We start from the raw sequence: 56407 nt of genomic DNA, 5'->3' as shown, positions 1-56407 counted from the left end.
GGAGCCGACCCAGGTTGTGCCGCCGTGGACTCCTCCAGGGAGGGGTGAAGGGCGGGGCATGGGCGGGCGGCGCAGCGGGCTCGGGTGGGTGGGCCTCCTCGTGGTGTGGGTGGCCTGCGGCGGGACGGTGGAGACGGACCCGCTCGAGGAGGCACGTGCGCGCTCCGGCTGCCAGCCCCTCTCGTGCGAGCACCAGGGACTGGACTGCGGCACGGCGCTGGATGGCTGCGGCGGCGTGCTGCGCTGTGGCACGTGCGCCGGGGACGAGGTGTGCGGGGGCGGAGGCGTGCCCAACGTGTGCGGCCCGGCGCGGTGCACCCGGGCCACCTGTGCTTCCCTGGCGAGGACGTGCGGCCGCGTGGCGGATGGCTGCGGGGGCACGCTCGAGTGCGGCACCTGCCGCTCGCCCGAGACGTGTGGAGGCGGGGGAGTGCCGGGGGTGTGCGGCCGGACGCCCTGCACGCCGGCCACGTGCGCGGCGCTGGGGAAGAATTGCGGCACGCTCTCGGACGGCTGCGGCGGCACGCTCGAGTGCGGCACCTGCCCCGAGGGCGAGACGTGCGGCGGCGAGGCGCCCAACCTCTGTGGCCACGCCCCCTGCACGCCGGCCACGTGCGAGGCGTTGGGGAAGGACTGCGGCACGCTCTCGGACGGCTGCGGCGGCACGCTCGAGTGCGGCACCTGCCCCGAGGGCCTCGCGTGTGGTGGCGGCGGGGTGCAGAACGTCTGCGCGCCCGCGCCCTGCGTGCCGGCCACGTGCTCGGGCCAGGGGAAGAATTGCGGCACGCTCTCGGACGGGTGCGGCGGGACGGTGGAGTGCGGCACCTGCGCGGCGGGCGAGTCGTGCGGCGGCGGTGGAGCCCCCAACGTGTGCGGCCCGGCCTCGTGCCTGCCCACCACGTGCGCGGCGCAGGGGAAGAATTGCGGCACCATCTCGAATGGGTGCGGGGGGACGCTCGACTGCGGCGAGTGCGCCACGGGCGAGACGTGCGGCGGGGGCGGCGCGCCCAACGTGTGCAGCGCGCGGTGCGTGCCCGTCACCTGCGCCGAGCAGGGCAAGAATTGCGGCCTGGTGCCGGACGGGTGCGGCGGGATGCTGGACTGTGGCACCTGCGGGGCGGGCGAGACGTGCGGCGGGGGCGGCGTGCCCAACGTGTGCGCCGTGCCCTCGTGCCGGCCGTACACCTGTGGCCTCCTGGGAAAGAATTGCGGCAGCGTCTCCAACGGGTGCGGGGAGCCGCTCGAGTGCGGCACCTGCGCCGAGGGCGAGACGTGCGGGGGCAGCGGCGTACCCAACGTGTGCTACCGCGCCTCGCCGCTGTGCGTGGACAAGGAGCTGGGCAGCGCGCTGCCGGTGCGGGTGAAGGGCAACACGCTGTACGCGAATGATGACCACCAGGCCGCGTGCGGAGGGTGGGGGGCACCGGACCGGGGCTACCTGTGGACGGCGCCGAGGAGCGGCGTCTTCACCTTCGACACGGCGCGCTCGGCGATGCGCACGATGCTGAGCCTGCGGCGGGAGGGCTGCGGGGGCGCGGAGCTGGCGTGCGCCACGGACGGCATCAGCTACGGGGGAGGCGCGCGGGTGTCGGCGTCGCTGGCGGCGGGGCAGCGGGTGCTGGTGGTGGTGGACTCGCCGGGAGGCGGGGACTTCAGCGCCGGGGACTTCGAGCTGCACATCCAGGAGCGCACGGCGAGCGAGGCGGGAAGCTGCTTCGACGGCTCGGACAACGATGGGGACCGGTGGGTGGACTGCGCGGACACGGACTGCCAGGGCGAGCCCTTCTGCGACGGGCGGGGGTGCGCGGACACGGATTTGGGGAGCGCGCTGCCGGTGACGTACCTCGGGGACACGGCGCAGGCGGGGGATGGCTTCCAGGGCACGTGTGGCGCGGTGCTACAGAAAGACAGAGCGCACCTGTGGACGGCGCCGAGGAGCGGCACCTTCGTCTTCGACACGGTGGGCAGCGGATACGGCAACGCGCTGTACGTGCTGACGGGGTGCCGGGGGAAGGAGCTGGCGTGCTCGTCGAGCCGGACAGCGGGGACGACGGGCGCGCCGGTGGTGAAGCTCGCGCTGGAGAAGGGGCAGACGGTGCTGGTGGTGGTGGACGGGCTGGCGAGTACCTCGGCGGCGCTGCCCATCCGCTACACGCTGCACATCAACGAGTACGTGCAAGGCGAGTCGGGCCGCTGCGCCAACGGAGCCGACGACGACGCGGACGGCCGGGCGGACTCGGCGGACCCCGACTGCCGGTAAACGCCTCACAATCCCTTTCAGACGACCCGGGGCCATATCCCCTCGCCCTCCGGGAGAGGGAAGCGTCACTCCCCTTGGACAACAGGGTCGTTGGCCCACGGGGTCGTTGGCCAGCCTGGGCGCGAGCCTCAGTGCGGCTCGTGGTCGAGCTTGTCCAGGAGCGAGCGGGCCTGGGCGTCCTCGCGCTGGTGGGCCTGGACCTCGGCCACCTCGCGCCAGCGAATCCACCCCTGGCTGGCGGCGTGTCGCGCGGCCGTCACCGTGTCATCCACGGCGAGCATCTGGCTGCCCGCGGCGCGGATGTCCTCGGCGATGAGGGCCAGCTCGCGCTCGCGCCCCGAGCGGTGCCACACATTGCGGATGTAGACGCAGTGGATGCGGCCGGGGAACTCGCGCACGATGGTGCGGTAGTGCTCGGCGTCCTCCTGCCCGCTGTCGCCAATGAGGATGAAGGGCAGCGTCTCCAGCGTGCCGAGCACCCCGCGAATCTTCTCCAGCTTGTGCCCGTGCCCTCCCCCGGGCGCGAAGCCCTGGCGGCTCAGCCCCCAGTCGCGCAGGAGCAGCGGCCCGGCCGGAATGCGGTGCAGCCCGAGGAACTCATCCAGGTGCTCGTACAAATTCCACGGGCTGGAGGAGACGTAGAAGATGGGGTTGCACGCCGAGCCGGTGCTGCCCTGGCGCAGCGCCTCGTAGAAGGCGTCCACGCCCTCGAAGGGCAGGCGCGTGCGGTGCTCGGTGAGGAAGAGCGTCCACAGGCGCTTGAGGAAGTTGGTGACGTTGGTGACGATGACGGTGTCGTCCAGGTCGCTGATGACGCCGAGCTCCGCCTCGGGGCCGGCCACCAGCACGGGGGCGCGCACGCGGGCCACGCCCTCGGGGGCCGGCGAGAGCAGCTCCAGCTCCACGTCGTGCCAGCCGGCCTTCGTGCCGGGAGGAGGCTCCACCCACAGCTCGAGGAAGCCCTCCTCGTCGGTGGTGCCCTCCCAGCGGTGCTCGCCCCAGCACGCCTTCACCCGGGCGTGGGGAATCTCCACCGTCATGTACCGCTTCCACGAGGCGATGGCGCTGCCCACCAGCGTGTGCCGCTTCCAGGGCGGGCGCACGTGCCGGTCCTCCAGCACGCGCGCCTTGAGGAGGGCCCTGCCGAGGCTGCCATAGCCGCGGTAGGGCAGCAGGCGCGGAGGACGGGCGAGCCCCAGCTTGCGCCGCGCGCGCCAGCCCCAGGATTCAGCGTGGTGCTCGAGGTGGAAGGCGAGCCGGACGAGGGCGTTGGGCTGCTTGCGGGACATGGCCGCGGGACTCTACCAGCGGCCCGCGCGGCTCACTCGCCCGGAGTGGCGGACGGCGGCGACTCCGTCTCCTTCTTGCCGAAGAGCCGCTTGAGGAAGGCGGCCGCGCCCGCGAAGAGGAGGATGACGGCCTTCTTGCCGGCCACGAGGAGGCCCAGAATCACCTTCCAGAACTTGGCGAAGAGGCCCACCTTCACCAGCTTGGCGGCGCCCACGCCGGCCCCACCGAGCACCAGGCCCGCGAGGCCGAACTCGGCCACCTTGTCGGTGCCCTCCTGGTAGTCCGCGTAGCGCGCGCCCGGGTTGAATTGGGTGTTCGCGAGCAGCCGGGCCACCTCGGGCTTGCCGGCCACGAGCCCCTCCGGACTCACCACCAGGTTCATGGACACGTAGCCGCGGCGGCCCAGCACGCGCGTGCTGTAGTTCACCGAGGTGCTGTTGTCCGAGATGGCATTGAGCGCCCAGATGAGCTCGTGGCGGGCCTTGTCGTAGTGCGGAGCCTCGGTCCAATCACTCACATGCAAGGGCTTGAAGCCGCGCTCCACACGCTCCTTGTTGGCCTCCTCCGTGCCCTCCTGGATGGCGGTGAGGATTTCCTTCGCGTCGAGCGCCTCGTCGTCCTTGATGTAGCCCTCGTCCTGGTAGCGGACCACGACGACCCACGTCGCCTTGTCGTCCTGGGGCGCCACCACGCCGAGCAGATCCTCGTTGTAGAACGAGCCGTTCATCTCCAGCAGCTTCGCGGCCTCGCCCTTCTCCAGGAAGAGGTGCTCGGCGGGCAGCTCCAACGACAGCTCGTGGCCGAGGTCCACCTTCTGGGGGCCGGGCTGCCAGTGGAACACCGGCCCGGACTCCTCACCGGCGGCCTCCTCGTGGGCCGCGGGGTCCTGCGAAGGTTGGGGAGCGGCCCAGACCAGCAGGGGCAAGAACACGGCGGCGACACACCAGCTGCGAGCGATTGACATCGCGCGACCTCTCTTCAGGGCGACGGCGGTGAAAGTGGACGCGCGGTATAGCCGCTCGGGGCGCGCGCGCACAATCACGCCCGGCTCGGGAAGCAGGCGGTGCGGGCTTCCCCCTACCCCACGTGAGGCGCCTCAGGAGGGCTCGCGGGCGAGCAGCACGCGCGGGTGCAGCAGCAGCGCGGCGGCCTCGCGCACCGTCCAGTAGATGCGGTCGGAGAGGAACTGGTTGCGCTCGGTGAGGAGGGCGGGACTGGTGGCGACCTCGAAGCCCTGGAGCCGGAAGTACTGGCGGGCGCGCAGCAGGTGGTACGGGTCCGAGACGACCACCACGCGCCGCGCCCCGAGCGAGCGCAACACGTCCGCGGAGAAGCGCGCGTTCTGCTCGGTGGAGTGACTCTGCTCCTCGGTGAGACAGGCCTCGGGGGGGACGCCGAGCCGCACCGCGAGCTCCTTCATGACGCGGGCCTCGGCGGGCGGATGGAGGCCGACGCCGCCGGAGAAGAGGAGCCGGGGCGCCACGCCCTGGTGGTAGAGGTCCACCGCCTTCTCGATGCGCGCGCGCAGCGCGGGAGAGGGCTGGCCATTGGGCAGCACGCGGGCCCCGAGCACCACGATGACGTCCGAGGGAACGGCGCGCTCGTGCTGGCCGAAGCGGTCCACCACGAAGGCCAGGCCCCAGAGGCCGAAGGTGACGACACCGAGGCCCACGAAGAGCCAGCGGCGGAGCCGGCCGGGCCCCTTGCGCAGAGCGAGAGGAGGCATGGCGAGCAGGGTACGCCAGGAGCCCGGGGCGTGTCCGGGCCCGCGTCAGCGCGAGGGGAGGCGGCGGAAGAGCCCCGGGTGCTCGAGCACGAGCCCGAGGGAGTCGACGCGCAGCTCGGAGCGCGCGCCGGAGTCGAGGCGCTCGAAGAGGTAGCGATCGGGCTCGAGGCAGAGGTAGCGCTGGCGGGCGGGGCGGGCGGCGAGCGAGGGGGCGGAGAGGGAGACGGCGAGGATGTCGTCGGAGGAGTCGGGAGCCAGCCCGAGGCGGCGGATGGGGAGGGTATGGGTGAAGGGGGAGACGGAGAGATCGACGTCGATGCAGCCGTTGAGCTCGGGGAGGGAGCGGCCCTTGCCATCGGACCAGAGGCCGGCGCCATCGGAGCGCAGGACGAGCTGTGAGTCGCTGCCGAGCAGGGCGAGCTCGACCTCGCGGACGCGGCAGGCGGAGTCGGTGCGGAGGAAGTAGCGGAGGGAGAAGGGACGGCCCTCGGGGGAGACGCCCTCGACGGAGCTGTGGACGGTGAGGCCGCGAGGAATCTCGCGGAGCACCAGATGCTCGTGACCGGGGCCGGACCAGGGGGCCCAGGCGACGTGTTGCTCGTTCATGCTCGGGCGCAGCATACGGGAGCCCCGGCGTGGGAACAGGACAACCTGCGCGCCCCGCGTCATGCCGCGCTGCGACGAAGATAGCGCGAGCAACTCCGTTCCCAGCGCGCCCCGGCGGGCGATACCCGGACTCGCGATGGGAACATTCGACTGACCTCCGTCATGACTCGGGGAACGTTTCGGGCAACGCTTCTCCAAAGAAGGCCTCGAGGGCCTTCCGGGCATGTGCCTTGAGATCGCTCATGCTCGCGACATCATCGAAATCTTTGGACTCCCGTCCTCCTCGCGTACCTCAGGCATCGGCGGGGCTCGATGTTGGCTGTGTGCCACTCTCTGAGGAGTTCCTCGGGCGAGGTGGGGGTGGGGGCCTGTATCGTGCTCACCAGGTGCACCAATGACCTATCATTCAGACTTCGATGTTGACACCGTCATGAAGACGCTCGGCACCGTGGGCGCGAAGTACCCGGAGGGCACGCCGGAAGACGAGGCGCTCCGAATTGCCGCGGTAGCGTTGCTCTACCTTCGCGACCTCCAGAAACTGGATGAATATCGCGATTATTTTCGGAGGTTCTTCACCTATAAGCCGGTGACCCCTGCTCGAACGTTCGCGACGAGAGAGGAAGCGGACAAGTGGCTCGCCAGTGGAAATGCCAAGGATGGAGAGTTCGTCAAAATCGCTGGCCAGGGTTTTGTCGTGTACGAAATGCCGAAGGGATTGAAGTTCGTCCCGAGGCCTCTGCCGGAAGAACTGGAACCTCCAGATTCGGAGTAGTCGGGCTGCGATCCCATACTGGCCATATTCGCAAGCACCCATGCCCCTGAATGAACTGCTCGAGGAGATTTCGCGGCGGCACTTCCCGAACCCGCCAGCCTCACCGCAGCAAATCGAAGACTTCGAACGTCGAGCGGGCTGGCGCCTGGATCCAGACCTGCGTGCGTTCTATTCGCGCTTCGATGGTGCACGCCTTTTCAAGCGGGATGACGAAATCTATCGGATTCTTCCCCTCTCGGAGATCGTTCGGGCCAGGGTCGCCATTCTCGGGAAGGACTCGGATGAGTACGGACCCGCGTCCTGGTACGCCATCTGCGACACCGGTGACTCTGATTACGTCGCGGTTGATGCGAGCACAATGGAGAACGGGCGATATCCGCTGCTCGATTGCTTCCACGAGACGTTCATGGAGGCAGGCAGCAACAAACGCATCGCCCACTCGTTCTCCGACTTCCTCGAGCGGGCCCTGCGCAGCGGCGGCCGCCCGTACTGGCTGAAGAACGACTGGGCGCTCCTCCCCGCTCCTCCGAGCTGACGAAAACGCGCCTCTTCTCTCCACGGCCTCAGGGCAGGTTCGCCAACGTGTCCCGAGAAGCGAAGAGGGCACCGAGGAGCGTGGGCGGCTCGTACAGGGACTCCACCCGGAGGTCCGGCAGGGGAACATCGGCCAGTTCCAGGGGGAAGGGCCGATAGCCGAACACCTGCTCGATGTGGCGGGTCAGCGTGTCCGCGTAGGGCCTGGCTTCCCCGGACGGCTCGAAGGAGAGCCTCGGCTGGGTGCGCTTCTTGTCGGACCCCACCAGGGTGGTCGTCGTGTAGACGAGGTACAGCGGCGCGAGGATGCACACGGCTCCTACCACCCGGGTGACGATCCGTTCGCCGTCCGGTGAAGGCTCACGCAGGTACAGACAAACGCGGGAGCAGCCATCCTTCGAGGGATACGTCACATCCTGGATGTCGTGTCCGGGCAACGCGGAGTGCAAGCCCTCCAGGAAGTCGTCCCACTGCTTCCAATCCTCCCAGGTCTTCCGCCGGAGCTCGTGCCACCGCTGGTACTCGGGCGTCCGCTGATAGGCGAGCACTGGCTCCTCGTCGTCGTCCTCCCAGACCGGATAGCCCGCGGGGTAGTAGTGCCGGGCAAGCTGGATGAGCTCCGCGGCCCTGGGATCGTTCATCGCCTGGGGGCTCGGACGGGGCCGCTCCACTGCGCGACGCGCTCCCTCCTCCTCTGGGGGAAAATGCAGCTCGAAGCGCCATGACACCGTCCCGGCGCCGTGCGGCGTCAGCACCACGGAGACGTCCACCGTGCGCGCTTCCCGGTGCACGGTGACGTCGAAGGCATGGATGGAGTCGAGGTACTTGCCAAAGGTTCCCGGGATTTCTTCATGCACCACACGGCGGACGATCTCGGCGCGCTGCTGTTCGTCCTCGACCTCAAGAAGCACGTGAAGGGAGGTGCCCAGATCTGGAGCCAAAAGGTCGCTGCCGCGCCGCTTCTTGAGGAAATACGGGAAGTGCACCTCGAACGCCTTCAACCCGCGAGCGAATGGCACACCCTTGAAGCCCCCCACCTTCGGGAAGGCCTGAATGGGCCGCTTCCTACCATCAGGACCCACGGCGTCGATGCGAAGCGGTTGGGTGAGGGGCTTGTAGGCAGAGCTCGGCGGACTCATTCGATAGCTGCTCCAGGAAGACCTATGGATAGTCGCAGAAGTAGGGTTCGTTGAAGTGGACGATCTTCGCGCCCTGGGTTGCATCACACGCGCTCACTTCGGCCCCGGAGATCTTCTCCTTGAGCATCAGGTTGTAGAGCGTCTTGAAGTTGTTGCAATGAATGACATGCATCACACCTGGGTCTGCCTCCGACAGCACCTTGTACATGGCACGATTGGCCATGGTCGCCGCCGCTTCCTGGGCATCCTCCAGGGAGATTTCCCCCTGTCCCCTGTTACGGACCGGCATGCCGACCTCGAACTTGCAGATGGAGGTGGCTCCCGAGTCGCCCATGGTGATTCGGGCGTGGATGCAGACCGCCCACCACCCGCCCGGCTCCTTCTTCGGTCCGGATTTCCGCACGACCTTCGCGAACTCGAAGTGTGCCGGAGTGATGCGCCCGGTCACCGTGTTGCGGCCGGTGGCACAACCCGTCAGCCCGCCGCTCCCCAGCAACAGCACGCCGATGAGCACGGCCAGGAGTGGAGACTCAGGCACTGGGCACTCTCCATCAAGGGATGACATCAGCAGAGCCGATATCAATGCAGTGCGGCTGTTCGTATGTTGCATATAAACACCCGCTCAGACGATGCGCACCTCCTCTGAGGGAGTCGCGCCTACGAGTTCACGCCGGATGTCGGGCGGAATGGGCCGGTCCAGTTCCAGAGTGACGGTCATGGGGGCATCCCCATCGGCGTCGACGACCCTCACTTCGCCCATGTAGAGCGCGGGCTCGTGTGAGCGCCCTTGGACGAACAGGTGCAGCGCCGTGCCACGCTCCGCATGCTCGAGCACCCTTCGGCCGGCCTCGTTCGCTTGGGTCATCTTGTTCTGGCTGGTCCACGAGAAACGCTGGTCCGAGATGAAACGATTGCTGTAGCGCTGAGTCTCCTTCGCACCGCTCGTATCGAGCTTGGTGATGATGACGCCGTGCTGCCCGAACCAGAGGATGCCGGAGTTATGGCGCGCGGGGTCGTACTGCGTCCCGAAGTGGCGGACGATCTCCGGTCGCGTGTATTGCGCGTAGCGTGTCAAATCCGAGGGCGTTCGGAGCACGCCACCATGGCGCTCCAGATAGTCCTTGTTCACGGTGTACAGCAGACGGCCCTCGACCTGTGGAAGAAGCTCCGAGCCCAGCACCGTGAGAATGTCCCTCGCCAGATGGTCGTCGGAGAGCACGGCCTCCGGTACTTTCTTGCGAATCGTCCCCCAGGCCCGGGAGTCATCGAGCGATGTGTGTTCGGGCCGCCATTGGGGGTATTCGCGGAAGAACTCCTCGTAACCGGCTCCTGGCTCCTCAGGGCGCGCGGCCAGCCCCCAGAGAACCGCGTACGGTCCAACACGTTGGGCCTGCCAGTCGGTCTCCGCTGCCGCGAGGAGGAGTCGAACGGGATGCTCGTCTGGAAGCCCTTTCGCCCAGCCGGGCTCGTCTCCTTGAGCCTTCTGGCACTCCAGCCATGAACCGTAGGCCCCGCGGAAATCCTTCAACTCCGGCAGCTCGTCCCGATGCCACAAGTCGACGGGAAGCGGTGGCCGGCCCAGCTCGTCACGAAGCAGGCGGTAGGCCTCATCGCAGCGCTGTCGTGTCGTGAGCCGGCGAATCTTCGCGAGGATCTCCTGCGTGCGCTTCTGGAGGACGACCTCGCAGTCGCGCGGCGGCTTCAGGGTGAATCCCTCGACGACATCGACGCGCGCTCCCGTCCCCTTTGGATCGTGCAGGGCCTGCAACGTGACCCAGGAGCTCCGGTGATGGCCGACGAAGTCGAGCACGGTCAGGACCTCCGTTCCTGGAAAGAGGCGCAGCCCTCGCCCCAGCTGCTGGAGAAACAGCGAGGCCGAGTCCGACGGCCGGAGGAAGAGGAGCGAGTTGATGGCCGGGATGTCGACCCCTTCATTCAGGACGTCGGCCACGAACAGCCATTCGAGTGGATCCCCCACGTCCGCCAACCGGCGATAGATGGCCTCGCGCTCCTCGACTGATTGGTTTCCCGAGACCGCCACGGCGGTTTGATGCCATCTGTTGAAAGCCTCGGCCATGAACTGCGCATGTCGGACGCTGGCACAGAAGCCGACGGCCGCGCGCTTGGGCCCATCGAAGCCGCGCAGCAGCGCTTGTTCGAGCACCAGCTCGGCGCGCGCATCGACCGATAGCTCGCGCTCCAAGACATCAATGGGAATCCTCCCGTTGCGCCAGGGAATCCGCGCGAAATCGACGGTCTCGTCCGCGATGCCGAAGTAGTGGAACGGAAGGAGCCAGCCACGGTCGATCGCCTCGGGGAGACGAATCTCGTAGGCGATGTTCCAGTTGCACCACGCGAGGACGTCATGCCCGTCCTGGCGCTCGGGAGTCGCCGTCATTCCCAGGAGAAATGCGTCCTCGATGAGCGCGCGGAGCGGCTGGTAGCCCGGTGCCTCCGCGTGGTGGAACTCATCGATGATGACGTAATCCCAGCGGCGTCCGAGCAATGCATTGTTGCCACGAAGGCTCTGCACCGTCGCGAAGACGATGTCCGTATCCACCTCCGCGCGTCCTCCACCCACGATCCCGAGGCGACGCTGCCGGAGCACCCGGCCAAAGGCGTTGAAGGCCTGCTTGAGGTGTTCGAGACGGTGCGAGACATACAGGACACGTTGCGCCCGGCTCGCGGCGACGTCGAACGCCGCCAGGAACGTCTTTCCCAGACCCGTTGCCGCGATGACCGCAGCACGACGCTCACCCCGAGCACGGAGCTCGGCCAGTTGCCGCAATGCCTCGAGCTGTGCCCGATTGGGCTCGGGGGCGGGCCCCGGCTCATCGGCGGCCATCAGGAACGGCAAGGGCCCGCGCTCGGGCCGTCGGCGCGCGCGGTACCGGCGAATCAACTCGCGAGAGAGCGGCTGCACATCGGAGCGGTTCCAGAGTGCGTCGAACTGCCGCCGGGTCTGCTCGATGCGGGCCTGCTCCAGGGAGCGGATGTTCCACTCGAGGTTGGTGGCGAGCCCACCCTTGGTGAGATTGGAGGAGCCCGCCCAGCACTCGGCGCCACTCCTCCCGCGAAACCACCAGAACTTCGCGTGGAAGCCGGTCGACCCCTCCTGGACCCGGCAGTCGACACCCTCCATTCCCAAGAGCGCTTCCAGCGCTTCGGGCTGGGTGATCTGCTGGTAGGTGGACGTGAGGATCCTGACACGGCCTCGCCTCGCGACCTCTTGGAGAGGATCGACGAGAAGTTGCAACCCGCTGCAGCGAGTGAATGAGACGGCGAGCAGGGCCTCTTCCGCCCCCGCGAGACCCTCACGCACGGCATCGAGCATGCGCGGCTCGTCGGGAAGATTCAGAATCGAGTGCACTGGGGTTGCGGCCATCCCGACCAGGTTAACCTGCTCCACCGGGCTTCACTCAAGAGTGCCGTCATCTCCCACAACCAACCCGCCGAATCCCAAGAGGGACAGGAGACCCTCCCGTGTCTTCCCCCCTCGGGCGTGGGGACCTCCCGGGCTCATTTTTCCGGGACTGGTCCGACAATCGGACCAGTCGGCACCAATCGTGGCCGGAAGCTCCCTCGTTCGACTCGAGGCGCTACTCCGGGAAGTGTCGCCCGGGGAGCTGGACGTACGTGTCCACCATGGGCGCGTTGAGGACGGCGGTGTCCGCGCCATGCTCCACCTGGGCCGGATCGACCCCGGCGCCCCCCTCATCCGGACTGGCCGCGTACGTCAGCACTCCGAACTTCGTGTGGTCCCGCTCGCTCACGACCACGGAGCAGAGGGGAGACGGATCGCGGCCGGGCGTCGGGTAGACGCCATCCAGGTAGATCCGGTCGAACTGCACGTAGACCCGATCCGGCAATGCCTTCGCCTCCCCGGTCACCCGGCGGATGCTCCCGTCGGGCAGATACATCCAGCCCTCCATGGGCCCGCTCCTCACATTGCAATAGCCCTCTATCTCCACACGGGCAGCATTCGTGACCGTCGTCAGCTCGACGCTCGTGAAGGGTCGCTTTTCGAAGCCCAGCCGCACCGCCGTCTGCCGGGCCTCGGAAGGACACCGTTCCAGAAAGCCTCCGACGTCAGGCCGCACGGGTGCGCCCACACAGGCAAGGACATGGGCGGAGACAGCGCAGAGCAGCGTGAGGGGTTTGCTGAGAGGCTTTGGCGTGGAGCAGGGCAAGAGGTCGCATCCTTTGTCGGAAGGCGCTGGGAGGACCAGCGCGGTGGAAGCCGCGCCGGAGCACGTCCCCACCAACGCGGGCGCGCACACCGTGCGGACGACTCCCCACCCTATCCCGAGCAGGAGCAGGACGAGGGCAACCACGGCGAGCCCCCTCTTCCATCCCTTGCGAGGCGCCCCGGCCTCCCGCTTCCCACTGCCCGGCTCCGGCGCTCCAACCGCCACTTCCGCTTCACTGCCGGACAGCGGAGGCGTGCCTCCGTCCGGGTGGATGCTGGAGGCCGCGTCCACCGAGGGCTCTGGCCTGGCCTCCACCGGCGGAGCCTCCGCGCTGGCCGGGGCGAAGGCATACGGCGCCCGCCATGCCTCCGTGTCCCCTTCCCGCTCCAGCATCCGCACCAGTTCCTCGTGCACGGCGCTGGCGCTCGGGGGACGTTGCTCCGGCTCCTTCGCCAGCAACCGCATCACCAGCTCACTCAGCGCTGGAGGGACGCGCGGGTCCAACTGGCGGGGCGCCGCGGGCGGGACGAGCTCGATGGCGAGCAGCAACATCTCCGCGGGCAGGCGGGGGTTGAAGGGATGGCAATCCGTCAGGGCCTCGTAGAGCAGCGCCCCGAACGCGTAGAGGTCCGCCGAGGCCCTGGCGGGGAAGTGCGCGCCCCGCTCCCATTCGCCCTCTCGCAGGAAGGTGGCGACCTCGGGCGGCATGTTGTGGAACGTCACCGGGGGCAGCCCCCGGGTCAGCGTGTACGTCCCTGGCAGCCACACCGCACCGAAGTCGATGAGCAAGGGCTTGCCGTCCCCTTCTCCCACCAGGACGTTGTCTGCCTTGAGGTCGCGGTGGAACACGCCGCGCTCGTGCAGCTCCGCCAGCACCAGGGCCAGCTCGCTCAGCACCCGCACCACCCGGCACAGCGGAGCCTGTGTCTCCCAACGCCAGGTGTTGAAGGGGGAGCCGGGCACGTAGTTGGTGACGTGGAAGAAATAGCCTCCCTCCAGCTGCGGCCAACGGCCCAGCTCGCGGACCTCCAGCAGGTTGGGGTGGCGGAAGTGCCCCAGGGAGATGGCCTCGCGAAAGGCCCGTTCGTCCTCGCGCGCCTCGTCTTCATCACCCGGCGGACGTACCGCCATCTTGAGCCTGTAGAGCCGGCCTCCCTCCTCCACCAGGAAGACCACCGCGAAGCCCCCACTCCCCAGGCGGCGGACGACGCGGTAGTGCCGCACCATGTCCCCGGGTTGGAGCAGATCGGGGTGGAAGGGCTTCGTCATGGCAGGCTCCTCACGTGCTCGAAGCGCAGCACCCGGGGACCGTCTTCCTCCATGGTCAATGCCATACACCCCACCCCCGCCGGAATCCGGGTGGAGAAGACATAACGTTGCCACGGCCCTTCGGCTGCCGCCGGGGTGACGGCGAGAGGGAGTGCAGACTCCACCCCCACGCGCGAGGCTTCACAGCCAGATTCCATCCGGGCTCGAACGAGCCGCCAGGGCATGGAGTTGACCTGGATGGTTCCGACGGACACGGTCACGAAGAGGCGTTGGTCCATCCGGAACACGGAATCAACACGGGCCCGGAGGCCGTCGGACTGCCTGGACACCCATGTCTCTCCCGGCGTGACGAGCGCGAGCCTCGGCTGCGCGCCCGGCCCATGGCTCGCGAGGAGCATCTCCGCCACAGCGCCCACCGGGTCCGCACTGGCCTCCATCGGCTGGGGCTCCCGTGAGCCGAAGGACACGCGCGCCTGGAGGTCCACCTCGTCCCGCCGGGTGACGAGCGCGAGCGTCAGCGTGCGTGGCTCACCCGCCTCCGTCCGGCCCGTCACCGGCACGAGGAGCCGCTCGCCCTCCGCCAGGTCTCGCAGGGGAACGAGCACCAGGGAACGCGGTCCCACCGGGACCACGCCCACCCGCGCGCGCAGCTCGGGTGTCAGCAGCGCGGCCGGCTCGAGCAGCTCCTCGAAGTCCACCAGCGTGGAGAGCCGGGCGGCCACGTACAGCACGGGGGGTGCTCCGCCCGCGACGAGCACGGTGCCTTGCCGCGTCCGCCGCCCGGTGGCCCACGCCTGCGAGGCGGCCAGCAGGCAGAAGAAGAGGACCCGGAGCGGAACGGGCCAGGAACGAGCGTGCACGCAGCCTCCGTGAGGAGGGCGGCACGCTAGAGGAGCCCGCCTGTCCGGGCAAGCACTGCTCGACCCTGGCGGTCGCGCCGCAACGGATGACCCTCCGAGTCATGTTCCCATGAGCCGGTGCGAGTGGTCCGCCGTCCACGATGGGAGACGGTGGACCCGTACCATGGGAGTTCCTGCCAGTGCGTCAGTAGATGACGCCTTCGCACTTCTCGAGGAGGGCCTTGATGACTTCCGGCGTGGTTCCATTCTCCTTGGCGAGGACCGGAGCGAACCAGGTGACGGCCACCGTGGAGGGTGGCTCGCGTGCATGGCCCTTCATGGTGATGGAGCCGATATCCCCTGGCCAGTCCATGGCGGCCAACGCGGCGCTTCTGCGGATGGGGTCCAGGATGGTGAAGCAGGGCCACCTGGGAAACCGGAGGGTCGCGGGGTCACAGCCATGGAAGCGGCACCCGTCGAGCCGGGCCTCGGAGAAGTCACAGTCCTTGATGGCCGCGTGCTCCCACGCCCCCGGATAGGTGGGCCAGCGTCCGAAGTCACAGCCCGAGAAGCGCCCCTTGAACCGGCACCCTTCGAGGGAGGCGAACACCCAGTCCTGGTGGTTCTTCAACTCCTGCTTCACCTCGAAGGTGCAGTTGATGAATCGAACTCCCTCGATGAAAAGGCGCCGTGCAGACACCTTCAGCACGAGGGTGCAGTTCTTCAGCGTCAGATTGCGGCCCAGGAAGTAGATGGAGCCCTTGTCTGTCAACTCCAGCCGCTCGTTTTCGATTTCCCGGTCCTCGTAGAAGACTTTTTTAGCGAGCATCCCTCGCCCTTTCAGAAGGTGAGCATCCGGAAGAACTCGCCCGCCATGCGTCGGCCATGCCGCGCCAGGTTCGACTCCGTGCCGGAGAGAATCTCGTACTGGCGGCCGGTCGCTGGGTCAACGACGTCGATGCCCTCGCTCAGGCTGAAGTCGTAAAGATGTTTCAACCGTCTGCTCACCTGGCGTTGCACAAAACGTCCCCGGGCCTCGCGCTCCAGCAGCCGCGCCAGCCAGTACTCGCCCTCCTTGAGCGCCTTGTCGATCGCATCTTTTTCTTTCGGGGAGAGTTGGTCCGGCCCCCATTCGTTGGCCGCGCGAGTGACGGCTTCCTGGAGCATGTCGCCCACCTCGTCCTCGGCCGGGATGTCCGCGAGTGACTTGCCGCGTGGCAGGTGCCAACGCTGCCCGTTGGCGAGCACCACCTGCCGGTTGCCACCCCGGTGGCGGATGACCGTGGTAGGCGAGTTGCCACCGGAAGCCGCCCCACCGCCACCGCCCTTCTTGAGCAGCACCACCGAGAGCGGACCGTGGGGCGAGGCCGCCACCGTCTCCACCGCGGCCACCGCACGGACCAGCGCGCTCTCCTGAGCCATCGCCGTCTCCGCCGCGACCTCGGGCGCCAGCACGGCGGCCCCGCCCTGCGCCTCCCACTGCATCCCCGCCAGACCGTAGCCCGGCAGGGACTTCACCCGCGCGGCCACCTCGCCCAGCGTGCGCCCCGTGAGCGCCCCCACCGCCAGAATCATCACCCGCGCCGCGTCCGTCCCCAGCACCCTGGCGAACTGCGCGCCTGCCTCGCGCAGTTCCGCGAAGGTGGAGGCTTCATGCGCTCGGGTCGTCAGAAGGGCCCACCCGTCCAGCAGCCCCCACAGCGTGTCCACGCCCAACCACGCCACGAGAATCACCGTCAGTCCCGCCGCGAGCAGCTTGGTGGTCGGCTCGGGTACCAGCCAGGAGGTGAGGTACAAACCGACGGTCCACACGCACATGGCCAGCAACGCACGTGGGTTCAGTTCCCGCCCCAGTGCCTCGCGCGTCTCGTCCAGCACCGAGCCGAACGCCAGCGCGAGCGCCAGCGTGAGCCGGTCGTCCGCGCGCAGGTAGGGCCCATCGTCGAAGAGGCCCAGGCAGTCGCCTCCACCCCGGGGCCGGCACCAAATCCCGTACTGGTCGCGCAGGGCCGCATCCGCCTGGGGCGTGAGGGTGCTGCTCTCATCCAGGGGCACCAGGGTGAGGACACGGCCCCGGCTCACCTCGGCCAGCCATTCCCCCTCCAGTTGCGGATTCGTCCCCTGCTGCGCGAGCTGCTCCTTCAGCAGCTCGCGCGCGGCCTCCCGGGGTGACTTGCCCCCCAGTTGCACCTCGTGTGCGAGCCGCTGGAAGGTGCGCTGGAAGGCGGCCTTGTCCACTGGCACCGGCCGGATGGGCACGGTCCCCAGCTCGAGCACCTGCACCTCGTACACGGCCGCCGCTCCGGCTTCGAACTCCCGCTCCCACGACAACCCGCGCTCGCCTGCGGGACGGCCCGTCGCGCATGCGGCGTGGATGATGAGGACGACGAGGGCATGCACGGACAACCAGGGACGCAGCCACGTGCGGGGCAGGCCCGGCTCATGACGACGGTTCGGCATGCCACTCCTCCGGCCTATGTCTTGGATTGGGAATGGGTCCGAGGATGCACCAGGTGACCCCAGGCCTCCAGCAGCGCCCCGTCCGGGGGCGCGGACAGGAACCAGCCGAGCGGCCTCGGGTGGCCGCGCCCCACTGCGGAGGTCATATTCTCCTCACCTATGTCTGGAGTCGACCTGTCCCAGTCCCCGTCGGAGAAGTTGCCGCTCCACGTCTTCCGCGAGGCCGTCGAGGCCCGCCTGGAGGCCTGCTCCATCGAGGAGCTGCGCTCCATCCTCCGCTCCCTCGCCGGCCGCATTCGCCCCTCCGAGCGGCTCGCCTTCCTCCAATCCCTCCACGCTCCCCCGGACTCCGAGGCCCCACCTCCGCACGCGCTGCTCGACGACATCTCCGACCTCGCCCACGCCCTCCCCGAGAAGGCGAAGGAATGGGAGGACTTCTGGCCCGAGACCGACCCGCTCGGCCCGTACGCGGAGCTCCTCGAGCCCCTCTCCTCCCTCTTCATCCGCGCCCAGGAGGCCTCCGAGCGTGGGCAGTCCGCGCTCGCGCGCAATGCCTACCACGCCCTCTTCTCCCTCCTCGAATTCGAGGACCCGCGCGGCCAGGGCCTCCGCGCCGAGCACCTCTCCCAAGTCGACTTCCCCGAGGCCCGCGCCCGCTACCTCCGCGCCGTCTACCTCACCACCCCGCCCGAGCAGCGCGCTCCCGTCCTCCTCCAGCAGCTGCGCCGCGTCCGCTCGCTCCTCCCCCGCGGACCCCGGCCCCTCGTGCAGGAGTGGCTCGACATCTCCTCCGAGCCCCTCCCCGACTTCGACCTCTTCCTGCGCGACCACGTCGCCCTCCTCCGCGAGCGGAACGATCCGGACGCCGACGTCTGGTTGCGCGAGGCCATCCGCCTCTCCCAGGGCACCCGTGGGCTGCGCGCGCTCGCCTTCTCCGAGCCTGGCCGCCACCCTCGCGCCTTCTTGGATCTCCTCACCGCGCTCGAGCGCGAGGGCACTCCCCAGGACGTCCTCACCACCGCCCGCGAGGCCCTCGCCATCCTCCCCTCCGGCCTCCCCCTGCGCGCCGCCATCGCCGGCTTCCTCGCCTCGGCCGCCGGGCGGCTCGGCCAGCCCGACACCGTGCGCGCCGCGCGCTGGGAGGCCTTCGTCTCCCAACCCACCCTCCCGCGGCTGCTCGACCTCCGCGACGCCCTCCCCTCCGAGCCCGAGCGCGCCCAGGTCCTCCGCGAGGCCGCCCGCCACCTCGAGAGTGCCCTCCAGAAACCCCGCGCGCCCTCGGGCTCCATGGCCGCGCTGCCCGGTGCCGACGACAGGCTCGAGGCCCCCGCGCATGCCGACCACCGGCTGCTCGCTCAGGCCTGGCTGCTCGCCCATGAGTGGGAGCCCGCCCAGGCGCTCGCCGCGAAGGAGAGCGCGCTCGGGTGGACGTATGGCGACAACCCCCAGGGCCTCGTGGTGCCGGCCTTCCTCGTGCTCCTCTCCCGTCAGCCGCTCGAGCTGCTGCCGCGCAACGTGGACCGGCTCTGGCATCAGGCGCTCGAGTCCGGGGCCCAGGCCGGCGACTGGTACTCGGGCGAGGCGCGCCATGACGAGGCCCTCCGCGAGCGGCTCGCGCGCGCGTATGCCGGGGCGCTCCCCGCCCTCGAGCTGGAGCCCCCGGAGCGCGAGCGCCTGGTGGAGTGGTGTCTGGAGGTGGCTCGCAAGCGCGTCAGCTCCATCGTCAGCCGCCAGCACCGGCGCAGCTACGGCAAGGCCGCGGTGCTGCTCGCCGCGTGTGCCGAGATCCTCTGGCTGCTCGGTGAGCAGGCGCGCGGCAACCTCCTGCTCGCCGGCTTCCGGGAGAGCTTCCGCCGCCACCGCGCCTTCCAGGCCGAGCTCGACGAGGCCGTGGGCTCGGCGCCTCCCCGCTGACAAGGGGGCACTTCCCGGCTCCAGGCGCTATCCTCGCCCCGCCCATGCGCGCCCCTCCCCGCCGTTCCCGTCCCACCGTCCCCCACGGGTTCGACGCCCTCTACGCCGAGACCGTGCTGCACATGGAGTCGCGCGTCGCCCAGGTGGCCACCACCGCTGGCGTCCTCGCCACCGCGCTGGTGCTCGCCTCTCTCGCCGCCGGCTCGCCCATCCCCCGCGTCATCCTCGCCGTCACCGTCGGCTTCTTCCTCTGGTACGCCTGCGTCGTGCTGCTCATGCGCACCGGCCGCTTCCGCCCGTGGATGCGCTATGCCTCCTCGCTCGTGGACGTGTCCGTGGGCACCCTGGTGGGCCTCTTGGACTTGCACGTCAACGGCCCCTCCTTCGCCGTGTCCGCCGGGGGCCCCGCGCTCTACGCCGTGGGCGTCGCCATGGCCACGCCCCGGCTCCAGCCCCGCCTGTGTCTCTTCGCCGGCCTGGCCGCCGCGGCCCAGCTCGTCGCGCTCGTGCAGTTCGTCCTGCGTCCCGCCGCCTCGCCCGGGCTGCTCGCCTCGGGCGCCTACGATTTCTACGTCACGCTGGCCAAGGCCATCTTCCTCGTCACCATCGGCGTGCTCGGCATGGTGGCCAGCCGCTCCATGCGCTCGCTGCTGTTGCGGCTCACCGAGAGCGCCGTGGAGCGCGAGCGGGTGCGGGGCCTCTTCGGCATGCACGTGAGCGAGCAGGTCGTGGAGCACCTGCTCTCCGGCCGCATGCCCGAGGGCGGCGAGCGCCGCGCCGTCACGCTCTGCTTCACCGACATCCGCGGCTTCACCCGCCTCTCCGAGTCCCAGCCCCCGGAGGAGACGCTGCGCCTGCTCAACCTCTACTTCGGGCGCATGTGCGGAATCGTCGAGGCGCACGGGGGCCTGGTGAACAAGTTCCTCGGGGACGGGATGTTGATTGTCTTTGGCGCGCCCACGCACCAGCCGGACGATGCGCGCAGGGCCCTGGCCGCCGCGCGCGAGATGCTCGCCGAGGCCGCGCGCATGCGCGAGGAGGGCGAGTTCCCCGGCCTGCGCATCGGCGTGGGGCTGCACCGCGGCGAGGCCGTGGTGGGCAACGTGGGCGGCGCCCAGCGCCAGGAGTACACCGTCATCGGCGACGCGGTGAACACCGCCTCGCGCGTGCAGGATCTCACCCAGGTGCTCGACCGGCCGCTGCTGCTCACCCGCGAGTGCCGCGAGGCGCTCGGCGAGGACGCCACCTCCGACCTCGAGCCGCTCGGCGCCCATGCCGTGAAGGGCCGGGTGCGGCAGCTGGAGCTCTTCGGCCTGCCCGGATCCGGCTCGCTCCAGGCCGCCTGAGGCCCCGCGGGCGCACGGGGGCGTTGCCGCGTGGACACCTGACGCGCGCAGTGACGGGCAGAGGACGCCGGCACCGCACCGCCGTCCTCTGTCCTCGAGGAGCCCTTCTGGCGCATGAGTCGCCCGCTGGTGGCGCGAGGAATGACTCCAGGGCCGCCGGGGGGGAAGACACATGGCCGAGACGCGCGTGGGTGGGGCTCGCATCCGTTATGACGACGTGGGGTTGGGGGAGCCCGCGTTGCTCTTCATCCCCGGCTGGTGCACCAGCCGCCAGGTGTTCCGCAAGCTCGCCCCCTGGTGCTCGACGATCCACCGCGCGCTCGTGGTGGACCTGCCCGGCCACGGGGAGTCCGGCATGCCCGGCCCCGACTTCGACAACGCCGCCGTGGTGGACACCTTGCGCGCCGTCATCGACGCGAGCGGCGCGCGCCAGGTGGTGCCCGTGGCCCTCTCCCATGGCGGCTGGTGGGCGATGGAGCTGCGGCGTCAGCTCGGCGCGCGGGTGCCCGCGCTCGTGTTGCTGGACTGGCTCGTGTTGGACCCGCCTCCGCCCTTCCTCCAGGCGGTGCGCACCCTGCGGACCTCCCAGTGGAAGCAGGCCCGCGACGGCCTCTTCTCCATGTGGCTGCACGGGGTGGACTCGCCCGACGTCACCCGCTTCGTGCGCGAGGACATGGGCTCCTTCGGCGAGGACATGTGGAAGCGCGCCGGGCGGGAAATCGAGACGGTGTACGCCCGCCACCACAGCCCGCTGGAGGCGCTCGCCACCCTCTCGCCCCCCGTGCCCACCCTCCACCTCTACTCCCAGCCCGGCGACACCGGCTGGTTGGAGGCCCAACGCTCGTTCGCCTCCTCGCACCCCTGGTTCCAGGTGCAGCGGCTCCCCGCGCACAGCCACTTCCCCCTGCTGGAGGTGCCCGAGGAGATGGCGGTGCGCATCGGCCGCTTCCTCGAAGCCCCCCTCGCGACCCGTCCTGGTGGGTTGGCCCCCCCGCCCCCTTGATTCCACACCCCTCGGGCGGTTAGTTAGTTAGCACTAGCTAACCAATCAGTGGGCGGAGTCATGGGGCGTCCCCGACAGGTCCTGGACGAAGACATTCTCGCGGTGGCACGCGCCTGTTTCATTGAGCACGGAGCCTCGGTGAGCACGGAGACGATCGCCGCGCGCCTGGGGGTGTCCGGGCCGGCGTTGCTCAAGCGCTTCGGCAGCAAGCGGGAGCTGCTCAAGGCGGCGTTCGGCATGGGCAAGACGCCGCCGTGGCTGGAGCTGGTGCAGCGGGGCCCGGACGAGCGCGAGCTGACGGTGCAGGTGCGCGAGGTGGCCGGCGTCATCGACGCCTTCTTCCGGGAGATGGTGCCGGCCTTCTCGGTGCTGCGCGAGGCGAACATCACCCCCGAGGAGTGGCGGGGCTCGAACCCGGACTCGCCTCCGCCGGCGCGCACCTACGAGGCGATGGCGGGCTGGTTCCGCCGGGCGCAGGAGCAGGGGCGCGTGCGCGAGGGAGACCCGAGCGTGATGGCCGGCATGTTCCTGGCCAGCCTCCAGTACCGCTACTTCCTCGCCCACATCACCAACAAGGCCGTGCCTCCGCAGGAAGAGGACCCCTGGGTGGACAGCGTGGTGGACACCTTCTGGCGCGGGGTGGCGCCGGAGCCCGCTCAGCGGGACGCGCTCCGGCGGAAGCCCCGCTCGTAGCCGGTGCGGGACTCCTCGGGCGTCTCCAGGAGGTAGCGCTGGCGCTGCTCCGGCAGCAGGCAGCCCGGCGCCATCTCGCGCAGCAGGGCCTGCAGGCGCCCCGTGCCCACCGTCCACAGGTAGAGCGTCTGCTCCATGCTCAGCAGAATGCGTGAGCTGTCCGGGCTGAACTCCGCGGCGCCCACCTCGGCCGCGTGCACCAGGGTGAGCAGGGGCTCGCCAGGGCCGTCCGTGCCCCACAGCCGCACCGCCCCGTCCTCGGAGAGCGAGAGCACCCGCTGCCCGTCCGGGCTGAAGATGTAGCGCGTGCGGCCTCCGGGGATGAAGAGCTCGACGAGCGGCGCGCCCCCGACGTCCGCGCGCCACACCCGCGCGGTGCCCTCCTGCGAGGCGGTGAGCACCCGGCGCCCGTCCGGGCTGAAGGCCACGAGCTCCACCCGGCTGCCATCTCCCTTGAGCACCACGGGCCGGCCCGTGCCATCCGCCCGCCACAGCCGCACCGTCCCCTCGCGCGAGCGCGTGAGCACCCGCTGCGCGTCCGGGCTGAACGACGCGAGCTCCACCTCGTCCTCGGGGCCCGTGAGCACCACCGGCTCCTCGGCCCCGTCCGACGGCCACACCCGCACCACCCCGTCCTCGGCCACCGTCACCACCCACTGCCCGTCCGCGCTCAGCTCCGCGCACCGCACCCCGCCCTCGTGGTCCCAGAACACCACCGGCCGGCCCGTGCCGTCCGCCCGCCACAGGCGCGCCGTCCCGTCCTGCGACTTGGAGAGCACCCACTGCCCGTCCGGGCTGAACTCGGCGGCCCACACCTCGTCCTCGTGGCCGCGCAGCAGCAGGGGCTCGCCGGTGCCATCCGCGCGCAGCACCCGCACCGTGCCCTCCTTCGAGCGCACCAGCACCCGCTGCCCGTCCGGGCTCAGCTCCGCGGCCCACAGCACCGTCGAGTAGCCCGGCAGCTCCAGGGGCTCGCCCGTGCCATCCGCCCGCCAGATGCGCGCCACCCCGTCCCGGGAGGCCGACACCACCCACTCGCCGTCCGGGCTGAAGGCGCCGGAGCCCACCTCGCCCTCGCGCTCGAAGAGCACCCCGGGCGCGCCCGGGCCCTCCACCAGCCACACCCGCACCACCCCCTCCGCCGAGGCCGTCAGCACCCGCTGCCCGTCCGGGCTGAACTCGGCCGACCACACGCCGCCCTCGTGATTGGGCAGCAGCAGCGTGCGGCCCGTGCCGTCCAGCCACCACACCCGCGCCGTCCCGTCCTCCGAGGCCGTCAGCACCCGCTGCCCGTCCGTGCTGTACCCGGCGAACCACACGCCGCCCTCATGGCCCTCGAGCACCAGCGCATCCTCGCCGCCGTCGGCCGGCCAGATGCGCGCCGTCCCGTCTCCCGAGGCGGTGAGCACCCACTGCCCCTCCGGGCTGAAGGCCACGGACCAGACGCCGCCCGCGTGGCCCGCGAGCATGAGGGGCTCGCCCTTGCCGTCCGCGCGCCAGATGCGCGCCGTGCCGTCCTCCGAGGCCGTCACCACCCGCCGCCCATCCGGGCTGAACGCCGCCGCGGTGACTCCGGCCGCGTGCCCCGCGAGCACCACGGGCTCCCCGGCCCCATCCACCCGCCACACCCGCGCCGTCAAGTCCTCCGAGGCCGTGAGCACCCACTGCCCGTCCGCGCTGAACTCGGCGCACCGCACGCCCATGGCGTGGCCCCAGAGCACCACCGGCTTGCCCTTGCCGTCCGCGCGCCACACCCGCGCCATGCCGTCCTCGGAGGCCGTCACCACGTGCTGCCCGTCCGCGCTGAACACCGCCGTGCGCACCCCGGCCTCGTGGCCCCGCAGCATGACGGGCTCCTCGCTCCCATCCACCCGCGTGACGCGCACCGTGCCGTCCTCGGAGACGATGAGCACGTGCTGCCCGTCCGGGCTGAGCTCGGTGGGCCACACCCGCTCCTCGTGGCCGCCGAGCTCCAGCGGCGCCTGGCTCCCGTCCGCCCGCCACATGCGCACCCGCCCCTCCTGCGACGTGGTGAGCACCCACTGCCCGTCCGCGCTCAGCTCCGCGGCCCACACCCCGCCCTCGTGCCCCGCGAGCACCACCGGCGCTCCGGTGCCGTCCGCCCGCCACACCCGCGCCGTCCCGTCCTCCGAGCCCGTCACCACCCACCGGCCATCCGCGCTGAACTCGGCGAGGTCCACCCGGCCCTCGTGGCCCATGAGCGTCACCGGCTCGCCGCCCCCGCGCTGAAGCACCTCGAGCGCCGTCTGGTGCCACTCGGGCGTGCGCTCCGGCTCCGTCACCTCGCGCAGCACGAGCGCCGCCAGCGCCGGGTCCCCATCCATCAACCGGTGGGCCTGGAGCACGCGCGCCACCTCGAGCGCCACGCGCCAGCGCTCCGCCTCGCCCCGCTTGCCCCGCGCCTCCGTCTCCCACGCCCGCGCCTCCACCTCGCGGCCCTTGGACTCGCGCTCGCGCTCGTCCCGGGCCCAGCGCGACAGCCGCTCCCACCGGCGCCCCAGCACCTCGTGCGCCACGCGCAGCCACGACTCCGGCTCCCCGTCCCCGCTCACCCCCACCAGCCGGCGCCGCACCAGCTTCGCCACCACCGCGTCGAAGGCCACCGCGGCCTCCTCCGCCTCCGGGCGCGCCTCCTTCAGCGTCACGCGCCGCGCGCGCGGGTTGCCCTCGTCGGTGAGGTCCACCAGGCGCGCGAGCAGCTGTCGGGCCTGCTGCCGCTCGGCCTCGGACAGCTCCGCGTAGAGCGCGTCCCCCGAGCGGGCCAGCGCCCCCGCCACTCCACCGAGCTCCTCGTAGGCCGTGCGCGTCAGCACGCGCCCCGTGCGCCGCTCCCACAGCCTGTCCAGCACGTGCTCGAGCAGCGGCAGCGCCCCGGGCTCCGCGTCCACGTCCCGGCAGAGCACCTCCACCAGCTCCGGCTCCAGCGCCAGCCCCACCTGGCGCGCGGGCGCCTCGAGGCTCTCCGCGAGCGGCGCGCCCCGCAGCGGCCCCACGAAGAGCCGGTGCGCGCCTCCGCACACCACCTCGTCCAGCCGGGCGCCCTGGGGCTCCACGCGCACCTCCGCGCAGCGCGCGAGCGCCTCCAGCCGCAGCGCGCCCACCACCACCACCCGCAGCTCCGGGGTGTGCGCGAGCTTCCACAGCGCCCGCACGAAGGCCTCGCGCTCGCGCGCCGAGGGCACCTCGGTGAAGAGCTCCTCGAGCGGGTCCACCGACACGAGCAACCAGCGCTCCGGCCGGGCCCGGCGCAGCACCCGCGCCTCCTGGACCACCTCGGCGACGGTGGCCGCGCGCGGCGGGGACAGGTCGTCCGGACGGTGCACGGCGACGAGCAGCTCCCGCAGCCGGCCGAGCGAGCCGAAGCGGCCCGGGCCCTCGGCGGCGAGCATGCGCACGGTGCCGGCCTCGCCCGGGCGCAGGGACACCACGTCCCACGGCTCGGCGGTCTCCTCGAGCAGCCGGGGCACCAGTCCCGCCCGCACCAGCGAGGACTTGCCGCTGCCCGAGGCGCCCACCACCACCTGGAAGCGCGAGCCCCAGCCCACCTTCGCCGCGCGCACGCGCAGCACCAGCTCGCGCTCCAGCTCGCCGCGCCCGAAGAAGAAGCGGCGGTGCTCGGGCTCGAAGGGCAGGAGGCCCCGGTAGGGACGCGGAGACAGAGGACGCAGGCCGGGGCCGGGCCCGGTGCGCGCGTAGAGCTGCAGCGAGGCCCAATCCATGAGGCCCGCCTCGCGCAGCCGCGAGCGCGCCGCCACGAGCGCGGCCTCCAGGGTGCCGGGGGCCTCCAGGGGCGCCCGGGGCGAGCCGGGCACGCCGAGCAGCGCGCCGTACAGCGACTCGGCGAGCGCGAGGCAGCCCTCGGTGGACAGGCGCAGCCGCGAGGCCACCACGGCGGACAGCCCCGCGCGGTGGAGCGCATGGGCCACGCCGCCCAGGTGGTTGCCCAACCGCTCGTGGCCGCCCTGGCAGGCGCACAGCACCACCAGCCGCAGCGAGCCCGCGTACGGCCCCAGCACCTCGCCCAGCCGCTGCGCGTCGACGAAGCTCTTGGAGAGGCCCGGCGTGTCGCCGTCCATCATCAACCCGTCCACGTCCAGCTTCTGCCCCGCGTGGCAGAGCAGGTGCAGGGCGCTGATGGGCTCGCGGGCCTCGCGCGAGCGCTCCAGCTCCTGGGCGAGCGAGCGCAGCGACACGTGCGCGAGCACATCCCGCTCGGGGTCGAAGGGGTAGGCGCCCCGGCGGCAGGTTTCGCGCAGGGTACGCAGCTGGGCGGAGGCCGGCACCTCCCCGCCCGCGGAGGACCAGGCGAAGAGGACGCGCCCCTCGGAGGTGGAGGGCTCGGCGGGCCGGGGCTCCTCGAGGCCGGGCCACTCGTAGTGCAGGGAGCAGCCCTTCTGCTGGGTGAAGTGCTGGCCCGAGTCGCGCAGGGTGAGCAGCTCCCACGGCAGCGAGTACAGCTCGGCGGCGGCGGCGCGCACCGTGAGGTGGACCTCGCGCTCCTCGCGCAGGGCCTGGTTGAGCTCGGCCTCGTCGCGGGCCCAGTCGAGCCCCTCGAGGAAGCGGCGCAGCTCGTGGCCCAGGCGCTGGATGAGGCCGAGGTCCAGGTCCCTGCGCTCCAGACGTGTCAGGTCATCGAGCAGGCCCTGGCTCCACGGAAAGGTGGCACCGCGGAACGAGCCATCCGCCCGCCGCCGCAGGTACTCCTGTTTCTCGAAGAGGAAGGCGCTGGGGTCGGAGGTGCTGTCCTTGCGCAGCAACTCCAACGTCAGCACGAGGGGCTCGTTCCGCACGGCGGCAGCTTATCAGCCGCGAGCCCACTCCAGGGGTCGGGCATGTGGACACCCGGACGGGCCCCGGCAGGCAGGCGCCTTTCCGAAAGGAACAGGAGGACGGGAAGAGTCGCGTGGGGCCGTGCTGGAGGCAGCGGGAAAATCGGGGCCCTCGGCCGCCGGGGAGGCGAGCGGGCGGGTGGCTTGTCTCCGCGTGGAACGAGGACACACCGGGTGCGGGTGCCCGGCCCTGCCTCCCTCAGTCCCGGTGGCCCAGCGTCCGGTCGAGGTTGTAGGCCGCGCTGATGAGGGACAGGTGGGTGAGGGCCTGGGGGAAGTTGCCGAGCGCCTCGCCCGAGGGCCCCGTCTGCTCGGCGAACAGGCCGAGGTGGTTGGCATAGCCGAGCATCCGCTCGAAGGTGAGGCGTGCCTCGTCGAGCAGGTCCGGCCGCGTCACGCTCGCGCGCGTCATGGCCTCCACGAGCCAGAAGGTGCACAGGTTGAAGGTGCCCTCGCGCCCCGGCACGCCATCGCGCGTCGCCTCGACGTCGTAGCGGAACACCAGCCCGTCCGAGGTGAGCCCGCCCTGCACGGGCGGCTTACGGAGGAGGTCCAGCGTGGAGAGCATCCGCGGGTCCACCGGCGAGAGGAAGAACACCAGCGGCATGAGCAGGTTCGCCGCGTCGAGCGCCATGGTCTCGTAGGACTGGATGAAGGCGCCGCGCCGGGAGCACCAGCCCCGGTCCATGATCTCCTCGAAGATGGCGTCGCGCGTCTTCAGCCAGCGCGCGCGGTCCGCCGGCAAGCTGCGCTTGTCCGCGAGGCGGATGGCCCGGTCCACCGCCACCCAGCACATCATCTTCGAGTACACGAAGTGCTGCTTGCCCGCGCGCACCTCCCAGATGCTCTCGTCCTGCTCGCGCCAGTGCTCGCAGACCCAGTCCACCAGCCGCCGCAGGTGCCGCCAGAAGTCATACGAGATGGGCGCGCCGTATTTGTTGTACAGGTACACCGAGTCCATCAGCTCGCCGTAGATGTCGAGCTGGAGCTGATGCGCCGCCCCGTTGCCCACGCGCACCGGCCGCGAGCCCAGGGCGCCCGCCAGGTGCCACAGCTCCTGCTCCTGGGGCACCTCGCCGCCATCGAGCGCGTACATGAGGGGAAGGGGCTCGTCCGGGGGCAGCGCGGCGATGCGCTTCTCCAACCAGCGCATGAAGGCACCGGCCTCGTCGCGGAAGCCGATGCGCAGGAGCGCGTACACGGTGAAGGCCGCGTCGCGAATCCAGACATAGCGATAGTCCCAGTTGCGCGAGCCACCGGGGTACTCGGGGAGGCTGCACGTGGGCGAGGCGACGATGGCGCCCGAGGGCTCGAACGTCATCAGCTTGAGCACCAGCGCCGAGCGGTGCACCGTCTCGCGCCAGCGCCCGGTGTAGCTGCAGCGGGCCAGCCAGTGGCGCCAGTAGTCCACCGTCGAGCGGAACAGCACCTCCGAGGCCTCGTGCCCCATCACCCGGTCATGACAGGACTCGGGAGCGCCCTCGCGCAGGGTGAACACGGCGGACTGGCCCTCGCCGAGCGAGAAGCGCGAGGTGAGCCGCCGTCCATCCGTCTCCAGCTTCACCTGCGTGGCGAGCGTGAGCGTCAGCGACTCGGACAGGAGACTCGCCCCGCCGTGGATGAGGCGCACCGAGTGCTCGTCCCGCCCGTAGTTGAAGGCGGGCACGCACTCCATGAGGAAGGACATGTGCCCACGCACCACGCGCACACGGCGCACCACCTCGCGGATGTGCTCGCCCTTGCCGATGGGCATGAAGTCGATGAGCTCGCCCACGCCTTCCGGGGAGTAGAAGCGCGTCACCAGCACGTTGGTGTCGGGCCAGTAGAACTGCTTGCGCACCACGCGCTCGCCATCCTGGGCGGGGTGGATGCGGAAGTGGCCGCCCTTCTCCCGGTCCAACAGCGCCCCGAAGACGCTCGGGCTGTCGAAGTGGGGGAAGCACAGCCAGTCCAACGTGCCGTCCGTCGCCACGAGCGCCACGGTGCGTAGGTCCCCGATGACGCCATGGTCCTCGATGGCTGGCGCCCGCGACGTCTTGTCCCCGTCCATACGCTCCTCTGGCAGGAGTGAGTCGTTCAGGAGTTGTATGGATTCGCGAGGCGCCGCACGCCAGCCCCGGGCGCCCATGAAGGACGAGGGAGCGCTCGGATGCTTGACCGGGGGGAGGGGGATTGCTTCGCTCCCCGGGCCGAGAAAGGGAGGCGACCATGGCGGAGCAGAAGGTTCGTCTGACGAAGGAGAAGGAGACGTACCTCGCCACGCTGTATGGCAAGGCGCTCGACGCCAAGGCCGAGCATCCCATTCTCGGAGACCGGTTCGCGGCGGACGCCGTCGCGCGCATCGACTACGACTTCAAGGCCTTGAAGCTCCCGAACGGTGCGGACATCACCCTGCCGATACGGGCCCGGCACTTCGACCAGTGGACGCGGGCCTTCCTCGCCGCGAATCCCGAGTCGACGGTGCTGCACCTCGGCTGCGGCCTCGACACCCGCGTGTACCGAATCAACCCGGGGCCGAAGGTCCGCTGGTACGACGTCGACTTCCCCGACGTCATCGCCCTGCGCGAGCAGCTCTATCCGGAGCGCGAAGGCTACCGCCGCATTGGCTCCTCGGTGACGGAGCTCTCCTGGCTCGATGCCATCCCCGGAGACACGCCGGTGTTCGTCATCGCCGAGGGCCTGCTGATGTACCTGCACGAGCAGGACGGGACGGCGTTGCTCCGGCGCATCACCGGGCAGTTCCCGAGCGGGCAGCTCGCCTTCGACGGCTACAGCGGGGGGATGACGCGCCTGGTCTCCCGTCTCGCGACGGTGCGTGGCGCGAAGGTCAAGCTCGTGTGGGGAGTCGATGATCCGCACGACCTCGAGAAGCAGGTGCCCAAGCTCCGCCTCGTCGAGGACGTCCCCTTCCTCACGATGCCCGACGTGGTGAGCGGGCTGGCCAGGAACGGGCTCTCCCGGGCGATGCACGGGATGATGGGCCGGCTGCCCTTCTACCGGCACCTGGTCCGCCACCTGCGCTACGAGTTCTAGGAGCGCAGGGCCTCAGTCCATCTCGCCCAGGTCGAACGCGGTGGTGCCGGTGTGGTGCTTGCGCGGGGTGAGCTGGTGCTCGTCGCGCAGGAGGTTCTCGTAGAAGGGCAGGTGTTCGCCGGTGCGGTGCTTGCGCAGCGCGCGGATGGTCTCGTGCTCCGTGGTGTTGCTGTAGCGGTGCTTCTTGTGCCCCGACTCATAGGCCTGGAGCTGCAGCACCAGCTTCAGCGGATAGCGGTTCTGCAGGACATGGATGAGCTCGTGCCCGTACACGATGAAGGCCGGTGCGGGGATGGGGTACTGCTCGCTCGAGTCATTGCGCTGCGTGCTGTCGCGCAACCCGGATCGCAGGCTGAGCTTCGAGCCCCGTCCGTCCCCCTTGCCCGCGAGCCCGGCTCGGGTTCGCTGAGCATGTAGTCCTCGCCGTGGCCGTCCTCCTGATATTTGGTCAGCTCCTCATTGGAGCTCCCTTCAGTTGGGCGCCAGATTGCAGGGGTCAACGCTGGCCTATGCTGGCCGGCATGAAAACCGGATTCGCGCGGAAGCAGCGCTCGCAGCAGCCCGAGGCCCAGGAGAAGCACCTCTGGGTGCCGGAGCTGGAAACGCAAGAGGAGCGCCGGGGCTGGTTCGCCGCGGTCCGGGAGTTGCTCGAGTCCCGCTCGCACTTCGACTATCCCTCCACGTACAAGTTCGACATCCGCGCGCCCTGGCCGCAGCCCTCGCCGGTGGACCCGGAGCGCATGCCTCCCGCGGTCCTCCATGTCCCCCCCGCCGAGGTCCGCGAGTTCCTCCGCACCGTGGTGCGGCGCTACGTCCGGACCCTCGGCACGGAGTGGCCCCTGGCCCTGCGCCATGCCCTCGGGAACGAGGTATTGGCGCCGTTGCCGGACGCGGAGTTCTCCCGGCTGCTCGGGGACACCCCGTTCAGCCGGTTCCTCAATCCGACGCTGGATGCGCCGGACCAGCACGCCTTCGCCTCGCTCCTGCGCGAGCCTCGGCCGGGCCAGACGCTCTACAAGGCCGACTTCTCGGCCATGGGCCAGGTGAAGACACTGCCCGGCATCCACGTGGCCCCCACCGTGAGCCTCTTCTCGCGCGACGCCTCCGGGCAGTTGGTGCCGCTGGCCATCCGCATCCGAGAGCTCGTGCTCACCCCCCGGGACGGGGACGCCTGGGAGCTGGCGAAATACTTCGTGCTCCAGGGCGCGGTGCACGAGCTCATCCTCGTCGTGCATCCGCGCGTCCACCTGCCCATGGACACCGTCAATGCCATCTCACGCACGGCTTTGCCTCGCACGCACGTGCTCGCCCGGCTGCTGGAGCCCCACCGCTACATGCAGTTGCCCCTGGACTTCGCGGTGCTCCACGTCGAGCGCTCGGTGGCCCACAACCACCAGCGCGAGCTCTACGGAGGGCTGCCCGGAGACCGCCGCAGCAACCTCGGGCTCATGGCCATCGGGTACTCGGGCATCGAGGGCAACAGCTCCTATCCGCCCTACCGCTTCTCCTTCGGGCCGCCCACCATCCACTCCCCCTATGGCCCCTTCCTGCGCGCGTATTACGAGGTCATCCTCGCGTTCGTCTCGAAGGTGGTCCGGCACGTCTCCGCGGGCGACCCGGACGTGAAGCGCTGGGCGGATGCCATCGCCTCGTTCATCTCCGGGTTCCCCAACGGCCAGGACATCTTCACCGGCAACCACCTCGCCGAGGCCGTGAGCACCTTCATCCACACCGTCTCGGTGGCGCACTCGGCGGACCACTTCGCGTACTCGCAAGAGCCCATGAACGTCGCGCCGCTGCGCCTGCGTGTGCCTCCGCCCTCGTCGAAGCGGATGGAGCCGCTCGACCGCTCCCGGCTCGTCTGGCGGCGGGACGCGTTCCGGCACTGGATGGCCAAGCGAATGTACTTCGACACCGGCACGCTGAAGCGACTCGTGGACGTCGAGTATGGCTTTGGCGTTCCCGAGCTGGAGACGGAGGCGGCTGGCTTCCGGGAGGAGCTGCGCCGGCTCGACCGCGAGCTGCCGCGCCGGTACATCCCCCTGGAGGAGATCGCCAGCAGCATCCAGTTCTGAGGCGGCCTCGCCGCTCCGTGCTCAGCCCTCGCGGACGCGGCGCTACGACTCGGCCTCGCGGACACTCGAGCGCGTGCGCCGTGCGCGCGGCGTCTCCCCCGTCTCGCGGCGGAAGATGCGCCGGAACGCGGCCGGGTCGGCGTAACCGACGCGCACCGAGACATCGTCGACCGGCTGGTGTGTCGTCTCGAGCAGGTGCACCGCCTGGGCGACCCGCAGCGGTTGTGCGAAGCGTTGGGGCGAGATGCCCAGCCCCTTCGCGACAGTGCTGCACCTCGGCTGCGGACTCGATACCCGCGTGTATCGAATCAACCCGGGGCCGAAGGTCCGCTGGTACGACGTGGACTTGCCCTTCTACCGGCACCTGGTCCGTCACCTGCGCTACGAGTTCCCGGGGGCATGAGCAGGACGGGTTCCACGGTGACTACGGAGCCCTCTTCCTTCGCGCTCCCATCGCTCCAGACGCGGCGGCCCGCACGAGGCGGCGGAAGGTGGGGCATTCCAGGTGGCTGGGCGCGGGGCAGGCGGCGGCGTGCCGGAGGCCGTCGCGCATGGCGCTGAGCTCGCGGATCCTCCTGTCCAGCTCCTCCGCCTTGGCCGCGAGCCTCTGCCGGTCGATGCGCGGCCGCCCGTCCGGCGCGAACATCAGGGCGATCTCATCGAGCGAGAAGCCGGCGGCGCGCCCCAGCGCGATCAGCGCCAGCCGTTCCAGCACGCCGGAATCGAACAGACGGCGCAGGCCCCGCCTGCCGGTCGAGGCGATCAGCCCCTTTTCCTCATAGAACCGCAGCGTCGAGGCAGGAACGCCGGACCGCCGCGCCACCTCGGTGATGTCCAGGTCTCTCACCCGCTTGACCTCAAGTCGACTTGAAGTGGCACGGTACGGCTTTCGATTCTCGAAGGCACTCAAAAGGAGACGCTCATGAATGTCGCGCGCCAGACCGATGACGAGCAGACGAAGCTGTGGAATGGCCGCGCCGGACGCGCCTGGGTCGACGCGCAGGAGTTGCTCGACCCGATGTTCAAGCCGCTGGAAGACCTGCTCGTCGAAGCGGTCGTCGCCGGCTCCGGGCGCCGGGTGCTCGACGTCGGCTGCGGTACGGGCAGCACGACGCTCGCCGCGGCGCGGGTGCTCGGCGCGAAGGGCCACTGCATCGGCATCGACATTTCGGATCCGATGATCACCGCCGCCCGGGCCCGCGCCGAACGGGAAGGCGCGCCGGCAAGCTTCATCCGCGCCAACGCGCAAGACCACGCCTTCGAGCCCGCGAGCTTCGACATGATCATTTCGCGCTTCGGCGTCATGTTCTTCGACGACTTCGTCCAGGCCTTCGCGAACCTGAGGCGTGCCGCGAAGGACGGTGCCGAATTGCGGTTCATCGCCTGGCGGAGTCCTTCGGAAAATCCGTTCATGACGACGGCCGAGCGCGCCGCGGCACCGCTCCTGCCGAACCTCCCCGCCCGCCGGCCGGACGCGCCGGGGCAATTCGCCTTCGCGGACCAGCACCGGGTCCACCGCATTCTGGAGGAAAGCGGCTGGGCCGGGATCGACCTCCAGCCGATCGATGTGGCCTGCACCCTGCCCGAGAAGGAGTTGGTCCGTTACCTGACCCGGCTCGGTCCCCTCGGCGTGATTCTTCACGAGGCGGACGACCGGACTCGCACCGAGGTCATCGAAACGGTCCGCGCCGCTTTCGAGCCCTATGTGCACGGAGCGGAGGTCCGCTTTACCGCTGCCTGCTGGAGGGTCGGCGCCCGAGCGCCGTCCGCGCCGTGAGGAGGAGCGCGACATCCCAAGCCGGCCCGGACCAACCGACCAGGGCACGCAGTACAACCTCGGTAGCCTTCGGCTTGCGCTGCCGTGAGGCCAACGTACGCCCTTCCATGGGCAGCGTCGGGGATATGCCTACGACACCGCCATGAATGTGGAGGCGGCGGGAATCGAACCCGCGCCGAGCGGTGCGAAACCTCTAGCAGAATCGCGCCCTTAACTCGCAACCGCCCGGAATGCTTCAGAGTCGATATCCCGCCGCATCCCGTTTCATCCCGTCCTGTTCCAGCCCGTTCCGCAGGCTCCTGCGACATACGTGCAACATGGCGGGGGCTGCCCACCTCCCGCCGCTAGACCGTCCTGGGCTGTGAGGCTCGCCGCTCCCGTGGCCGTCCTGAACGTGCAGTTCGCTCCCGCTGCCGGGTTCCTGTGCCGGAGCTGCTGCGGCAGGGCATCGGCTCTAACGGCTATGAGGGCTCAACCGGGGCGATGCCGGAGAGGCCAGTCGAGGCGTGCGCCGCCAGCATCTTTCCAGCCACTGGCAAGAGATCCCTGTTCCGGCACTGTCTGCGAGCGCGCGCCCACTGGCACGGCTAGCGCACTGGGAGCCATCCAGAGGACCGAGCAGAGGCTGCCCTGCTCATCCCTTCCACCAGACCCGAGCCGCCGCAGCCGCCTCCCTGATGCCCTCTAGCGCGTCCCAGGTTCACGCCTCACCGTCCCACCGGCCCGGGGAGGCTGGGGCGTGCAAGCTCGCGCTGTGGGGCCTGCACCGTGCCCGAGCATGGGCTGCGCGCTGCGTTGGTGCTCACCATGGCCCGAACTGCGGCTGCTGCATCCTGGCTCCCTGCCGCTCCCCTCGCGTGCGTTCGTGGCTGTCGGGGCGCGCCGTCATACTCCGGGCGGCCCCGCCAGGACCCTTTAGGTACTAGCTCAAATGGAGGACCCAGCCGTGTGTCTCCGAGCGTGCATCGCACTTCTGCTCTTTCTCTCCGCCTGTACGACGACACCGCCCACCCCAAGAGTGCCAGCGGCCCGGGACCCGAGGCTCGCCAACCTCCAGCGAGCGGCGACGCTGCCCTGGACGGATGGGGGACGGTGCGCCGTACAGGAGGCTTCCGAGCCCTGGCCCGTGCTGGCGGAGCGGTGCTTTCATGCCCTGGACCATGACCGGATCGAGTTTCACGACCTCAAGGGACAATGCGCGGTCGCCTCGGCGGGTGCCGCTGCCGTGGGGCTCGGGGTCTGCGTCCTCGCGGCGCCAGAGATCGTCGTGGGGGCTGTGATCGTCGCGGGCGTGGTGGTGGTGGGCTTCGCCATCAAAGAAGCGTTGGATACCTACGCGGAGAAGAGGGGCCGTCCCCAGGTAAGGCCCGCGCCTGAAACGCGGCCCGTGCCTGAAGTGAAGCCCGTGCCTGTAACGAAGCCCGCCCCGCAGAAACCCTCACCGAAAAAAAGGCCCAAGCCGGAGCCAACTGGGCCGGATTTCCCTCCCATTGGGCCAGTCGAAATCACGGAGCGAGACCGCCGCTGGTGCGAGCCCATCCCGGAACCGCACGCGGGCGAGGATGACGCGCATAACAAGTGCGCTGATCAGTTTCCGCCCAACCGTTATCCCGGAATGGATGTGCTCGTGGCCGGTGTGAGCTTCGATGCACTGCAAGTCGGCGTGCGTGTGCTGTGGGAAATCAAGACCCATCGATTTGACACATATCCTGATTTTATCCAAAAGCGGGAGATTGAGAAGGAAATCAAGCAATTGGACAAGCAACGAAAAGCTGCGCGAGACTGCGGATATGACTTCGTCGTTGGGGTTAGCACGGAAGAACACAAAGAAGCGCTGGAGTTCCAGGCACCCGAACTCAAGATCGTCGTAACGGGGTGCAAACGATGACTACGCGAAAGAAACTCGGCATTATCGTTTATGCGCCTGCACTGGTGGGCAACGACCGACGCACGCTCGCTATTGTCCAGGAAATGGAACGGGCGCTCCCGGGTTTGCGCATGGAGTGGGAGGTTTCTGAAGATGGGCGCCTCAACGCATTGCCGCAGCGCGACGCGTGGCTCGTAGAAAGGATTGAGGACGGGGGATTCCCTCTCGTGTGCAACGGGGACGAGAGGTACCCCGTGACAGTTTGGGGAAGGGGAACATCGGGACTCTTCAGCCCAGGCGGTCAGGCCCAGTTTGAAGTGCATGCAGAGTTGCCGCTGGATGCCGTTGGCCTCTCAGCGGCGGCGGATGTGCTTGAAGCCATGGCAGAGGCCGCGCGTGCGCTGTGGGGGCATGCGACACCGTTCCGCGCGGGGGTGGAGATCGCACGGCAAACAATGGATCCGGTGCATAAGCCAGGGGTTCCTCCCCGGGGGCTGCCCGCCCTCAAGCTCCCAGAGAAAATCCCCGCGCCTGAGATTCCAGCTCGCCTCGGGTGGCTGAACTACTGGTCGGCTGCCGCCGCACGGACCATCGGCTTCCCCGACCCGGCCCGCGACGCGGAGCTGCTGTCGCGCTCACGGCGCACCGCGACGGGCGGGTGGGTCGTCCGGCTCACCGAGGCGCTGCTCGACCTGGACGACCTCGCCCACCTGGACGCGCTCAAACGGGCCTACGAGCGCTTCCCGGAGATTGGCGGGCGCGCAGCCCCTTGAGACTCGGCAGCCCGGACACGCGCAGAGAGGCGGTCGGGGTTCTCGACCGGCCCTCTGCGCCCGCGTGCGACATACGTGCAACACGGATGGAGGACGCTGCTAACCACCCGTAAGCACGGCGTAAAAAAGTGGAGGCGGCGGGAATCGAAGCCGCCGCTTGGAGCCTCCGCGGTGGCGGAGCCAGGGCCGACGGAGGAGAGCCCTTCCTTGGCCGCAACGGTGGAGGAGCCGACGAAGGAGCGGACGCCGCGACTGGATTGGGCTGGGCCACTGCGCAGAACGTTCGCGTTGGACGTCTTCGCGTGCGTCAGGTGTGGGGGCAGGCGGCGAGCAGCGGAGAAACGGGCCGGAAACGAGGCCACGGAGGTGCTGGTCTGATCTGGCCCAAGTGGATCAGCATGGGCGCTCTTGAGGTGGATGTATTTCTTTGACACCTAATCAGGGATGTGACACATCGGCTCCTCCACTTTGAATGAGGAGAGCAAGGAAATGAAAATGGCAATCAAGGCAACAGGCTCCGCGCTGCTGGTAATGACAATGCTGGCGGCTGGGTGCGGAGGGCGCGACGTCCCCGTGAATGAGAAGTCCAATGTCGCAACCCGGGTGGATGGGCTGACCTGCACCGAGAACGGGGTCTCGCCAGAGCTCGCAGCGCTGTCCGGGGGCCCGTACCAGAACTGTCAGGGCGGCGATATTCCACGGAGCGAGCTTCAGTCCGGTACCCAGTCTGTGAGTGGGTGCTGCGGTGATCTCCTCCGAACCTGCAAGGTCACGGGCTATTCGACCCTGAATACACTCACCTGCTATACCTATGATGGGACCTGCACCCGGGGCGGGGTCTCGCCAGAACTCGCAGCGCTGCCCGGGGGCCCGTACCAGAACTGTCAGGGCGGCACTATTCCACGGATCGACCTTCAGTCCGGTACCCAGTCTGTGAGTGGGTGCTGCGGCGATCTCGTCCGAACCTGCAAGGTCACGGGCTATTCGACCCTGAATACACTCACCTGCCTTTAATTGAGCTTGCCGGGGCCCGGGCCGGGGTCCGAGGTGGAGGACCTGAAGTTCCGCCGCCCGCCCGCGCTCGCCCGCCGGATAGCCGCTCCAGCCCCTGACTGTCGTTCGCGTGAAGGTGCGTGTTGGCGTGCAGGGAGAATCCCTCCAGGAAGGCGCACCGACAGGGGGTGGAGAAGGATGTGCGCCGCGCCGCGTCTCTCTACGAGAAGGCCTGCCAGGGCGGAGACGCCCAGGGGTGCAACAACCTCGGCGTCATGTACAAGCAGGGAACGGGTGTGAAGAAGGACAAGCGCCGGGCCGCACAGCTGTTCAAGCAGGCCTGCGGCGGCGGGTACACCGAGGCCTGCAAAGCCAGATAGACGGGCCGAGGCACGCGGTCGCCGTGAATCGGCGCGGGCGTGCTCATCCCTCGCGGAGGCCGCGCCGCGCTTCGGCCTCCCGGACACTTGAGCGCGTACGTCGTGCGCGTGGTGTCTCCCCGGTCTCGCGGCGGAAGATGCGCCGGAACGCGGCCGGGTCGGCGTAACCGACGCGCGCCGAGACCTCATCGACCGGGTGCTGCGTGGTCTCGAGCAGGTGCACCGCCTGGGCGATCCGCAGCCGTTGTGCGAACCGTTGGGGGGTGATGCTCAACCCCTTCGCGACCCTTCGAGCCAGCGTGCGGGGCGACGTGGCCGTGGCGCGAGCCATCTCGTGAATCGTCACCTGCCGTCCGAGGTTGGACGTGACGAAGGACTCGAGCTGACGAATGACCGGATCCGCGCCGCGGAGGTGGCCCAGCACCATGTAGCGAGCCTGCGACGCGCGCTCGTCGAGGACGAGATACCGGGCGACCATGTGCGCGACCGAGGGACTCACGGTGTGGGCGAGGATCGCCAGCATGAGGTCGGCGTGCGCGAACGCGGAGCCCGCGGTGAAGACGCCGCCCGACTCGACGACCATGCGGTCCGAGCACAGGCTCACGCGCGGAAAGCGCTGGGCGAAGACCGGGCCCAGCCACCAGGTGGTCGTCGCCCGCCGGCCCTCGAGCACCCGCGCGGCCGCGAGCACGAAGGTCGCCGAGCAGGACGCCGCGACGAGCACGCCCTTCGCGGCCGCGCGCGCCACCAGCTCCACGCCGCGCACGACGTCCGGGCGCTCGAGCGCGGCGGAGATCTCAGGTGCCGTCGCCATCCCGAGCCCCGGTAACACCAGCACGTCGCCCGCGCCCAGTCCTCTCAGACTCAGCGCGCCATCCACCGCGAGCGTGCGTCCCGCCGACGTGCGGACGGGCTCGCCATCCACCGACACAATCCGCTGGCGCGGCGGCGGACGGCCCTTGGGGAGAGCGACGAGCCCCGCCCGCATGACCCGCGCCGCGGCCCCCACGATGTCGAGGGCCACACCCAGCGGACCATCCGCGACTCCGTCGAAAACGAGGTGCGTCACCATCTGGCAATCCTAGACCGAAGGTTGTCGTTCCCGCCACTTGGCCGTGAGGACCCGCGGGCGCATTCTCTGCTCATGAACCAGACACTGGCGGACGATCCGCTCGGCGACTTCGAGCGCCGCTCCATCACCCTGCACGGTGAGACCAAGGGGGTCTACGTCGCCGGCACCGGTCCTGCTGTGATTGTCATGGCCGAGATGCCAGGCATCAGCCCTCATGTCGCTCGCTTCAGCCGTTGGGTTCGAGATGCCGGCTTCACCGTATACATGCCGTCGCTCTTCGGGCGGGACGGCGCCTTCCCGAGTGCGGAGGAAGGTGCGGCGGTGCTCCAGCGCGCGTGCGTCAGCGCCGAGTTCCGCGCGTTCGCGGCCAACGCGTCGAGCCCCGTCACGCGGTGGCTGCGCGCGCTGGCGAGCCTCGCCCACGAGCAGTGCGGGGGCCCGGGCGTGGGGGCCATTGGCATGTGCTTCACCGGCAACTTCGCGCTCAGCATGATGCTCGAGCCCTCCATGCTCGCTCCGGTGCTCTGCCAGCCCTCGCTGCCGCTGAACAACCCGGGGGCCATCCAGATAGCCCCCGAGGAGCTCGCGCACGTGAAGGAGCGTCTCGAGCGCGAGGACCTGACGGTGCTCGGCTACCGGTTCGCGGGGGACCGGTTCTGCACGGCGCAGCGGTTCGCGGCCTACCGCGAGGCGCTCGGAGACCGCTTCGTCGCGAAGGTCCTCCCCGATGAGGCGGCGAACCCCAACCCCCCACCGTTCTTCAAGCACGTCGTCAATTCACCGCACAGCGTGGTGACGGCACACCTCATCGATGCGGCGGGCGCGCCGACCCTCGCCGCGCGGGATGAAATCCTGTCGTTCTTCGCGCGCCGCCTGGCCTCCTGAACCCGCTGGGCGGGTCAGCCAACTCACAGCCGATGGCGGCCGGGCTCCGGGATCCGTCCGACTGACATCGAACACCCTGCCCCATCCGCCCGTTCCGCGAGTCCCCCCCGCTCCGCATAGGCTCGCGCGCATGCGCTCCCGACAGCCGCTCCTCTTCCTCCTCCTCGGAAGTCTGACGTTCGCCTCCACGGCCTCGCGCGCCGACCCGCAGCCCGGTGCCACCCCCGCCGCCCCCGAGGCCAGCATGAAACCCGATGACACCCTCCTGGGCCACTGGGAGGGCCGCCTCGCGCTCCCCAATGGCAACAGCCTGCGCGTGCTGCTCGACGTCACGCGCGGCGCCGACGGCGCGCTCGCCGCCACCGCCGACAGCCCGGACCAGGGCGCCCGGGGGCTGCATGTCGACAGCATCCGGCTCGACAAGGACCAGGTCGACTTCACGCTCGCCATCGGCGCCGCGTACCAGGGCACGCTCAACGCCGCGGGCGACACCCTCACCGGGCAGTGGAAGCAGCGCGGCGCCTCGCTGCCGCTCGAGTTCCACCGGGGCAGCGCCACCACCGCGGCTTCCACCGCCGCCGAGCCTCGCCGGCCGCAGCTGCCGAAGCCGCCCCTGCCCTACCGCGCCGAGGAGGTGTCCTACGAGAACCCGGCCGCGCACGTGAAGCTCGCCGGCACGTTCATCGTCCCGCCCGGCGACGGTCCGTTCCCCGCCGTCCTGCTCCTGACCGGCTCGGGTGCCCAGGATCGCGATGAAACCATTTTCGGCCACAAGCCCTTCCTCGTGCTCGCCGATGCGCTCGCCCGCCGCGGCATCGCCGTGCTGCGCGTCGACGACCGGGGCATCGGCGGCTCGACCGGAGACTTCACCAAGGCCACCACCGAGGACTTCGCGGGTGACGCGCTCGCGGGCGTCGCGTGGCTCGAGACGCGCAAGGAGGTCGACGCGCGGCGCATCGGCCTCGTCGGCCACAGCGAGGGTGCGGCGGTGGCACCCATGGCGGCCGTGCGCTCGAAGGACGTCGCGTACCTCGTCCTCCTCGCTGGCCCCGGCCTCCCCGGCGACCAGATTCTCCTGCGACAGATCACCGACCTCGGCCATATGCTCGGCAAGCCCGAAGCCGAACTCGCCAAGGGGCTCGAGCTCGAGCGGCGCCTGCTCGACCTGGTGAAGGCGGAGAAGGATCCGGACAAGCTGCGCGCCCGGGCCCGCGGGCTGCTCGAAGCGCACCTGAAGCAGGCGTCCGAGGCCGAGCGCAAGCAGGTCGAGGCGGGCGGCGGCGTCGACGCGCAGCTCGCCCAGCTCACGTCCCCCTGGTTCCGCTTCTTCGTCACCTATGATCCGCGTCCCACGCTCGCCCGGGTCAAGGTGCCCGTCCTCGCGCTCACCGGGGAGAAGGATGTGCAGGTGTCGGCGAAGGAGAACCTGCCCGCCATCGAGCGCGCGCTCAAGAAAGGGGGCAACACCCGCGGCGTCACGCGCGAGTTGCCGGGCCTGAACCACCTGCTGCAGACGGCGAAGACCGGCTCCCCGGCGGAGTACGGGCAGATAGAAGAGACCATGTCCCCCGCGGCGCTCACCGCCATCGCCGACTTCGTCCTATCGATCGGCGGCAAGTAGCCCGCCCGCGCCTGGAGGCGGCGGGAATCGAAGCCGCGTCTACCCGATGCGGCTCCGCTGGAGGCAGTGCCGGCTCGCTGAGAAAGCCCCCGACCCGCGGCGCGTTCGAAGTGCCGCGGGCTCCCTCCCTCCGCTCTTATGCGCCGGGCAGCAAGAAGATCTGCAAGCGCCCGAAGTTGTCGGAGACAGGTTTGTCGTTGATGCGCACCTGCAGCGCGTTGCCGTCCCCCATCAGCTCATAGGTGTACTTGTGCTCCTTCGCGCTGAAGGAGTCCGGGGTGGCCGGGTGCTTCCAGGTCTTCCCCCCGTCCAGGCTGACCTGGATGATGGTATTTCTCAGGGGTGCAGGCTCCGGGTTCTTCTCCAGGGCATGGCCCTTGGACCATGCAAAGATGAACTCGGGGTCGGCGCCGACGTTCCGGGTCCCTCCCTTGGGGCTCGGAAACATGGGCGCAGCTTCCGGCTGGAGTGACCTCGCGCCAGCGTTGATGTTGCCTCCCCACACGGTATAGGTGCCCTGCATCGTGACGCGATACGGCTTGCCCTTCTCGAGCACCCTCTGGCTGGAGACGGGGGCTGCACTCTGGGAGTCGAGCCACAGCTCCTCGGCCGGGATGACCTTGACGTCATCGATGAGCCCGCCCAGCGCGTCCGCGCCGCTGAGATCCGCGAGGCGCAGCTCGGTGGTGGTGTCGGTGGCGGTCACGCGGTAGGTGAAGCGCTGCCAGTTCGTGGCGGGGGTCCCCGCGCCGCTCGCGTCCAGCACGGCGATCTCATTGCCGTTCCAGTAGATGCCGATGCGGTTATCGAGGCAGCCGGGCCGGGGCGAGAAGGAGAGGCTGAGCTCATAGACACCGCCGGGGCGGGTGTTCAGGTTCTGCGCGACCGAGGTGGGAGCGGTCGAGTCGAGTTCCAGGTGCTGGGCGCCGTCCAGCGGGCGCCAGCCCACGGTGGCCGTCTGGAGTTCGGGCCCGGGACCCGAGACGGTCCGCCAGCCGGGGATGGTTGCGAGGACGCTAAAGGGGCGCCCGATCTGGGGCTCCTCAAAGCTGCCATTGACGACGATGGACTGCTGGGCGTGGGCGGCGGTGGCGGTAAGCAGCAGGGCGGTGAGCAGAGCGAGCCTCATGTGTTCCTCACATATTCGGGGAGTGGCGCTCGCGAGCGATATCGTCGCGAGCGACCCGCGGCAATGAGCAAGAAGGGGGCCAATGGGGAGCGTGCTCGCTTCCGGCCGCGCCGCGAAGGCTGTCGGACGAGAGGACCAGTCGTTCTCTACCACCCAGGTGAGGCGGAGCGTCTGCCAGCCCGTGGGGAGCTGGAAGCCGAACTCCCAGAGCGCTGACACGTCAGCCGGCTTCGCTGACACGTCAGCTGGCGTGTCCAAGGCCTCGAGCCCCTTCTCCGTCACCCCGCCTCTCCTCTTACACGTGGGCTCCAAGGGTCTGGCCTGCCGTTTGCTGTGAGACAGCCGCAGAGCACGCTAGCGAGACAGCCCTCGCAGGCGTGAGTCCCAGAGTCAAAACCCTTTTCAGATACCAACCCTTGATGTGAGGAATTGATCACGATGCTCGCTTCCATTGCTACCGTCCTGCTGGCCACCGCGCTCGGCCAGGCCCCCACCAGCACCATGGCCGCCCCGGCGCCCTTCCCCTATTGTGGTATGGAGATCCAGCTCAAGTCGTGGAAGGGGGACTACCTGAACCGTTCCGACGCGGCCATTCCCATCACCGCGGCGGCCACCGGCGCCACCGGCAACAAGTGGAGCGCCGAGTGCACCACGGACGGCAAGGTGAAGCTGAAGTCGACGAAGGGGGACTACCTGAACCGGACCGATCTGGCCCAGGGCGCCACCGTCGCCACGGCGGCCACTGGCACCGGCACCGTGTGGACGCCTGTATTCACCACCGCCGGCAAGCTCGTGCTGCGGTCGTCGAAGGGGGACGGCCTGCACCGGCCGGACAGCGCCCCGGCCGTCACCAGCTGGGGCACCGGCATTGGCAATGAGTGGACCCTCGAGCTCGCCGCGTGCGGCAAGAAGGTGGTGCTGCGGTCGTCGAAGATGGACGGCCTGCACCGGCCGGACAGTGCCCCGGCCGTCACCACCTGGGGCACCGGCATTGGCAATGAGTGGACCCTTGAGTGCGCCGCGGACGGCAAGTACCTGTTCAAGTCCTGGAAGGGGGACTACCTGAACCGTACCGACGCGGCCCAGGCCATCACCGCGGCGGCCACCGGCGCCACCGGCAACGCGTGGACTCCTGAGTTCGCCAGCGGCAAGGTGAAGCTCAAGTCGGTGAAGGGGGACTACCTGAACCGTACCGACGCGGCTCAGGGCGTCAACGCGGCGGCCACCGGCACCGGCACCGTGTGGAGCCTGGAAATGTTGCCGAATCAGTAAGTCCCACGGGCTGCTCCCGAGAACGATTGAGCGCAGTTTCCGTAAGACTTCTGACCGGGTATTCCGCTCGCTGCCTCACGCCGCGCTCCATTTTGGAGCACTTGGGACTGAGCCTGCCCCACGTCACCGGGGCAAGCCCGCCGACGCGGCTGCCCTTGCTGGCGGCCGCGCCGGTTGTGTTTTCAGACCCGGGGCGCGCTACGGAACGACCTCGCAGCCGCAGCCGCACTGGTCGAAGAACCCCTGGGTGTTCCCCTCGCAGATGAAGGTGATGGCGGCGCACGCGTCGGGATCCCTCGAGACGTACGTGCGGTTCGGGTCGTTATAGTCACAGGCCGGCAGCTGCTTCTGGCAGCCACAACCACACTCGTTGGAGAACGGGACGTAGCCCTCCTTGCAGGTGTAACGGATGAGGGCACACTGGGCGGGGTCGCGGGAGACATACTTGAGGCGCGGTTCCCGGCCCGTGCAGGCGGCGGGGGTCTCCCTCTGACAGGTGCCCGCACAATCGGCGCCGCCCTGGTTCGGGTCACAGCTGTCGTTGGGATCGTCGATGCAGGCATAGCCCTCGGAACAAGGGGTGCCGGCGAAACCACCGCAGAAGTCTCCCTCGGCATGCTGTTGCTGGCTCCCTGCCTCCTGCTGAGCCTCGGCGGTGGGAGCGCAGCCCGTGCCACAGAGCGCCGCGCCAATGACGAGGACACTGCACCACATCAGACGAATCGACATCTGGAACCCCCTCTTTTGGACTGCGCAGGAGGATGCGAGTGGGGATGGCAATCCGGAAGCAGCGCAGCAAGCAGGCAAGGGCCCCTCTGCTTCCGGCTGTAACCCGGGGGCCACACCCGCTGTTCACTGGAATGACGGAGGGCGCATGGGACTGCGCAACTTCGCCTTCAGCCTCGTGCTCCCTACCGGAGGGACACGGCGGCCGGCTCGCCCAGCGCGCGCACCAGCGCCCGCGCGGGCAGGCCCCACTCGGCCCTCGCCTTCAATGGCAGACACTTGAGCTCGTGCACTCCCGCCGGCACCCCGCTCAAATCCAACCCCTCGATGAGCCACACGCCCGCCTCGCGCAATTGCTGGTGCACCTCGAGCGCCTCCGCGTGGAAGCCCGCGCGCGACACGTAGTCCACCCCCACGCACGCCACCCGCCGCTCCACCAGCAGCCGCACCGCCGCCTCCGACAGTCGCACGAAGTCGTCCCCGTGCGGCCGCTTCCACCACTCGCGCGGCGAGTTGCGCGTGCGCAGCAGCAACCGCTCTCCGGCCCTCGGCTCGTACCGGGCCAGCGAGTCCGCCCGGATGCAGTCCACGTCGTCCAGGTGCAGCACCCGCGCCCGGCCCACCGTGGCCCCCGGCCCCTCCCCGCCCGGCTCCCCATCCGGCTCCACGTCCGGCGGCGCCGTCACGTACGTCCCCATCCACGCCGCCCGCCCCAACCACCGCGCCCGCTCCGGCAGCCCCACCCCCGCCGACAGCTCCTCCTCGCACAGCACCGAGATGTCCAGCCAGGCTCCCTCCATGTGCTCCTCCTCGTCGCGACGCGGGATTATTTTGTGCTCAAATAAATACCACTGTAGCCGTTTACTGGAGAGAAAAGGGAGGGACGGAATGTGAGCGGCCGCTTCACCTCGGGGTGAAGACGATGACGTCCTTGATGGCGGTGCCCTGCTTGCCCCGCACCACCTCGGCGTAGTCCTCGGGGCGGTGGCGGGCGGTGATGAGGCGCTCGACCTTGCCGGGCCACTTCGCGCGGAAGCGCCCGAGGTCCTCCAGCGCCGCCTCGAAGTCCGTGGCCGCCGCGTTCACCGTGCCAATCATTATCTGGTTGTTCATCACCACCTGCTTCATCAGCCCGCCCTCGTCGAGCTGGCCCTCCTCGCTCTCGGGCACGCCGGTGAAGACGAAGACGCCGTTGGGCGCGAGCGCCTGGAGCACCTGGAAGGCGGCGCTGGCCACGCCCGCGGCCTCGTACACCACGTCGGCGCGCCCGCGCTGCTGCACGAGCGCGTCCACCGGGTGCTGCTTCGAGGACACGTACGGAGCGCCGAGCGACTCGGCCATGTCCGCCTTGGGGTTGGGCTTGGGCGAGCGCGAGTACACCGTCGTCTGGAAGCCCGCGCGCATGAGGGCCATGGCGCCCAGGAGGCCCACCGGCCCGGCGCCGAGCACCACCGCGCGGCCCGGCAGCGCGCGTCCCCACGGCATGCGCGTCTGCACGTGCGCCACCTCGCGCAGCGCCTTCTCGGCGATGGTGAGCGGCTCGGTGAGCACCGCCACCTCGCGCAGCTCGCGCGGCACCCGGTGCAGGTAGAGCGCGTCCTCCACGAAGAGCTCCGCGGCGAAGCCGTGCGCGCCTTGAATCCCCCGCTCGGTGTACTGGCCCGTCACGCAGAAGTCCGAGGCCCCCGAGCGGCACGGCAGGCAGTCGGGGCTCGGGCAGGGCCGGCGCACCCGCGGCACCACGAGATCTCCAGGCGCGAGGTCCTTCACGCCCTCGCCCACCTCCACCACCTCGCCCAGACACTCGTGCCCGACGATGAGGTGCGGCTCGCCCTCGGGGGGCTTGCCGTGCTTGCCCTCGACGACTTCCTTGTCCGTGCCGCACACGCCCACCTCGAGCGTGCGCACGCGCACCTGCGAGGGCGAGCCCAACCGGGGCTCGGGCACGTCGATGACCTTCACCTCATGGCCCTGGGGGAACACCGCCACCGCCTTCATGCCGCCACCTCCTGTGCGTCCCGAGTCGATGCCCTGGATTCACCCCGCGTGCACCCGTGGCGTGGGCGGGAGCGCGGGTGGTGGACACTCGGGAGGACGGGATGCGCACCGGTCAACGGAGGGCCAACGGTTGGGGGGCCCGAGAGTTCGCGCGTGCCCGTCCGGGGCGTCCGGGCTATGTACGGGGCCGTGAGCGATACCGCGCCCTCCGTGACCCCCTCGCGCTCGCTGTTCCTCGGCGCCGTGGGTGTCCTGATGCTCTCCGTGCCCTTCTTCGTCTTCGGGCTGGCCTTCTTCGACACCAAGGCCCGCATCGAGTTCAGCTGTCAGCGGGGCGGGCCCTGCACGCTGACGCGCAGCGGTTATTTGAGCCGGGAGGAGCCCAACGTCTTCACGCTGGCGGAGCTGCAGGGAGCGCGCGTGGAGCGGGACCGCAGCCCCCGGGGCGAGCAGCAGAACATCTACCGCCCGGTGCTCGTCACCACGCGGGGCGAGTTCCCCCTGTCCCCGTACTGGATGGATGACGAGAAGCAGGCCGAGCGGACCGCGTACTCGGTGAACCGCTTCCGGGAGAACCCCGAGGCGCCCGGCTTCGGCATGTGGCACGACGACCGGCCGCGCGCGAGCCGCATGGGCGCCATGTTCACCGCGGTGGCGGTGCTGGTGCTGCTGCTCGGACTGTGGCTCTTGTGGCGAGCCGTGAAGCGCCGCCGCGAGGAGCGCGCCCGGGGGACGGCGCAGGGCTAAGCCAGATGGGGTAAGTCCTGTCAGGGGGGAGGCTCCGGGCGCGTTTTCCCGCAACTGGTCCGATGGTCGTACCAGTCGGGACGAAACGCGACCGGAAGGTGCCTCGTTCTTTGCGCCGAGAGCACCCTGACAGGACTTTCCCCATCTGGCTTAGATGCCAGGGACTCCGCGCGGGCGCACGTCCAGCTCGGAGCCCTGGCGAAGCGACAGGTAGAAGCCGCCGATGAGGAACTGGCCCAGGGCGTGGGCTGGGAAGATGCCCACGCAGCAGGCGATGGCGCCGGCCAGGCCCAACAGCATCGTCAGCAGGATGATGCCGAACAGGGACAGCCGCTCGCCGCGCGCCAGCACGTAGCTCAAGCGGTTCCTGGAGGACTCCGCTGAAACGGTGGGGCCGGAGCTCGTCGACATCGCCGCAGGCAGCTCTCGCCCCTGGCCTCCCTCTCCTCGCTCCAGTCGCTCCACATCCCTGAGACGCAGGTGCTGAATCTGGTGCCATTGAGTGACTTTTCTGGAAGGCCAGGACTACCTTATGTCAGAGGTAGGGTCTAGACTGTCCGCATGACTGGCCAGAAGCGCACGGCGGCTCATGGGGCTCCCCATGCGGGGCCCTCGCACCAGGTGACGGAGTGGATCTCGGGCGAGCTGTACGTGAGTCCCCGGCCCGCCGTGCCCTATGCGGTGGCGGCCTCGGAGCTGCTGGGCGAGCTGAGCGGCCCCTTTGGCCGGGGACGAGGTGGACCCGGAGGCTGGCGTCTGTGGTTCGCGCCCGAGCTGCACCTCGGGGAGGACGTGCTGGTGCCGGACGTGGCGGGCTGGCGACGCGAGCGGATGCCCCGCACTCCGCGCACCGCGGCCCTCACCCCCGTTCCCGACTGGGTGTGCGAGGTGCTCTCGCCCTTCACCCGGACATTGGACCAGACGGCGAAGCTGCCCGTGTACGCGCGCGAGGGCGTGCGGCACGTGTGGTGGGTGGACCCGGACGCGCGCTCGCTCGAGGTGCTCCGCCTGGAGGGCTCCCACTACCGGCTGCTCGCCACCCATACCAGCCCGGCCCGGCTTCGCGCCGAGCCCTTCGAGGCCCTTGAGTGGTCGCCCTCCCTCCTCTGGGAGGAGTGAAACGACCGGTGGGACGCTCGGCTGTCTGGCGGGTGATTCCTGCTCCTACGGACCGGAGTTCCGAGGACGAACTTCTCGATTGGTTTTGACTACGTTGTACGCGGTGCCAAATGGCGAAGGGAGACTCGTGCCCACTATCTATCGTGTGATGACTCCTGATGGGGACAAGCCAGCGGTCGGACGGAGTGGGCGGAAGTTGGGCGTGCGCATTCCGGATGTTGCACAGCCGGACCTCGCCATCGACATCGCTCCGGACGCCCACGGAGAGGTACATCCCAACGGAAAAGGGATGTCCGTCTCGCCCAGCTTTCAGACCCTGCCGTTCGAACGTCTCCCCAAGAAGTTTCGCAAACTCCGACCTAGCGCTCGGGGTAGTGACTCGGACCGGATCTGGAGGCATGGAACAGGCCCTTTCGCTCCAGGTCCCGTCACCCACGAGCTGGCCCTGCATCCGGACCGGAACGATCATGGTGTCGTCCAACCCGCGGAAGCCATGAAGGTGGAGCGATACGAGCAGGCGCTCGCCACGACGGCACCGGATTGGGTGATCAATGAGCCCTGAGCATACCCCGTCCCGTTTCGCGGCCAACCCCGCCTACGTCCGCTGCCAGCGGCTGCTGAAGGAGTTGCAGGAGCTCATGGCCAGGGGTGAGGGTGAGTCAGAACGCGCGGATGCAGTCCGTGATGCCATGGAGGCCATCCGCAACGAACTCGACGCCGCCGAATCCCTCCGAATCGAAGAACTCTCGGCGGACCTGTACATGCTGACCGACGAGGAAATCTTCCAAGACATCTCCCCCGAGGAGAGAGCCACGTTACCCAAGCGGCTCCAGCGGGCTTTCGATGCAGGGCGGTTCGAGGAGGTTCTCACCCTTCTCAGGTACGGAGCCGATTTTCTACCTCGGGAAGCCATCGCCTATCTGCGTGGAGGGTGCTGGTTCAGACTTCACGACTACGAGCCCGCCGTCTGGTTCTTCCAGTATGCGCACGAGCTCGCGCCGAGAGATCCGGGTACTGCCGTGATGGTTCTGGATGCGCTCTGGCGCGCCGGACGGCAGGCCGATGTCATGGAGCGCGCACGCGGCATTGTCGAGAACCCCTCGGCACATCCCCAGGAGCTGCTCGCGGCCGCGCACATACTCTTTTGTTGGGCAGAACAGCAGGAAGAGGCCGCCGCCATGCCCTTCTACGGCATGGTTGTCCAGGCGATCGAGCGCGCCCTGGAGAAGGAGGCGTCACTCCCCCCAGCGGAGCGCATCCCGGCGATGACTTTCACGGGGCGCGTCGGCAGGGCCCTCGCGCTGGAGCGGCTTGGACGAGAGTCCGAGGCACGTCGGGCCCACCAGGTAAACCTCCAGGAGTATCCAAAAGACCATCACGTATGGACGCTCGCCGGATTGTTCGAGTCCCAGAGGGACGTGCAGCGGGCCGTCCGGTATTTTCAAAGAGCCGTGGAATTGGAGTCACGGCATGTATGGCCCTACTTGTTCCTCGCATACCATCGACTCGAAGAGGGCCGATTCCAGGAGGTCATCGACCTCTGCCGGACGGGCATCGAGCTCGCGCCCTGGAAAGAAGACCTGGCGCGCTTCTACGAGTGGAGCGCCATCGCTCGACATAGGCTCGGAGATCCGGATCGAACGGTGCTGGAACTGTTCGAGACGGCCACCAGGTTGGACCCGCTCAACCTCGCCATCCGCCAGAATCGGGAAGCATTCGAGCGGTTCGTCGCGGCGCAACACGCGGGCCCTCCTCCCCGGCTCGAGGCTTCTGCCGTTCCGAATCTCAGCGAGGCCTTCCGCGCACTGAGCGCTTTTGTCACGTTCGCCCAAGCCGCATGACCCACCCGAAAACGGGCGGACCCGTGCCCTCATGAACGAGAAGCGCTCCGCGCGTCACTGCTCCGGGAGCGGCTCGGAGCCTCCGGTGCCCTGCTGGGCCTCCTGCTCCTTGAGCACCTCGGCCCACTGCGCCCGGAGCGCGGCCTTCTCCAGCTCATCGAGCGACTTCCACTCCTTCTGGAAGGTCGGCCAGAAGCCCTGTACCTGCGCGAGCTGCTGGCGCTGCTCCGCCGGGAGCGAGGGGTAGGCCTGGGTGAGCTCCCGGGCCGCCTCCGCCTCGCAGTTCTTCGGCTTGGGCTTTCCGGCCACCTCGCTCATGAAGAAGCAGACGAACTCGGCGTTGGCCCGGACGAGCCCCGCCGGAGGTGCCTCCGCCGCGGCCGGAGCCGGGTCCTCCTTCGCCATCACCGTCAGCGCCGGGAGCAGGAGCCACGTGCCGAGGAGCCGGGCATACCTGGGTGAGGACTTCATCGCGCTTCCTCCCTCCACGGCGCGGAATGCCCCGTGAGACACATTCATCCGCACGAAAGGACGAGCGGGTGAGGGTCGCGGGGCAGGCGTCCCGTCGAGCCCACGTCCCACCCGTTCGCGAAGGAGGCCGGGGGCCAGGTGGTGGCTGTGCTCCTTTGCGCTACGCTGGGACTCCCGGGAGGAGCCCCATGAAGCACCACGAGCGCATCCAGGAGCAGGCACGTCTCGCACGAGGGCTGGCCGCCGAGCGGCAACAGCTCTTCGCCCAGGTGCCCTTCGCCAGCGAGTTGGAGCGGACCCCTCAAGACATCGAGCGCATCGCCCGGCCGGTGGTGGCCGTGGCCGGCACCGCGTCGCTGGGCAAGAGCACGCTGCAGCTGACGCTCGGCGCGGACGTGCCGTGGAAGTGGCTGGAGGTCGAGGTGCCCGCCACCCCCGAGGCCTCCGAGCTGGCCGGGGACTTCGAGGCCGGTGGCCTGGGCGTGGGCGAGCTCGCCGAGCACTGCCTGCTGGTGCTCTCGGCGCTCCTGCCGCCCTCGCCCGAGGTGCTCGAGTGGTTGCAGCGGCTCGTCGAGGTGTTCCCCGAGGGCTCGCTCCAGGTGGTCCTCACGCGGAAAGACGAGCTCCCCGAGGGCCTGTCGCTCGAGGACGTGCGCGAGCGCTTCACCCAGGAGCTGCGCGAGGCCGTGCCGCACCGCACCCTGCCCCTCTTCCTCGTCTCCAGCACCACGGGCGAGGGCCTCGAGGAGCTGCGAGAGGCGCTGGCCGGGAGCCTCGCGCAGCGGCAGAAGGCGCTGCTCGAGGCGGCGCTGAAGGACTGGAGCACCCTGCTGGCGGAGCTGCACGCGCTGCTCGGGATGAAGGATCTGGCGAAGCTGCGGCCCGAGACGCTCTCGCGCCTGCGCCTGTGCCTGGACGAGCTGCTCGCCGAGGAGGGCCGGAAGTTGGAGGACGCGCTGCCCCATCTCGCCGAGGAGAGCGTGCGCGAGCTGGAGCCGCGGCTGCCCGAGGCGGAGCGTCCCCTCACCCAGGCCTTCCGCGAGAAGCTCGGCGGGCGCGTGGAGCCGCGGTTGAAGGAGCTGCGTCAGCGCGTGGACGCGGTGCTGGCGCGCGAGCTGGCGCGGGACGTGGAGGGCCCGGCGACGCTCGCGCTGGCGGACCGCTTCGGCCGCCTCATCGAGCCGGACGGGCTCTTCTTCGACTGGCGTTTCGCGCGCAAGGGAGGGCTGGCCGGCGTGGGCGCGGCGCTGCTGATGGGCGTGGCGCGCAAGCATGGAGGCTGGGCGCTGCTCGGAGCGGCGCTGGTGGGCGGCGTGCTGGCGGGGCTGCTGGGCAAGGGCACCCGGCTGCGCACCGCCGAGGAGCTGAAGCGCGTGGTGGCCGAGCCCCTGCTCGAGGACTCGCGGCAGCGGGTGAAGCAGGCCACCGAGAGCTCGCGGGCCGACGTCGAGCGCGTGTGCACGTTGTTGCAGAAGGTGGCCGAGGTGTTCTCCCCCGCGGAGGCGGGCGCGTGGGACGCCGAGCGCCTGGGACAGGCCGTCACCCAGGCCGAGAGCCGGCAGCAGCAGCTCGGCCGCGAGCTGACGGAGCTGCACTGGAAGCACACGCTGGAAGGGCTGCAAGAGGGGCTCCCGCCGGCCGCCGGGGGCAGCGCTCCCACGGCGTGACTCAGGAGGCCTCGGAGTCCTCGCCGAAGCGCCTCGGGCCGCCGTGGAAGTGCTCGTCCAGGAGGGCCTCGGTGCGCTCGCGCAGGGCGCGCGTCTCGGGCGAGGGCCCGGCCTCGGACAGGTCGGCGAAGCGCGCGCGCTCCATCACCGGCGCGGGGCGCGCGTCCGTGCCGGGCGGGAGGCTCTTGTCCAACGCGGCCAGCAGCGCGTGCGCCCGGTCCACCACCGCGAGCGCCTCGTCGAGCGGCACCCGGCCCGCGGCCAGCTCCTGGAAGAGGCGGCAGCCGAAGGCGCGGCACCGCTCGGGGCGCTGCGCGTAGAGCGAGCACTGGCGCTCCTTCAGGGCCGAGCAGCACTGGCGCAGGGCGGGCGCGCCACCCACGAGCTCCTCCACGTCGAGCCCGAGGCGGCGGGCGGAAGCCACTTCGTCGGCGCGGAGCGGGACGTGGGAGAAGAGGCTGCCGTCGCAGCACAGGCCGCAGCGCTGGCAGAGCGTGGAGAGGGACACGGCCCGGGAGGCTACTCCAGGAGGGGGCGCACCCGGAGCCCGGGGTCCTGAGACGAGGAGAGCGGGCGAGCGAGGGGCTGCATGACTTGACGATGGCGGTCCCGGCCCCCACCCGTTAAGCAGGGGCCCACCTCCCGCCCGAACCAACAGCATGAGAACGACCCACCGTCCCCTGACCACCGTCTCGCTGGCCCTGTGTCTCTTCATGGCGGCCCTGGAGATGACCGTCGTCTCCACGGCCATGCCCACGGTGGTGGGCGAGCTGGGCGGGCTGCAGAGCTACGCCTGGGTCTTCACCGCGTACATGCTGGCCTCCACCATCACCGTGCCCATCTACGGGAAGCTGGCGGACCTGTATGGACGCAAGCCCGTGCTGCTCTTCGGCATCGGCCTGTTCCTCGCGGGCTCCATCCTCAGTGGCCTGTCCACGTCGATGAACCAGCTCATCGCCTTCCGCACGCTGCAGGGGCTGGGCGCGGGAGCGATGCAGCCGGTATCGCTCACCATCATCGGGGACATCTACACGCTGGAGCAGCGCGCGAAGGTGCAGGGCGTGTTCAGCGGGGTGTGGGGGCTGGCGGGGCTGGTGGGCCCGCTCACCGGTGGGCTCATCGTGAAGTACCTCACCTGGCACTGGGTGTTCTTCATCAACGTGCCGGTGGGGCTCGGCGCGGCGGCGCTGCTGGTGGCCTTCTTCCACGAGCAGGTGCAGCACAAGCCGCAGAAGCTGGACTACGCGGGGGCGTTGCTGCTGTCGGCCGGAGTGGTGGCGCTGCTCTTCGGGGTGCAGGGCGTGGGGCGCAACCTGCTGGCGCTGCCGGTGGGGGCCGTGCTGCTCGTCGCCTTCGTGCTCGTGGAGCGCAAGGTGGCCGAGCCCGTCATCCCCATGTCCATCTTCAAGAATCCCGCCATTGCCATCTCCTCGGCGGCGGGGGCGCTCTTCTCGGCGGCGATGTTCGGGGCCACCACCTACGTGCCGCTGTACGTGCAGGGCGTGCTGGGGGGCTCGGCCACGCTGGCCGGCGGGATGATTACACCGATGATTGTCGGCTGGCCGGTGGCGAGCCTCGTGGCGGGCCGCCTGTTGCTCAAGACAGGCTTCCGGCCGCTCATCGTCGGAGGGCTCGGGCTGTCCGTGATTGGCACGGGGTTGATGGCGCTGCTGCTCAAGCCGGGCTCGTCCCTGCTGGTGCCCGAGCTGGCGATGGCGTTGTTTGGCATTGGCCTGGGCTTCACCGCCACCTCGCTGCTCATCGCGGTGCAGACGAGCGTGGGCTGGGAGCTGCGCGGTGTGGCCACGGCGAGCCACATGTTCTTCCGCACCATCGGCGGGGCGCTCGGGGTGGGGTTGATGGGGGGCGTGCTGGTGTCGGAGCTGTTGAAGGACTCGCGCATTCCCGTCTCCGCCGCCAACGAGCTGCTCGGCCCCGAGCACGGCAAGGGCCTGGCGCCGGAGGTGCTGCGGACGCTGAGCGGGGCGCTCGGCTCGGGGCTGACGATCAACTTCTGGCTCATCTGCGCCGCCAGCGTGGCCGCCTTCGCCGCCGGGCTGTTCTTCCCGAGGGTGAAGCGCGGCGAGGGCACGACCATCTCCGTGAGCGACGCGGCGGCGCCGCACTGAGGGGTAACCGAAGGGCGTGACGGAAAAGTGACGCGGGGCGCAACATCCGGTGCCCCCGGCCGAAAATAGGGAAGCCAGGCATCACGCAAAGTCCCTCCTTCGACCCGTCACCTCCGGAAGGCGTCACCATGCAAGTCCGCGGCTCCCCCTCGCCTCTCACCACCCGTGTCACCACCGCCCGCACCGCGAGCGCGACCCAGGTCTCCGCTCCTCCGGCCGGCCTGCGCGAGGGAGACAAGGGCCCGAAGGTGAAGCAGCTCCAGGACGCGCTGGTGAAGCTGCGCTACCTGACGGCGGCGCAGGTGGCCACGGGCCCCGGCATCTTCGGGCCCAAGACGGAAACGGCGGTGAAGAAGTTCCAGGCGGACCACAAGCTGCCCACCACCGGCTTCTACGGGGACCTGACGCACGCGGCGCTCAAGAAGGCGCTCACCTCGGGCAAGCCCGCGCCCAAGCCGCCGGTCGAGGGCCCCACGAAGCCGGGCTCCAAGCCGGGCGTGTTCCACAAGCCGCCCGTCATCAGCGCGCCCTCGCCCAACTACAACGAGCGCGGTGGCAAGGACATCGACACCATCATCCTGCACCACACGGCGTCCAACGACGGCAAGGGAGACCTGGCCTGGATGCGCAATCCGAAGAGCCAGGTGTCCGCGCACTACATGCTCGACCGGGACGGGAAGATCTACCAGCTCGTCAATGACCAGAAGCGCGCGTGGCACGCGGGCGCGGGCGAGCTGCACGGCGTGCCCACGGACGTGAACGGGCGCTCCATCGGCATCGAGATCGTCAACGACGGCAGCGGCAAGACGCCCTTCACGGACGCGCAGTACAAGGCGCTCACCCAGCTCGTCGGCTACCTGAAGCAGGAGTACAAGGTGCCGATGAACAACATCCTCGGGCACAAGGACGTGGCGGTGCCCAAGGGCCGCAAGAACGACCCGGCCGCCAACTTCGACTGGAACCGGCTGCGCAAGGGTATTTCCTGAGCCTCGGCCCGCTCCGGGGCCCCCTCCTATCTCCGTGAGCGACGCGGCGGCGCCTCACTGAGGCCTGAGGGGCAGGTGCGGTGTCGGCTGCGCCCGTGGCCAGGCGGACGCTCAGCCTCCCGAGCCGAACGCCAGCGAGGAGATGCCGGCGAGCAGGGGGGTCAACACGGAGAGGCCTTGTTGAAGGTCCTGAAGCGAGGAGCCTTGCAGGCCGAGCCCGATACGGATGGCCTGCCGCTCCTCGAACCACTGCTTCCAGGTGAAGCGGCTCTCGACCGACTGCCGGGCGAGCTCCTCCGCGAGGGTCTGGCCCACGTCGTTCAGGGTCTTGCGTATCGGCAGGTAGATGATGGCGAGCAGCCACGTGTAGTAGACGCCGAAAACCACGACACTTCCCGCGGGAAGCAGCTCCGGTGGGCCGGGGGCGGTCTCGTGGAGCAGGTTGCGCAGTGACCCTGTCACCAGGATGAAGAGGCCGATATTGGCCGCGCACAAACCCAGCAGGCGCTCCAACCGTGAGCGGAGCTGTTGATACCGCCGTACGTCCTCAGCGAGGCGCTCCTCCTCGGGTTGCTCCAGACGCGTCGGGGACGGGTGGAACTGGACGCTGAGCTGGAGGTGAACGCCAAACATGCCCCAGGTATGCATCAGCACGGCCGCGACCCCGAGCAGGTTCAGGGTGAGGAGCTTGATGGGGAAGCCTGGCACGGAGATCAGGACCTCCGCACGTCTGAGGATGGCCAGGCCAGACGACTGAGCGATGAGGAAGGGGATGATCATGGGGCTCAGGAACATGAGCGCGGCGAGGAAGACCGCGGCTCCGGCCTCCCCACGCCGCGCCCCCAGGCCTGACCCGGGCGTGCGGCTGTCGCGCCACTCGTTGAACATGACGAGCACGGAGGCCACCCAGAGCGTGGGCGACAGCGCGAGAAGCATGTGCAGGAGCCGCACCTTG

General features: G+C 69.7%; 48 protein-coding genes. 23 read left to right on the top strand and 25 right to left on the bottom strand.

Annotated features, from left to right (window positions below; genetic code table 11):
- Positions 1–58 precede the first annotated feature (58 nt).
- Positions 59–2260 (top strand): tryptophan synthase alpha chain, encoded by a 2202-nt coding sequence (locus ACJ8AN_RS03400; RefSeq protein WP_407753754.1) that lies wholly within the window; start codon positions 59–61, stop codon positions 2258–2260.
- A gap of 128 nt (positions 2261–2388) precedes the next feature.
- On the opposite strand, the gene ACJ8AN_RS03395 is transcribed toward ACJ8AN_RS03400, so the two are convergent.
- The 4 genes from ACJ8AN_RS03395 to ACJ8AN_RS03380 form a co-directional block, all read right to left on the bottom strand.
- Positions 2389–3549, bottom strand: coding sequence for an App1 family protein (locus ACJ8AN_RS03395; RefSeq protein ID WP_407753753.1), 1161 nt, complete (start codon positions 3547–3549; stop codon positions 2389–2391).
- Between the two features lie 32 nt (positions 3550–3581).
- The gene (locus ACJ8AN_RS03390; RefSeq protein ID WP_407753752.1) at positions 3582–4514 is read right to left on the bottom strand and encodes a DUF2167 domain-containing protein; all 933 of its coding nucleotides are present in this window, start codon (positions 4512–4514) and stop codon (positions 3582–3584) included.
- A gap of 132 nt (positions 4515–4646) precedes the next feature.
- Positions 4647–5276, bottom strand: coding sequence for a YdcF family protein (locus ACJ8AN_RS03385; protein ID WP_407753751.1), 630 nt, complete (start codon positions 5274–5276; stop codon positions 4647–4649).
- A 45-nt stretch (positions 5277–5321) separates the two neighbouring features.
- The gene (locus ACJ8AN_RS03380) at positions 5322–5882 is read right to left on the bottom strand and encodes a putative glycolipid-binding domain-containing protein (RefSeq protein ID WP_407753750.1); all 561 of its coding nucleotides are present in this window, start codon (positions 5880–5882) and stop codon (positions 5322–5324) included.
- A gap of 430 nt (positions 5883–6312) precedes the next feature.
- On the opposite strand from ACJ8AN_RS03380, the gene ACJ8AN_RS03375 reads away from it, so the two are divergent.
- A complete protein-coding gene (locus ACJ8AN_RS03375) occupies positions 6313–6654 on the top strand; it encodes a hypothetical protein (protein WP_407753749.1) in 342 nt (113 codons plus the stop codon).
- 40 nt (positions 6655–6694) lie between these two features.
- A complete protein-coding gene (locus ACJ8AN_RS03370) occupies positions 6695–7189 on the top strand; it encodes an SMI1/KNR4 family protein (protein WP_407753748.1) in 495 nt (164 codons plus the stop codon).
- Between the two features lie 28 nt (positions 7190–7217).
- On the opposite strand, the gene ACJ8AN_RS03365 is transcribed toward ACJ8AN_RS03370, so the two are convergent.
- The 7 genes from ACJ8AN_RS03365 to ACJ8AN_RS03335 form a co-directional block, all read right to left on the bottom strand.
- Positions 7218–8327 carry a hypothetical protein gene (locus ACJ8AN_RS03365; RefSeq protein WP_407753747.1) on the bottom strand — a complete coding sequence of 370 codons (1110 nt, stop codon included), beginning with the start codon at positions 8325–8327 and terminating at the stop codon, positions 7218–7220.
- Between the two features lie 22 nt (positions 8328–8349).
- A complete protein-coding gene (locus tag ACJ8AN_RS03360; protein ID WP_407753746.1) occupies positions 8350–8865 on the bottom strand; it encodes a hypothetical protein in 516 nt (171 codons plus the stop codon).
- 84 nt (positions 8866–8949) lie between these two features.
- Positions 8950–11661, bottom strand: a complete 2712-nt coding sequence (locus tag ACJ8AN_RS03355; protein ID WP_407753745.1) for a DUF3427 domain-containing protein — start codon at positions 11659–11661, stop codon at positions 8950–8952.
- A gap of 265 nt (positions 11662–11926) precedes the next feature.
- Positions 11927–13786 carry a serine/threonine protein kinase gene (locus ACJ8AN_RS03350; protein ID WP_407753744.1) on the bottom strand — a complete coding sequence of 620 codons (1860 nt, stop codon included), beginning with the start codon at positions 13784–13786 and terminating at the stop codon, positions 11927–11929.
- Positions 13783–14646: a DUF2381 family protein gene (locus ACJ8AN_RS03345; protein WP_407753743.1), complete on the bottom strand. Its 864-nt coding sequence runs from the start codon at positions 14644–14646 to the stop codon at positions 13783–13785. Before ACJ8AN_RS03345 ends, ACJ8AN_RS03350 begins: the two co-directional genes overlap by 4 nt.
- Before the next feature lie 184 nt (positions 14647–14830).
- Positions 14831–15454 (bottom strand): hypothetical protein, encoded by a 624-nt coding sequence (locus ACJ8AN_RS03340; protein ID WP_407753742.1) that lies wholly within the window; start codon positions 15452–15454, stop codon positions 14831–14833.
- A gap of 11 nt (positions 15455–15465) precedes the next feature.
- A complete protein-coding gene (locus tag ACJ8AN_RS03335; protein WP_407753741.1) occupies positions 15466–17085 on the bottom strand; it encodes a hypothetical protein in 1620 nt (539 codons plus the stop codon).
- Between the two features lie 159 nt (positions 17086–17244).
- Between ACJ8AN_RS03335 and ACJ8AN_RS03330 the strand changes: the two genes are divergently transcribed.
- The 4 genes from ACJ8AN_RS03330 (at position 17245) to ACJ8AN_RS03315 (ending at position 22041) form a co-directional block, all read left to right on the top strand.
- Entirely contained in the window at positions 17245–18999 is a 1755-nt protein-coding gene (locus ACJ8AN_RS03330; protein ID WP_407753740.1) for a hypothetical protein, read from the top strand.
- Between the two features lie 44 nt (positions 19000–19043).
- Positions 19044–20345: an adenylate/guanylate cyclase domain-containing protein gene (locus tag ACJ8AN_RS03325; protein WP_407753739.1), complete on the top strand. Its 1302-nt coding sequence runs from the start codon at positions 19044–19046 to the stop codon at positions 20343–20345.
- Between the two features lie 172 nt (positions 20346–20517).
- Positions 20518–21348, top strand: a complete 831-nt coding sequence (locus ACJ8AN_RS03320) for an alpha/beta fold hydrolase (protein WP_407753738.1) — start codon at positions 20518–20520, stop codon at positions 21346–21348.
- Between the two features lie 60 nt (positions 21349–21408).
- The gene (locus tag ACJ8AN_RS03315) at positions 21409–22041 is read left to right on the top strand and encodes a TetR/AcrR family transcriptional regulator (protein ID WP_407753737.1); all 633 of its coding nucleotides are present in this window, start codon (positions 21409–21411) and stop codon (positions 22039–22041) included.
- On the opposite strand, the gene ACJ8AN_RS03310 is transcribed toward ACJ8AN_RS03315, so the two are convergent.
- Both ACJ8AN_RS03310 and ACJ8AN_RS03305 read right to left on the bottom strand, forming a co-directional pair.
- Positions 22005–26852 carry a CHAT domain-containing protein gene (locus ACJ8AN_RS03310; protein WP_407753736.1) on the bottom strand — a complete coding sequence of 1616 codons (4848 nt, stop codon included), beginning with the start codon at positions 26850–26852 and terminating at the stop codon, positions 22005–22007. The two genes, ACJ8AN_RS03315 and ACJ8AN_RS03310, sit on opposite strands and share 37 nt — an antisense overlap.
- Before the next feature lie 238 nt (positions 26853–27090).
- Positions 27091–28941, bottom strand: coding sequence for a glycoside hydrolase family 15 protein (locus tag ACJ8AN_RS03305; protein ID WP_407753735.1), 1851 nt, complete (start codon positions 28939–28941; stop codon positions 27091–27093).
- A gap of 158 nt (positions 28942–29099) precedes the next feature.
- Here ACJ8AN_RS03305 and ACJ8AN_RS03300 point away from each other — a divergent pair, with 158 nt between their 5' ends.
- On the top strand, positions 29100–29924 hold the full coding sequence (locus tag ACJ8AN_RS03300) for a class I SAM-dependent methyltransferase (protein WP_407753734.1): 825 nt from the start codon (positions 29100–29102) through the stop codon (positions 29922–29924).
- A gap of 12 nt (positions 29925–29936) precedes the next feature.
- On the opposite strand, the gene ACJ8AN_RS03295 is transcribed toward ACJ8AN_RS03300, so the two are convergent.
- On the bottom strand, positions 29937–30263 hold the full coding sequence (locus ACJ8AN_RS03295) for a hypothetical protein (RefSeq protein WP_407753733.1): 327 nt from the start codon (positions 30261–30263) through the stop codon (positions 29937–29939).
- 182 nt (positions 30264–30445) lie between these two features.
- Between ACJ8AN_RS03295 and ACJ8AN_RS03290 the strand changes: the two genes are divergently transcribed.
- Positions 30446–31999, top strand: coding sequence for a hypothetical protein (locus tag ACJ8AN_RS03290; protein WP_407753732.1), 1554 nt, complete (start codon positions 30446–30448; stop codon positions 31997–31999).
- A gap of 42 nt (positions 32000–32041) precedes the next feature.
- Here the strand turns inward: ACJ8AN_RS03290 and ACJ8AN_RS03285 are convergent, their stop codons facing one another.
- Positions 32042–32311: a helix-turn-helix domain-containing protein gene (locus ACJ8AN_RS03285; RefSeq protein WP_407753731.1), complete on the bottom strand. Its 270-nt coding sequence runs from the start codon at positions 32309–32311 to the stop codon at positions 32042–32044.
- Here ACJ8AN_RS03285 and ACJ8AN_RS03280 point away from each other — a divergent pair.
- Complete coding sequence (locus ACJ8AN_RS03280) at positions 32298–32402, top strand: hypothetical protein (RefSeq protein WP_407753730.1); 105 nt, start codon at positions 32298–32300, stop codon at positions 32400–32402. The genes ACJ8AN_RS03285 and ACJ8AN_RS03280 overlap by 14 nt on opposite strands.
- Positions 32403–32423: 21 nt before the next feature.
- Here ACJ8AN_RS03280 and ACJ8AN_RS03275 read toward each other — a convergent pair whose 3' ends face one another.
- The gene (locus ACJ8AN_RS03275; RefSeq protein WP_407753729.1) at positions 32424–32846 is read right to left on the bottom strand and encodes a helix-turn-helix domain-containing protein; all 423 of its coding nucleotides are present in this window, start codon (positions 32844–32846) and stop codon (positions 32424–32426) included.
- A gap of 75 nt (positions 32847–32921) precedes the next feature.
- Between ACJ8AN_RS03275 and ACJ8AN_RS03270 the strand changes: the two genes are divergently transcribed.
- The 4 genes from ACJ8AN_RS03270 to ACJ8AN_RS03255 all read left to right on the top strand — a co-directional run bounded on the left by ACJ8AN_RS03270 (position 32922) and on the right by ACJ8AN_RS03255 (position 37789).
- Positions 32922–33776, top strand: a complete 855-nt coding sequence (locus ACJ8AN_RS03270) for a class I SAM-dependent methyltransferase (RefSeq protein ID WP_407753728.1) — start codon at positions 32922–32924, stop codon at positions 33774–33776.
- A 946-nt stretch (positions 33777–34722) separates the two neighbouring features.
- Entirely contained in the window at positions 34723–35664 is a 942-nt protein-coding gene (locus ACJ8AN_RS03265) for a DUF6310 domain-containing protein (RefSeq protein ID WP_407753727.1), read from the top strand.
- Positions 35661–36416 carry a DUF5953 family protein gene (locus ACJ8AN_RS03260; protein WP_407753726.1) on the top strand — a complete coding sequence of 252 codons (756 nt, stop codon included), beginning with the start codon at positions 35661–35663 and terminating at the stop codon, positions 36414–36416. The genes ACJ8AN_RS03265 and ACJ8AN_RS03260 overlap by 4 nt, the downstream gene beginning before the upstream one ends.
- 1181 nt (positions 36417–37597) lie before the next feature.
- The gene (locus tag ACJ8AN_RS03255) at positions 37598–37789 is read left to right on the top strand and encodes a tetratricopeptide repeat protein (RefSeq protein WP_407753725.1); all 192 of its coding nucleotides are present in this window, start codon (positions 37598–37600) and stop codon (positions 37787–37789) included.
- A 43-nt stretch (positions 37790–37832) separates the two neighbouring features.
- Here ACJ8AN_RS03255 and ACJ8AN_RS03250 read toward each other — a convergent pair whose 3' ends face one another.
- Entirely contained in the window at positions 37833–38861 is a 1029-nt protein-coding gene (locus ACJ8AN_RS03250; RefSeq protein WP_407753724.1) for a GlxA family transcriptional regulator, read from the bottom strand.
- A 72-nt stretch (positions 38862–38933) separates the two neighbouring features.
- Here ACJ8AN_RS03250 and ACJ8AN_RS03245 point away from each other — a divergent pair, with 72 nt between their 5' ends.
- Positions 38934–39746 (top strand): dienelactone hydrolase family protein, encoded by an 813-nt coding sequence (locus tag ACJ8AN_RS03245; protein WP_407753723.1) that lies wholly within the window; start codon positions 38934–38936, stop codon positions 39744–39746.
- 130 nt (positions 39747–39876) lie between these two features.
- Entirely contained in the window at positions 39877–41367 is a 1491-nt protein-coding gene (locus ACJ8AN_RS03240) for an alpha/beta hydrolase family protein (protein WP_407753722.1), read from the top strand.
- Positions 41368–41503: 136 nt separating this feature from the next.
- Here ACJ8AN_RS03240 and ACJ8AN_RS03235 read toward each other — a convergent pair whose 3' ends face one another.
- A complete protein-coding gene (locus ACJ8AN_RS03235; protein ID WP_407753721.1) occupies positions 41504–42496 on the bottom strand; it encodes a hypothetical protein in 993 nt (330 codons plus the stop codon).
- 438 nt (positions 42497–42934) lie between these two features.
- Here ACJ8AN_RS03235 and ACJ8AN_RS03230 point away from each other — a divergent pair, with 438 nt between their 5' ends.
- Complete coding sequence (locus ACJ8AN_RS03230) at positions 42935–43768, top strand: hypothetical protein (RefSeq protein WP_407753720.1); 834 nt, start codon at positions 42935–42937, stop codon at positions 43766–43768.
- A 198-nt stretch (positions 43769–43966) separates the two neighbouring features.
- Here the strand turns inward: ACJ8AN_RS03230 and ACJ8AN_RS03225 are convergent, their stop codons facing one another.
- The 3 genes from ACJ8AN_RS03225 to ACJ8AN_RS03215 all read right to left on the bottom strand — a co-directional run bounded on the left by ACJ8AN_RS03225 (position 43967) and on the right by ACJ8AN_RS03215 (position 46492).
- Complete coding sequence (locus ACJ8AN_RS03225) at positions 43967–44497, bottom strand: hypothetical protein (RefSeq protein WP_407753719.1); 531 nt, start codon at positions 44495–44497, stop codon at positions 43967–43969.
- Positions 44498–44679: 182 nt separating this feature from the next.
- The gene (locus ACJ8AN_RS03220) at positions 44680–45294 is read right to left on the bottom strand and encodes a cyclase family protein (protein ID WP_407753718.1); all 615 of its coding nucleotides are present in this window, start codon (positions 45292–45294) and stop codon (positions 44680–44682) included.
- A gap of 103 nt (positions 45295–45397) precedes the next feature.
- Positions 45398–46492 (bottom strand): glucose 1-dehydrogenase, encoded by a 1095-nt coding sequence (locus tag ACJ8AN_RS03215; protein WP_407753717.1) that lies wholly within the window; start codon positions 46490–46492, stop codon positions 45398–45400.
- A 189-nt stretch (positions 46493–46681) separates the two neighbouring features.
- On the opposite strand from ACJ8AN_RS03215, the gene ACJ8AN_RS03210 reads away from it, so the two are divergent.
- On the top strand, positions 46682–47239 hold the full coding sequence (locus ACJ8AN_RS03210) for a hypothetical protein (RefSeq protein WP_407753716.1): 558 nt from the start codon (positions 46682–46684) through the stop codon (positions 47237–47239).
- 150 nt (positions 47240–47389) lie between these two features.
- Here the strand turns inward: ACJ8AN_RS03210 and ACJ8AN_RS03205 are convergent, their stop codons facing one another.
- Positions 47390–47599, bottom strand: a complete 210-nt coding sequence (locus ACJ8AN_RS03205; protein ID WP_407753715.1) for a hypothetical protein — start codon at positions 47597–47599, stop codon at positions 47390–47392.
- Positions 47600–47800: 201 nt separating this feature from the next.
- On the opposite strand from ACJ8AN_RS03205, the gene ACJ8AN_RS03200 reads away from it, so the two are divergent.
- Positions 47801–48358 (top strand): Uma2 family endonuclease, encoded by a 558-nt coding sequence (locus ACJ8AN_RS03200; RefSeq protein ID WP_407753714.1) that lies wholly within the window; start codon positions 47801–47803, stop codon positions 48356–48358.
- Positions 48359–48909: 551 nt separating this feature from the next.
- The gene (locus ACJ8AN_RS03195) at positions 48910–50199 is read left to right on the top strand and encodes a hypothetical protein (RefSeq protein ID WP_407753713.1); all 1290 of its coding nucleotides are present in this window, start codon (positions 48910–48912) and stop codon (positions 50197–50199) included.
- A 54-nt stretch (positions 50200–50253) separates the two neighbouring features.
- On the opposite strand, the gene ACJ8AN_RS03190 is transcribed toward ACJ8AN_RS03195, so the two are convergent.
- A complete protein-coding gene (locus tag ACJ8AN_RS03190) occupies positions 50254–50670 on the bottom strand; it encodes a hypothetical protein (protein ID WP_407753712.1) in 417 nt (138 codons plus the stop codon).
- Positions 50671–50858: 188 nt separating this feature from the next.
- On the opposite strand from ACJ8AN_RS03190, the gene ACJ8AN_RS03185 reads away from it, so the two are divergent.
- Entirely contained in the window at positions 50859–52337 is a 1479-nt protein-coding gene (locus tag ACJ8AN_RS03185; RefSeq protein ID WP_407753711.1) for a hypothetical protein, read from the top strand.
- Between the two features lies 1 nt (position 52338).
- Here the strand turns inward: ACJ8AN_RS03185 and ACJ8AN_RS03180 are convergent, their stop codons facing one another.
- A complete protein-coding gene (locus ACJ8AN_RS03180; RefSeq protein WP_407753710.1) occupies positions 52339–52845 on the bottom strand; it encodes a YkgJ family cysteine cluster protein in 507 nt (168 codons plus the stop codon).
- Between the two features lie 151 nt (positions 52846–52996).
- On the opposite strand from ACJ8AN_RS03180, the gene ACJ8AN_RS03175 reads away from it, so the two are divergent.
- Positions 52997–54466 (top strand): MDR family MFS transporter, encoded by a 1470-nt coding sequence (locus ACJ8AN_RS03175; RefSeq protein WP_407753709.1) that lies wholly within the window; start codon positions 52997–52999, stop codon positions 54464–54466.
- Between the two features lie 128 nt (positions 54467–54594).
- Positions 54595–55452: an N-acetylmuramoyl-L-alanine amidase gene (locus tag ACJ8AN_RS03170; protein WP_407753708.1), complete on the top strand. Its 858-nt coding sequence runs from the start codon at positions 54595–54597 to the stop codon at positions 55450–55452.
- A gap of 111 nt (positions 55453–55563) precedes the next feature.
- Here the strand turns inward: ACJ8AN_RS03170 and ACJ8AN_RS03165 are convergent.
- On the bottom strand, positions 55564–56407 hold an 844-nt coding region (locus ACJ8AN_RS03165), incomplete at its 5' end, for a hypothetical protein (protein ID WP_407753707.1).

Origin of the sequence: Archangium sp., from assembly GCF_045802675.1 — a bacterium.
In the GTDB taxonomy this organism is placed as follows: Bacteria; Myxococcota; Myxococcia; order Myxococcales; family Myxococcaceae; genus Archangium.
The sequence above is the reverse complement of the archived record's forward strand: the minus strand, read 5'-3'. Positions and strand labels throughout refer to the sequence as shown.

Excerpts from the sequence above, each read along its gene's own strand:
- ACJ8AN_RS03400 (WP_407753754.1), top strand. The coding sequence starts at position 59 with ATGGGCGGGCGGCGCAGCGGGCTCGGGTGGGTGGGCCTCCTCGTGGTG.
- ACJ8AN_RS03395 (WP_407753753.1), bottom strand. The coding sequence starts at position 3,549 with ATGTCCCGCAAGCAGCCCAACGCCCTCGTCCGGCTCGCCTTCCACCTC.
- ACJ8AN_RS03390 (WP_407753752.1), bottom strand. The coding sequence starts at position 4,514 with ATGTCAATCGCTCGCAGCTGGTGTGTCGCCGCCGTGTTCTTGCCCCTG.
- ACJ8AN_RS03385 (WP_407753751.1), bottom strand. The coding sequence starts at position 5,276 with ATGCCTCCTCTCGCTCTGCGCAAGGGGCCCGGCCGGCTCCGCCGCTGG.
- ACJ8AN_RS03380 (WP_407753750.1), bottom strand. The coding sequence starts at position 5,882 with ATGAACGAGCAACACGTCGCCTGGGCCCCCTGGTCCGGCCCCGGTCAC.
- ACJ8AN_RS03375 (WP_407753749.1), top strand. The coding sequence starts at position 6,313 with ATGAAGACGCTCGGCACCGTGGGCGCGAAGTACCCGGAGGGCACGCCG.
- ACJ8AN_RS03370 (WP_407753748.1), top strand. The coding sequence starts at position 6,695 with ATGCCCCTGAATGAACTGCTCGAGGAGATTTCGCGGCGGCACTTCCCG.
- ACJ8AN_RS03365 (WP_407753747.1), bottom strand. The coding sequence starts at position 8,327 with ATGAGTCCGCCGAGCTCTGCCTACAAGCCCCTCACCCAACCGCTTCGC.
- ACJ8AN_RS03355 (WP_407753745.1), bottom strand. The coding sequence starts at position 11,661 with ATGCTCGATGCCGTGCGTGAGGGTCTCGCGGGGGCGGAAGAGGCCCTG.
- ACJ8AN_RS03350 (WP_407753744.1), bottom strand. The coding sequence starts at position 13,786 with ATGACGAAGCCCTTCCACCCCGATCTGCTCCAACCCGGGGACATGGTG.
- ACJ8AN_RS03340 (WP_407753742.1), bottom strand. The coding sequence starts at position 15,454 with ATGCTCGCTAAAAAAGTCTTCTACGAGGACCGGGAAATCGAAAACGAG.
- ACJ8AN_RS03335 (WP_407753741.1), bottom strand. The coding sequence starts at position 17,085 with ATGCCGAACCGTCGTCATGAGCCGGGCCTGCCCCGCACGTGGCTGCGT.
- ACJ8AN_RS03330 (WP_407753740.1), top strand. The coding sequence starts at position 17,245 with ATGTCTGGAGTCGACCTGTCCCAGTCCCCGTCGGAGAAGTTGCCGCTC.
- ACJ8AN_RS03325 (WP_407753739.1), top strand. The coding sequence starts at position 19,044 with ATGCGCGCCCCTCCCCGCCGTTCCCGTCCCACCGTCCCCCACGGGTTC.
- ACJ8AN_RS03320 (WP_407753738.1), top strand. The coding sequence starts at position 20,518 with ATGGCCGAGACGCGCGTGGGTGGGGCTCGCATCCGTTATGACGACGTG.
- ACJ8AN_RS03315 (WP_407753737.1), top strand. The coding sequence starts at position 21,409 with ATGGGGCGTCCCCGACAGGTCCTGGACGAAGACATTCTCGCGGTGGCA.
- ACJ8AN_RS03305 (WP_407753735.1), bottom strand. The coding sequence starts at position 28,941 with ATGGACGGGGACAAGACGTCGCGGGCGCCAGCCATCGAGGACCATGGC.
- ACJ8AN_RS03300 (WP_407753734.1), top strand. The coding sequence starts at position 29,100 with ATGGCGGAGCAGAAGGTTCGTCTGACGAAGGAGAAGGAGACGTACCTC.
- ACJ8AN_RS03290 (WP_407753732.1), top strand. The coding sequence starts at position 30,446 with ATGAAAACCGGATTCGCGCGGAAGCAGCGCTCGCAGCAGCCCGAGGCC.
- ACJ8AN_RS03270 (WP_407753728.1), top strand. The coding sequence starts at position 32,922 with ATGAATGTCGCGCGCCAGACCGATGACGAGCAGACGAAGCTGTGGAAT.
- ACJ8AN_RS03260 (WP_407753726.1), top strand. The coding sequence starts at position 35,661 with ATGACTACGCGAAAGAAACTCGGCATTATCGTTTATGCGCCTGCACTG.
- ACJ8AN_RS03250 (WP_407753724.1), bottom strand. The coding sequence starts at position 38,861 with ATGGTGACGCACCTCGTTTTCGACGGAGTCGCGGATGGTCCGCTGGGT.
- ACJ8AN_RS03245 (WP_407753723.1), top strand. The coding sequence starts at position 38,934 with ATGAACCAGACACTGGCGGACGATCCGCTCGGCGACTTCGAGCGCCGC.
- ACJ8AN_RS03240 (WP_407753722.1), top strand. The coding sequence starts at position 39,877 with ATGCGCTCCCGACAGCCGCTCCTCTTCCTCCTCCTCGGAAGTCTGACG.
- ACJ8AN_RS03235 (WP_407753721.1), bottom strand. The coding sequence starts at position 42,496 with ATGAGGCTCGCTCTGCTCACCGCCCTGCTGCTTACCGCCACCGCCGCC.
- ACJ8AN_RS03230 (WP_407753720.1), top strand. The coding sequence starts at position 42,935 with ATGCTCGCTTCCATTGCTACCGTCCTGCTGGCCACCGCGCTCGGCCAG.
- ACJ8AN_RS03225 (WP_407753719.1), bottom strand. The coding sequence starts at position 44,497 with ATGTCGATTCGTCTGATGTGGTGCAGTGTCCTCGTCATTGGCGCGGCG.
- ACJ8AN_RS03220 (WP_407753718.1), bottom strand. The coding sequence starts at position 45,294 with ATGGAGGGAGCCTGGCTGGACATCTCGGTGCTGTGCGAGGAGGAGCTG.
- ACJ8AN_RS03215 (WP_407753717.1), bottom strand. The coding sequence starts at position 46,492 with ATGAAGGCGGTGGCGGTGTTCCCCCAGGGCCATGAGGTGAAGGTCATC.
- ACJ8AN_RS03200 (WP_407753714.1), top strand. The coding sequence starts at position 47,801 with ATGACTGGCCAGAAGCGCACGGCGGCTCATGGGGCTCCCCATGCGGGG.
- ACJ8AN_RS03195 (WP_407753713.1), top strand. The coding sequence starts at position 48,910 with ATGAGCCCTGAGCATACCCCGTCCCGTTTCGCGGCCAACCCCGCCTAC.
- ACJ8AN_RS03190 (WP_407753712.1), bottom strand. The coding sequence starts at position 50,670 with ATGAAGTCCTCACCCAGGTATGCCCGGCTCCTCGGCACGTGGCTCCTG.
- ACJ8AN_RS03185 (WP_407753711.1), top strand. The coding sequence starts at position 50,859 with ATGAAGCACCACGAGCGCATCCAGGAGCAGGCACGTCTCGCACGAGGG.
- ACJ8AN_RS03175 (WP_407753709.1), top strand. The coding sequence starts at position 52,997 with ATGAGAACGACCCACCGTCCCCTGACCACCGTCTCGCTGGCCCTGTGT.
- ACJ8AN_RS03170 (WP_407753708.1), top strand. The coding sequence starts at position 54,595 with ATGCAAGTCCGCGGCTCCCCCTCGCCTCTCACCACCCGTGTCACCACC.